Below are 57,671 nucleotides of genomic sequence, written 5' to 3'. Positions count from 1 at the left end.
GAGTTTTTAATCAATTACTAGCACTATTTAGCTGTTAACATTGGTGTGTTTGTTAATGTGCTTAATATCAATGTGTTAGTAATGGCTGTCTATGTTTTGTTAACGTTTTTTGTCCTCAATTTATCACACAATTAATAGTCTCTTCATCACCTGTTCTAAGGCCATTTTCATTTTTGCTCCAGTAAAAATTCAACAAACAACTATGAAAAAACTCTTACTCACATTAACAATGATCTTCTCGGTTTCGGCCTTGGCTTATGCACAAGGAGGAGCTTTAACCGGGCGTGTGATCGATGAGCTTGGCCTACCAATGCCAGGGGCTAGCGTGGTACTAACCAATGCGCAAAAAGGTATTCCTACAGATGCCAATGGATACTATACTATTATAGATATACCGGCAGGCGAGTATACGCTTACAGTTACGTTTATAGGTTATAAAAAGATTGAGCAAACAGTTACAATTAATGCAGGTGCTACTACCGAACTTAATTTTAAGATGGAGGCAGGTTATGCCGAAGGCGGAGAAGTAATTGTGATGGGAGATCGTCTGAAAGGGCAGGCTAAAGCTTTGAACCAGCAGAAAACCAATGCAAACATTACCAACGTTGTTGCTGCTGACCAGATAGGCCGTTTCCCTGATGCAAATATTGGAGATGCTTTGAAACGTATTCCTGGTATCACCATCCAGAATGACCAAGGGGAGGCTAGAAATATCATTGTAAGAGGTCTTGCGCCTCAGTTGAACTCGGTAACTCTGAATGGCGAGCGTATTCCTTCAGCAGAGGGAGACAATAGAAACATTCAATTGGACCTTATTCCTTCCGATCTGATTCAAACTATTCAGGTAAATAAAGCAGTATTGCCAGATATGGATGCTGATGCAATTGGTGGTTCGGTAAACCTTGTTACTCGTTCTGCTCCTTCTGGCAAGAGGGTTTCAGGTACTCTAGCTTCAGGCTTTAACTTTCTTTCAGAAAAGCCAATTTGGACGGGTTCAGTTATTGCTTCCAACCGTTTTGCTAATGATAAGTTAGGCGCAGTTTTCTCTGCTAGCTATAACAATCACGATTTCGGTTCAGACAATGTTGAGGCTGTTTGGTACAAAGATGATTTTGATAGAGTTGTTATCGAAGAGTTCGATATTAGAGAGTATCAGGTTCAAAGGGTAAGAAGAAGCTTCAACCTAGCTTTAGACTATGAAATTAACCCGAATCATAAGCTATATCTTTCTGGTGTTTACAATTGGAGAGACGATTGGGAAAACAGATTCAGAATGAGAGTTTCTCAGTTAGATGATGCTTTTGATGACGGCATAGCCGTTGAAACATCTCCAGGAGTATATAACATTCCACAAGGAGCGAGGGTAGAATTTCAGACTAAAGGAGGTTTGGATAGCGACAGGGTAAAAAAGAGAAGACTGGAGGATCAAAGAAATAGAAATATTTCCCTTAAAGGTGAACACCTCTTCAATACATTAAAATTGACTTGGTCTGCTACCTATGCTAAAGCTTCAGAAGATAGACCAAATGAGAGATACCTTTCTTACAGAGAGTCAGACCAGTCGGTAAATGTGAATCTATCAGATCCAGAATTTCCATTGGCTATTTTGAGTAATTCAGCTGATAATTTAGGCATTGGCTTAAACGAGATTAGCGAAAATCATGATTATACTGAAGATGAAGATTTCAACGCTAGAATAGATTTCCAAAAGCCCGTTTCGAACAGCACTTTGATCAAATTTGGTGCAAGACTTAGAAACAAGAACAAGCTTAGAGACAATGTTTTCTATTCTTATGAGCCTTTAGATGAAGATGCCTTTGGTGCAACTTTAGGAGATATTCCTACCAACGATTACAGTAACCCAGACTATTTAGCAGGAAGTCAGTACAGAGTGGGGCGTTTTGGTTCTCCAGCTTTCTTGGGTAATCTAGATTTAAAGAATGGTGCTTTGTTCGATGAGTCTGATGAGCTAGGAGAGTATGTGCCTGGTAACTATACAGCTACAGAAAACATCTATGCCGCTTATGCTATGGCAGATGTTCAGTTGAATGAGAACCTTTCTGGTATAATAGGTTTGAGATACGAGGGCACAAGCATTGATTATTCAGGCTTTATTTTAGATGTAGATAATGACGATATTTCTGAAGCTTCAGATAGTCAAAACTATGGCAACTTTATGCCTGGTGTTCACTTAAATTACAATTTCAGTGATAACTCCATTTTAAGATTTGCTTGGACCAACACTATCGCACGTCCTAACTATTTCGACTTGGTGCCTTATGCTGAATTTAGCCCAGACGATGAAGAGTTGGTAAGAGGTAACCCAGATTTGGAGCCAACCACTTCAATGAACTTCGATTTGATGTATGAAAACTACTTCGAGAACATCGGTATCGTTTCTGGTGGAGTATTCTATAAAGACATAGATAAATTCATCTATGAAAGAGTGATTGAAGGATACGTTGATCCTTCTTTCGGAAACGACCTTGAGTTTACCACTTTCGAGAATGGTGGAACAGCCGAGATTTACGGTTTAGAAGTATCGTTCCAAAGACAAATTTGGAAAGGCCTAGGGCTTTATTTGAACTATACATTGACTCAGTCTAGCACTACGGGTATTCAGGGTAGAGAAAACGAAGACCTAGAGCTACCAGGAACAGCGAATAACATGTTCAATGCTTCACTTTCTTATGAGACTGATAAGCTTGTACTGAGAGCTTCTTTGAACTATGCTAGCGATTACATTGATGAACTAGGTGGAGAGGCTTTTGAAGATAGATTCTACGACAAGCAGACTTTTCTAGATGTGAATGGTTCTTATGCTTTCACTCCGCAGTGGAGATTCTTCTTTGAGGTGAACAATCTTACAAATCAGCCATTGAGATACTATCAGGGCGAGAGTAGCAGAACCATGCAAATGGAATACTACAATGTAAGGTTCAACGCAGGTCTTAAGTTCGACTTGTTTAATAATCAGTAAAAAGTAGGGTTGCCTTAAAAGCAAAATAGAACCGTCATCCCCAACTTGATTGGGGATCTCCTAGGGACTATTGAACCTTTTGAGGAGATTCCCGATCAGGGTCGGGAATGACGAAAAGCTTTTAAGGCTTCCTTATCAATATTCAATATGAAGAAGTTCAATTTAATAATAGGTGTGCTAGCCATTGCTGTTGCCAGCTGTGGCAATAATGTACCCGCAATTGCACCAGTATTGACAACCGAGCCTGTTAAGCACGATTCTGACGATCCTGCTATTTGGATTAACAAAGCCGATCCGTCCAAGAGCTTAGTTATAGGTACAGATAAAGATGCTGATGGTGCTTTGTATGTATACGACTTGGAAGGAAGGATTTTTCCTGAAAAAGTAGTGAGAGATCTTAAGCGCCCGAATAATGTAGACGTAGGGTATAACCTTTCTGTTGGCAATGATACAGTAGATTTTGCCGTGACAGGAGAGAGGTTGAACTCTATGCTTAGGGTGTTTTCTGTTCCAAATATGAAGCCAATAGACAATGGCGGTTTCCCTATGTTTGAAGGTGAAACAGCACCTGAGCACAGAGACCTGATGGGTATCTCACTTTATCAGAGACCATCTGATAATAAGACTTTTGTGATTATGGGCAGAAAGAATGGCCCGACTGAAGGTTACTTGTGGCAGTATTTATTAGAAGCAGACTCTACAGGAGCCTTACAAGCCACATTGGTGCGAAAGTTCGGTAAGTTTAGTGGCACTAAGGAAATAGAGTCTATTGCCGTAGATCATGAGTTGGGATTTATCTATTACTCTGATGAAAATGTAGGGACTCGCAAGTACTATGCAGACCCAGAGAAGGGAAATGAGGAATTAGCCTTATTCGGAACCGAGGGTTTCAGAGACGATAATGAAGGCATCTCCATATATGACACAGGCAACGGAACTGGGTTCATCCTTATTTCCGATCAGCAAGCCAATATGTTCAGAATATTCCCTAGAGAAGGAACAAACGGTAACCCACATCAGCATGATGAGCTAGGCGCAGTAAAGGTATCTACCAACGAGAGCGATGGCTCAGAAATTACCAGTATTCCACTGAATGACACTTTTAGAAAAGGGTTGTTCGTGGCCATGTCTGATGATAAGACTTTTCAGTACTACAGGCCAGAAGACATTCTGGACTCATTACTCAAGAAATAGTTAATCGTTAATTAATAAAGGTGCAGCCTCTGGCTGCATTTTTTTTTGCGGTATTAGCAATTACTGAAAACCTGAAGTTGTAATTCAAATATTTCCGCTTTCTGCTGTTTGATAGCTTTTAAGAGTGCCAGTGCATAGAGCTTTCAAGAATAACTAGAGTTGCTTTATACAGACTAGTGGGGGCTATATAATTGATTAGGTTCTTTGATAAATGTGCTTTACCACTTGATCATGTTCATCATAAAAGACAAAGAGCCTACAATCATCATTAGCGATTGACAAAATATCTATTTGGCAGATGAATTTCATTTTATTTCCTAATGAGTTTACTGGAGTTTGATCTCCCTGCCACCAGCTTAGATATTTCATTATTCTTACTTTAGGTGAGGTCGAATCTTTAGATTTAGCTTCAGTGTAAGTCTCTTGCGCAATTTTCAAGTGTTCTTCAAAGTCTTTCCCAATTACTAATGCAGATTTTTCAAAAGTTGGTTTGTATAATCCATTATCGGTAATACTGAAGGTGAATTCATCTATATTATCGTTTGGAGAGAAGGGTTTGTAGTGATCAATACTTGGGTCGAAACTAACGTAAACTATATGGATTTTGTCTTTGATACCTTTGTTACTGAAATCCAATGTGGCAATTGGAAAAAAGTTATCATAGTTAGCATAATCTTCAATTAGAATTGTTTCCTTATCGGGAAACATTACATCACTTCTTCTATTTGATGAAAAACTCACAAGACTGATTAATAAGCTGAGAACAGCGAGTTTTAAGTTGTGTGTATTCATAAGATATTTTATTTAGACATTTGTTTAAACCCAGAAAACAAATTTGTCATCTTAACTGATAAATCAAAAATATGGACTTGATTTAATATGCTCATAAAGGTCGTTTGTACTTGGTTCGCACCCTGTTCTTTTGAATATAATTACTTCTAGTACACAGATGCCATTAATTAGTTGCAAAGAATAATCATATGGTCATCAGGGGGTAGATTAGACTTATACTTATAATTGTAAGTGTAGCTTGATGAGAGGCTTTGTTCAGTCAGTTTACATATTCAACCAATAAGTTATTTTAAATACCAATTGACGATTTTTTATGTTTAGTCCATTTATACCATAATTATCCGTGTAGACTATAAACAAGTCAGACATGGGCTTGTAACGCCATTGAAAACGAGAAAAGACATTGTAATTCTCTGCTTGAGAATTGTATTGAATAGCTGTGGTCCAGAACATTTTATTTGAGAAGCTGATTTCTGCATTCAGCCTGAATAAGTGAAGATCAGATTCGCCATATCCTTCTGCTAGCTTCACTTTATTGTAGTCATAGTTTACCCCAAAAGTACCCCACGGTTGAGTTCTAAAGTTTAGTGCTGTGGTAAAACCACTCTTGGTACCGTTGTAGAATGTGCCGTGTCTTAGAGATAATTCGGTGTTTATTACCTTTCTACGGTCGCTAATAAAGAATATGGAGTTATCTGTGTATTGGTAATTGCCTACAGGTAAGGCTGCATCTTTGCCAATTAAGTTGGTAGGAACGGGAAGGTTAGCTTCAAAAAACACACGGTTGAATCGGAGTTCCATTGTGTTTTTAAAGAAGAAGTCGTAACCAATGCCATGGCGCCTTTCATTGAGAGAACCATCGGTGTTTAACCAGCCAATATGCCAAGTTCTTGGGCCGTGTATATTCAAGGCTGCAGACTCCGATTTGGGTCTAAAGCGATACATAAACCACGGATTAAATTTAGTGTAACCTTGTTTAGTAGTTTCTTCAGTTTCGGCATTGTAATTATATAGCCTTGGGTTGAATCCCAGTTCGGTTTCATAGTTTTTTCCAACAACATCTATCGCCCAACCCAGAATAATGTTTCTATTTCTATAGCCTCCATCTATACCGTAATAGCGATTGTTGCTTAGGTTTTCTTCGTTAGTGGCCAAATGGTAGCGTATGGTATTGTTCCAAGAGCCGGAAGGATGTACATAATTGAATTCCAAACCACCATTTCTAGCATAGTCTCCATTCTGGCCTGCACGGTTAATGAAAATTGCCTTTACTACAGAACGACTAAAAACCCTCTGGTGCGCTGCTAAAACAGAATAATTGTTTGGCTCAACTTCATCGGTAGCGCCTGTCTGCACATTCATGACACCAATGCGCATATTAGGCGTTAGATTGCCGGTAAGTCGTGCTCCGTATTTAATAGGTACCTGTTGCCCTTTATTTAGGCCAATTGTTCTCGAAAAGAATGGCTGAATTTGTCGGCCTCCAAAATTGGAGAATATGTCTCCGTTTTCTAAAAAGAAGTTTCTTCGCTCTGGAAAGAATATGCTAAATCGGCTGAGGTTGGTTACTTGCTGGTCTACATCTGCATTAGAAAAGTCTGGGTTAACGGTAAGGTCTAAATTCAACGAGCTGGTTACGGCTACTTTGGCGTCTAAGCCAATATCTGCACTGTTTTCATAACCGTTCTCGCCAGTTTCTTCCTCATAGTTACGATGAGTGCTGCCAGCCAAGTAGGGGATGAGCACCACCTTGCCTTCAGCTTTCTTTGGTGGTGCATCCCATTGCAGCGTTCCCATGAAATTAATGTCTATACCTCCAAAGGCAACTGGAAACTGTGTCCATGTAGAGTAGTGATTCCGCTCCATGTCGCCCCGTATAAAGTTTACACCCCATTCGGTTTGGGTGCTGTTGTACCTAAGGGTTTTAAAAGGAATAGCCATTTCTACTATCCAATGGTCAGCGTAGCTTCTTACTTCCGAAAACCACTTGTTATCCCAGTTTTCATCAAAATTAGTATTTCCATTTTCAATGTTCAGAAGGGCTTCTACTTGAGCTCCACCAGCATTCACCCCAAAGAAAAAGCCACTTTGTTTGGTGTTAAAAGGATCTAAAACCACAGTGAAATTGTCGCTATTCCAATGTCCGTCTACATTATCTCTTCTTAATGTCTGAACTATTCTTTCTCCATTATCATAGAGCTTAGCCAATACGTAAATGTATTCCTCATCATAAAGCGTCCAAACTTCAGAGCGTGCTTCGGCTTCACCCTGATCGGCCGGCCAATGATTCATAAAATGGTCTATTTTAGGTGCATGTTGCCAAGCTATTTCATCAGCGATGCCATCTACATTAATGGGCTCATTTGTACGGCTAATTGAATAGTTGTAAGCTTTGCGCGTGTCTTGCTCCTGAGCAAAAAGTAGGGAGAAACCGAGCCAAAATAGGGCAATGGTAAAGTGAGTTTTCATAATTTGAGTTGTTGACCTTTTAGTGCCTTTACTAGCTTTTAAGCTTTGAGTTTCAGGCAGAAATGCCTTTTAGACCAACTCAATTGTTTTTAAGACCAATGGTGTATTTGCAGTGATTCTGCATTTGGTCGATGTTAAGTAGACGTTGATGGGAGCTATAATTGAATTTGTCTATTGCAATGATTATTAGAAACTTAAAGGCTAGTTTTGATGTCTTCTTTACCAACTGCTATGGCTAAGCCCAGATTAGAAAACATATTATTCAGAACTCCAAGAGTTATTTGGCACCTCATTTTTTGGGCTGTGTACATCCTGTTTTTCGGAATAGTGTATGGAAGTTTTGAAGAAGAGTATGCCAAGCAAATTGCGGTGCAGGCCAGTCATGCCTTAGTTCAGATTCCGGCAGTTTATATAACGCTCTACATCTTGATGCCTAAGCTGCTCTTTAAAGAAAAGTTTGCAGCTTTCTTTTTATCTTTTGTAGGGGTAGTAATAGTATTTTCCACCCTTTCTTGGTTTGAATATTTGTTCATCCAGCAACCTCTTTTCTGGCCGAGTGATACTTTCCAATCTCCTTTAATTAATGTTGGTAAAATTCTTAAGCACACCAATAATATATATCCGGTTATGACCGTAGCCGTGGTTTGCAAGTGGTTTAAGTACTGGTACCAAGAACAGAAAAAGAACCAGCAATTGATTGAAGATAAGCTAGAGGCAGAACTTAAATTCTTAAAGTCTCAAATTCATCCTCACTTTTTGTTCAACACCTTAAATAACTTATATGCGTTAACGCTTAAGCAAAGTAAAGAAGCGCCAGAAGTGGTTTTGAAGCTTTCAGAATTACTTGACTATATGCTATATGAGTGTAACGCGAATAGAGTCCCTCTTTCTAGAGAAATCAGTTTAGTAAAAGATTACATAGAGCTAGAGAAGATCAGGTATGGCGATCGGCTTAATGTTACGCTCAATGTAACCAATGAAAATGGAGATGAAAGTGTAGCACCATTGCTTATTTTGCCTTTTGTTGAAAATGCGTTTAAGCATGGAGCAAGTGATGAACTAGAGGGCTCATGGATATCTATAGATATTGCTTTAAAGCATAGGGGGCTGATTTTAAAAGTTGAAAACAGTAAGAGCAGTTATATAGAGGCTGAAGACAAGTTTGCATATAAAGAGGGAATTGGGTTGAAAAATGTTAAACGCAGACTAGAGATTCTTTATCCAGAAACCCATGAACTGAATATTCATGAATCTACCGATTCCTTTTTAGTGGTCTTAAAACTCAATTTTTAGCAATGAACTTGAAATGCTTAGTAGTAGATGATGAGCCTTTAGCAAGGGAGGTAATTCTTTCTCACATCAGTAAAATTGATGGCTTGGAGTTGGTGGCAGAGTGCGATAATGCCTTAAAAGCTTTTGAGCTGCTAAAAAAAGAAGCTGTAGACCTAATTTTTCTGGATATTCAAATGCCCAAACTCACTGGTATTGAGTTTTTGAAAGTGTTGAATCCCAGTGCCCGCATCATCTTTACCACTGCTTATAGAGAATATGCTTTAGAGAGTTATGAATTGAATGTAGCTGATTATTTACTCAAGCCTATTTCTTTTCAGAGATTCCTGAAGGCAGTAAATAAAGTCTTAAACAATCACGAAGTAGAGGTTGCAGAGTTAATTGAACAGCAGGATGCCTTGAGATCTGATGATCCGCATATTTTCCTAAAAGCAGATAGGAAAATGGTGAAGGTGTACTTGAAAGACATTCTGTATATAGAAAGTCTAAAAGACTATGTTCGAATTAAGTTGCCGGGTAAGGAGGTAATCTCTTTACAGAAAATAAGCTTTTTGGAAGAAAAGCTGCCAGAAGACTGCTTTGTAAGAATTCACAGGTCTTTTATAGTACCGCTAAAGAGAATAGAAGCATTTTCGAATAGTGCAGTAGAGGTAAATGGTGTAGAATTACCTATCGGAAGAAATTATAAAGATGCCGTTCTTGAGCTGCTCAACTCAAGTAAATCCATTTTAGGTTAGCGCTTATTGGCCAAAATGGTTTCAGTGCAACCATTTGCCTGTTGAATGTTTAGGTTGAGATAGTTGTCATCTAATTGCCATATAGCACCATTACAGTTTCCATTAAAGCAGATTCTAAGCTGGTCTCCATCAAAAGAGTAGTATCCAACCAGAGGTTGCCGTTCGTTTAACACGGTGCCAATTCTCTTGTCTATAGTGCGCGTATTTCTAGAAAGTATATAGGCTCGGTCATTGGTCAACTCCAAAGTGATTGAATTACAAGTTTGGTAGTGTCCTTCTATAGAACAGCCAAAATCTTTGGAAGAAGAGCTGAAGTTGTCATTTGGGTTGTCGCAACCTGAAATTTCAATAGATGTTACCTCATATTTTCCGACAAGGATATCGTCAGGGTTTGAGACATTATAGCCACAAGCTCCAATAATTAAAGCCAAAGAAGCAAGCCCAAATACTATAATAGTGCGCTTCATTAATCTATTAAACCCCCAGATATTCAGGGAGTTTAGAAACTGAAGACATTTCTATGTATGTAAGTTCGTTTACTTCAGATTTGTCAATCATTTCATGGGTCCAGGTATCATGAAAGGGAATATGAATGGCTTGTGATCCCATCTCAATTACGGGTAATACATCTGACTTGAGCGAGTTGCCTATCATTAAGAATTCCGCAGCATTTATGGAGTTTCTCTTTAATACCTCTCTATATGTAGCCGTGTTCTTTTCACTGACGATTTCCACGGTATTGAAGTAGCGCATCAACCCTGAGCGAGCAATTTTATTCTCTTGATCCCAAAGGTCGCCCTTGGTGATAATCATTAAATGATAATGGTTCTCCAGAATATCTAGAACTTCTTCTATGTCTGGCAAAACTTGAACAGGATGTTCTAACATTTCTTTGCCTAGGAGGATTATTCTTTCAATGTCTTTACCTTTTATGGCATAGTTGGTGAGTTCTAGAGCCGACTCAACCATAGATAGTGTAAAACCTTTTATACCGTAACCAAATAGCTTGAGGTTTCTAGATTCTACGCTGTAAAGCTCCTTTTCAAGGTTTTCGTTAATGGAAATATACTTACCTAGAATCTCTTCAAACTTCAGTCTGGTGTCCGTAAATATGGGTTCGTTCATCCATAAAGTATCATCAGCATCGAAGGCTATGGTTTTAATTTTATCCATAGCCTAAAATTATCATTTACAAATCAGTTATTATCAATCTGCTTGAATACATGTAGTAGCTCTGAGGCAATCTGTAGACTTCGCTTATCATACATTTCAGACTCTTTGTCTGTGTTATCGAAAGCTTTAGGGTCTTCATAAGTAAGAGGAATTCGCTTTTCCGTCCCTGGTATGAATGGACAGTTCTCATCAGCATCGGAGCAGGTCATTACTGCGGCAAATGCGGTTTTCGGGTTGTCAGCATGGTCATACACTTTAGAAAAACACTTGGTATTGATGTCTTGGTCAATGTGTACGATATACTCGGGGTTTTCCGAGTTATTTAGCTTTTCAATATCAAAACCCAAGCGTTCACATGAGGCTACCGCTCTTTCATTAAATGCAGTTACTTCAACACCTCCAGAAAAAACGTTGACATCAATACCGTTAATATGTGCTGCTGTTTTAGCCCAAATTTGAGAAAGCTGGCTTCTTCGAGAATTATGAGTGCAAATAAAGTTGAGGTTGATTGACTCCTTAGCATCTCGTTTTGCTTGTATGTAGTCGATCAGCGTTTGTAGGACGCTTAACCTCTGATCTCCGATAGGAAGGGCAGAGGCTTTTTCTATAGTGCTTTTAAGTTCTTGTTTCATGTTAACAACATCCGCTATTTGGTGAACAAGCTCCATTTTGACCAATAGCGCTTAGTCTCACTTTTGGTTTTTTTTGTGGTACGCCACACTTGTCTTCTGCCAAGCAAGCTGTGAATTTAGATGTAAGCTGAAATTCGCCATCAATCAATTCTAGCCCGTATTTTTGAATAGAGGTTTCACCTTGATACTCTACTTCAATTTCTCCATCTGATAAGTCAAGGTGCTTTTCAGAAAGCTCAATAATTGACTTTAGTTTTTGCGGAGCCAGTCGGTGATCATAGTCTACTGATGTCCATAACTGAAAGTTGATTACGTCTTCATTACGAATTGTTCCTCCACAATCAATGAAGTGTTTTTTAATGGAACCCACTTCCGAAACGTGAAAATGTGAAGGCACAACCTCTCCATTTGGCAACTTAAAAACCACATCTGTTAGACTTTCAAGATGATTCTTTATTTCCGATAATTTCATAATGGTATATTTTGTGACTGATCTTATTCTTGATTTTGATATCTTCAATTGAAGACTCTGTCGTTTTATAATTACATTGCAATATTACGATTAATGTGTTTTATAAAAAAGGTCTGAGGCAATTATTAGTCCTAGACCTTTTAATGTTTCTAGTCTTCTAGCTGAGCAGCGGCTGCCTCATCAATAAACCAGATCAACTCTCCATGAGTAGGGTTTATGTGATAAGCAGGATAAGACTTGGCTACTTCATGATCTTCGAAAATCTGCTTGATCTTCTCTTTTTTATTGTCGCCAGTAACTAAAAAGCAGGCATTTTTAGCAGCATTAATTACAGGGCCGGTTAAGCTTACTCTTTTCTGGCCAGACTCCGGGTGGTTAGCTACTTCACAGGTTTTGGGGCTGTCTAGTAACTCAATTTCATGAGGGAAGATAGAAGCCGTATGTCCATCTGTGCCCATGCCTAGAATAATGATATCGAAAACTGGGTTGCCTTCTTGTTTGGGTAGGTTTGATTCAATGAGTTGACTATACCTTTCAGCTTCTTCTATCGGATCGTTTTCGCCAAGCACTCTATGTATGTTTGCCTCAGGCATTCTTATGAGGTTCAACAAGTGCTCTTTAGTCATTTTAAAATTACTGTCGTCATCGGTAGGAGGCACGCAACGCTCATCGCCCCAATAGAAATGAATCTCTGACCAGTTAAACTTATCTTTGTAGTCCGTGGCTAATAGATCGAACAATATTTTTGGAGTTGAGCCACCAGAAAGGGCTACGGTAAGCATTCCATTTTCTCTATGTTGTTCTAACATAAAGTCCGCGAAGGCTTTGGCAGTATCTAAAGGTGTTTGAAGTATTTTAGCTTCCATGTTTAGGCTTTAAAGTTCACAGTAATTTCCATCGTCAGTAAGGTTGCTACAAGGGTAGCGCCAAGTCATTTGCTCACCCTCAATTAAAGTATCTGCATTTTCTGGCCCCCAAGTTCCTGCAGGATATCCATAAACTGGAATCTCTTCATTTTCCCAAGCTCTGAGAATTGGATCAATGAACTCCCAGGCTGCTTCGGTACTGTCTCCACGAGCATAAAGCGTAGCATCTCCCTGCATACAATCAAGAATCAACCTCTCGTAAGCATCAGGTACATATACGTTGCTCAAGTCATCGTAATGGAAGTCCATATTAACCTGCTCGGTATTGTAACCAGCACCAGGTATTTTCATGGCAAACTTCAGTAAGATTCCTTCGTTTGGCTGAATTCTCAGAACAAGCGTGTTTTGGGGGTTGGCCAAGTTAGAGTTAGAAGAGAATAAATGATGGTGATTTGGCTTAAAGTGAATCACTACTTCAGTTACTCTAGTTGGCATTCTTTTTCCTGTTCTGATGTAGAAAGGAACACCAGCCCAACGCCAGTTATCTATGTAGAATTTAAGAGCTGCGTAAGTTTCGGTTTTAGACTCTTCACCCACGCCTTCTTCTTCGCGATAGCCGGGTACTTTTTCGCCTTTTATGGTAGAAGACATATACTGACCGCGAATTACATGATTAGCGATATCTTCTTTTGTATATGGTCGGAGGCTTTGAAAAACTTTGAGCTTTTCATTTCTAATGCTTTCAGCGTCTGCTTTTACAGGAGGTTCCATGGCAACTAATGCAACTAGCTGAAAAAGATGGTTTTGAACCATGTCTCTTAAAGCACCAGATGAATCGTAATAACCGCCTCGCTTTTCTACTCCAACACTTTCTGCCGCAGTAATTTCTACTCTGTGAATATAATTACGGTTCCAAAGAGGCTCAAAAATGCTGTTCGCAAACCTAGTCACAAACATGTTCTGAACAGTCTCTTTGCCTAGGTAATGGTCTATTCTATAAAGCTGGTCTTCAGCAAAGAACTTGAGCAGGTGCTCATTTAAATGCTTGGCCGATTCAAGGTCATATCCGAATGGTTTTTCCACTATCAACCTAGTCCAGCCATCTTCTTGGTTATTCAAGTTGTTAGCTGCTAAGCCTTCAGCAATTACTTCATAAAGGCTAGGAGGGGTTGAAAGGTAAAATATGTAATTGTGGCAAGTAGCTTTAGACTGATCTAGTTGATTAAGCTTTTCTTTTAGGTTAGCATAAGAATCAACGTCTTTAGTGTCAAGTGATTGATAATAAATTAGATCTGAAAAACGCTTCAAGTCGCTTTCAGAAACTTTATCCTTTTCATTCAAGTGCTCATTCTCAAATACCACACTTTTACGGTATTCTTCATCAGAATATTCAGTTCTGCCTACACCAACAACGGCATAACATTTAGGCAGAAAGCCGCCTTTAAACAGGTTAAATACAGCAGGAATGAGTTTTCTTTTGGTTAAGTCGCCTGAGCCGCCAAATATTACGAGGACTTGATCGTCAGTTTTTTTCATTAAGCTTTTTTGCCTTGAATTGCCTTTGTTTCTTTGTAAGAACTAAATCAGTTTGACCGCAGAAAGTTCCGAGCTCAAAGATAATGGGTTAGTGGCAGACTTGAGGAACTAAAACGTATTCATTTAGCCTACTTATAGAAACGCAAAAATATGTCTGAAGCAAAGTTTGATTTTGGCCTCATTGGCCTTGGAGTAATGGGAAAGAACTTTATCCTGAATGTAGCTGATAATGGTTTTTCTGCCATTGGTTACGATTTAGATCAGGAGAAAGTAGATGCTCTTAAGCGGGAAAGCCAGAATGGAATGGCAAGTGCTACTACGGATAAATTGCAATTTATTCGTTCATTAAAAACTCCAAGAAAAGTAATGTTCTTAGTGCCGAGTGGGGCTCCAGTTGATAGTGTAATAGATGACTTAATGCCCTTTTTGGATAAAGGGGATTTACTTATTGATGGTGGGAATTCTTACTTTTTGGATACTGAGAGACGGGTTACAAAACTTAAGAATTCAGAGATTAATTTTCTAGGCCTAGGAATTTCTGGTGGTGCAAAAGGAGCAAGAAAGGGCCCGAGTATGATGGCGGGAGGAGACAATGATGTTTATGAGTTAATTTCTCCTATCCTAGAATCAGTATCAGCCAAAGTAAATGATGAACCATGTGTCGCTAGAGTTGGAGATAACTCGGCCGGACATTACGTTAAAATGGTTCACAATGGTATTGAGTATGGTTTGATGCAACTTATTGCAGAGACTTACGATCTCGCAAAGTTTGGTTTGGGCTTAAGTAATAAAGAACAAGCAGAGTTATTTTCTGGGTTCAATGAAGGCAAGCTAAAGTCTTATCTAATTGAAATAACTGCAGACATATTTACCAAGAAAGATGATTTATCACCGAAAGACCTGATTGACGTTATCAGTGATAGGGCAAAACAAAAAGGTACTGGAAAATGGATTTCACAGAACGCAATGGACATTGGAATTCCTATTCCTGCAATTGATTCATCTGTAAGTATGAGAGTACTTTCATCATTTAAAGAAGAAAGGCAAAAAGCAGCTTTGGTATACCCCAAGTCACAAAGTGACCCGAGTAGGTTTACCAAGACTGACCTTGAAAAGGCATTATATTTTAGTTTCATAGTGACTTTTGCCCAAGGTATGAGACAGTTGCTTGAGGCCTCGTCTAAATATCAGTATGGTTTAGATTTAGCGGAAATTGCTAAAATTTGGAGAGGAGGTTGTATAATCAGAGCTGAATTGTTAGAGCACATTCGCGAAGCGTTTAGTGATTCTTCGAATAAAGAACACTTATTGTTTGATGCTTATATCATTTCAGAAATCAAGGAACTTCTTCCTTCTGTTAATAGGGTGATTTCTGTTGCGCATAATGCAGGAATTGCTGTTTCAGGAATGAGCGCAAGTTTAAACTACTTCAATGCCTTCAGGTCAGAGAAGCTACCATTGAACCTGATTCAAGCTCAGCGTGACTATTTCGGTGGTCATACTTACGAGAGGTTAGACAAGCCAGGAATCTTCCACACTGAGTGGGAAGATTAAACCAGCTGATAGGCTATAAAAATTAAAGCAAAGCTTGTAACAGAAATTACCGTAGAGAGTATTGTCCAAGATTTGAGAGTTTGCTGAACCGATTGGTTCAGCATTCTATTTACTAGCCAGAAACCGCTGTCATTCACATGAGAAAGTACAATGCTACCAGCGGCAATGGCCATCATAATAAAGGTCTTTTCTAGCATACTTAAGTCCATACCTGGGAGAACCGCGGCTACAATGCCTGCCCCAGTAAGCATGGCTACAGTGGCACTTCCTTGCATAATTCTCACTAGCACTGTAACCAAATAGGCAAGGAGCAAAACTGAGAAGCTAGTGTTCATCATGCCTTGAGCAATAATATCACCGATTCCAGTATTAATCATCACCGTTTTTAATACACCACCTGCACCGGTTATCAGTATGATTGACCCTGCTGGTGCTAGTGAGTTATTGGTTACTTTAAAAAGCTCCTCCTTACCAATTCCTTTTTTGACCCCTAGAAAATATAGGGCTAATAGAGTACCTATTAGCAAGGAAACAAATGGGTGGCCTACAAAACCAAGAGCATCAATAAATTGATTGGGTTCAATTACTCCTTCTTTGGCTAGAGTATCGAAAAGCGAGCCCACTAGAATTAAGACTATTGGTAGTCCTAGAATCCACATAATGGTGTGAACTAACTTTGTATCAATCTGGGACGACATAACCTCAGATGTACCATCTACTTCAATAGGTTCGTCTTTGGGAACCAGGCACTTACTGACAATAAGCCCACAGATTAGAGCGATGGGAATACCTACCAAAGCCCCAACTATAATGGCATAACCAAGGTCAACATTGAGAATATCTGCTACGGCAACTGGACCAGGAGTGGGAGGGATAAAACTATGAGTTATACCTAAGCCAACGAGTAAAGGCAAGCCATAATAAAGCACATGACGGTTACTTTTCTTGGCTAGAGCCTTCACCATAGGCATAAGAATAATGATACCTACATCGAAAAAGACAGGTATTGAGACTATAAAACCAGTAGTTAATAGAGCTAGTCTAGATCTTGATTCTCCGCCCTTCTTCAAGAGGTATTTGGCTAAGGCTTGAGCGCCACCTGAATGTTCTAGAAGTGAGCCGAAAATGGCGCCTAGCCCTACAATAGTAGCCACAAAAGCCAGTGTGCTTCCCATTCCATTTGAAATGGAATCAATAATTTCTTCACCCGATAGACCTCCGACTAGGCCAACCCAAATACTAGCAAAAAGTAAACTTAGGAAGGCATTTAGCTTCCATTTCATAATCAAAAATAGGAGGATAGCCACTCCAGAAAGGATGGCTAAGTAGAGTTGAAGATTTTCCATAGCGCGTTAAAAGCCCAGAAATTAGGTATTTACAGCAACTTGCGGAAGTTTTGATCGAGTTTATCTACCAATTCGTTCAAAGGAGTGGTAGCCGAAAGCTTCAATCCATCTTTAGGAATTTCAAGTGTATCGAGTTGAGATTGGATTAATGAGCTAGGCATAAAATGGTCTTTACGCTGATCCATTCTGGCTTTTGCCTCTTCGAATGATAGCTCTAGTAGGACAGGATGCACTTGAAGTCTTTGCCCTAAATATGCCCGATAAGACTCTTTAAGCGCACTGCAGCCCAAGACAAAACTGTTTCTATGATTATGCTGAATATGCTCAACAATTGCAGCGAGCCATGGCCAACGATCTTCATCTGTTAATGCCTGGCCTCGGCTCATCTTCATTACATTTTCTCTAGGATGAAAGTCATCTGCATCTAGGAATGGTATTCCCAAAGACTTAGAAAGTTCTTTGCCGACAGTGGTTTTTCCACAACCACATATACCCATGATGAGGATTATCTGCTTCAATTCTTGCGTTTGCTAAGTCTGCAAGGTAAGGCAAGGCATTAAATTCAGAAACAGAATTAGGCATAAATCGTTTCTTACTGTAAATTATTCACGTGAAATCCCTTCTGCTATCCATTGCTATTCTGTTAAGCATCAACTCGTTGGGTTTTGCCCAACGCTTTGGTGAGCCTTCGGCTATTAAGAGTGTGTATTTTGGAGGTGGAAGCTTCTACGTAGACCGAGAACAGAACAAAGAGCTACAGCATTTTTTAGACTCAATTCCTCATCTTCATAATTTCTTGATCACTGTGCATAGCCATACCGATAATGTGGGAGGAAAGGAGTACAATGAGTGGCTGAGTAAAATGCGTGGTCAATCTGTGGTAGACAAACTTATTTCAAATGAGAAAGTGAAGCCAGAGTCTATTGAAATACGAGATTTCGGGCTATTCAATCCTATTTATGACAATTCAACCCGAGAAGGAAGAAGGAAAAATAGGCGAGTAGATATAATTCTCTGGCTCGCCATTTAGCTATTTCTTATTGCTGTTCTTCAATTTTGTTCGAACCACTTTTAGTAATCAACTTTTTGCCAATTACCATTTCTCTTGAAGCAACTCTTTTGTCTGGCGTATAATGCCAAATCGCTTCAGCTTGATCATTAGAAAGTATAAGCTCTAAATATCCATGGTCTCTCAGGTTGGCATATTTGAGTTGCGGATTCAAAGGGCTACCTGTAATGTTTTGTTCGTGCTCCATCACGGTCTCGTCTGTGGTGCCAGCCCTATCGTTGGTGTTTCCAGAGTTAATACTCGTTGTGCCGAATTCTACCGCTACAGCTCCATTGGTTTTGTAGTCGCTAAAAGCATCTTCGGTAACTTCTAATGCCCAAGATGAGTGTGTGTCTCCAGTTACGAAAACCACATTTTCTACTTGTTCATTTCTAATATGGTCAATGATCTCTGTTCTTTCATAAGGGTATCCATCCCAAGAATCTAGGTTCAGTTGGAAAGTAGGGAAACCCCAGTTTAGGTAGCTGAATATTACTTGATTGCCAATTATTTTCCATTGAGCATCAGATTCAGATAATTCGTTTTTGAACCATGAAAGCTGTTCAGTTCCTAGCATCAGTCTTTCTTCACTTGCAATGTTTGGGTCATCAGCACTTTTTACGGGAGCTACTCTGCCAGCCAATCGTTCGTCTAGCATAATTAAATCGGCCATGTCGCCATAAGAAAAGCTTCTGTATAGCTCTTTCGACTCTCTTATCGGTAGCCACTCATAATAAGCCTTTCTAGCTGCTGCTTTGCGGTCATTGTAGTCGCCTTCATTCTCTTGATGATTCTGAGCGCCATCCACATAAGAGTCATTCGCTATTTCGTGATCGTCCCAAATGGTGATGAAAGGAATGCGTTGATGGACTTCTCTTAAGTCTTTATCTAATCTATACTGAGCATACCTTGTGCGATAATCTTCTAGTGTGATGATCTCATGTGGAGGCATATGGAACCTGCCCGTTGTAGTATCTCCGTAGCCCTTTTCGCCATATTCGTAAATGTAATCTCCAAGGTGTAAAACAACATCTATGTCATTTCTTTCAGCCAAAGCACCATAACCATTGAAGGGGCCAAACTCATAATTACTACAACTTACAATGGCCAATCTCAAGGCTTCATTACTTTCGGAAGGTGCTGTTTGCGTTTCGCCAATCAATGAATTTGCACCTTCATAATTGAATCTGTAGAAATACTTAGTGTTTGGTTCTAAACCGTTTACATCAACCTTTACGGTATATCCTTTATCAGGATTAGTGATTACTTCTCCAGTTTGGGTTGGCTCATTGAAGTTTTCATTTTCTGAAATTTCCCATTGAACAGTTAGTTCTGGTAAGCTATCTTCTGGAGTTACTTTAGTCCATATAATTACTGCATTTTGAAGCGGGTCGCCAGACGCAACGCCATGGTAAAATGGTTTTAGAGAAGCTTCATAGTAATTGCTTAACGGATCGGCTACTGGTGAGTGGCTTTCTTGTTTTTGGCATGCAAAGAAAACAAATACAAGTAACAGAAGTAGGTTGATCTTTTTCATAAGTCTAATTGTTGACGAAGTTAAGGGCAGTAGGTCAAAGGTTCTTTAATTAAATATTATGTTTGAAAAAAGTAGAGCTAACATTGAATACAACTAAGAAGGTAGCTGTTATTGGAGGCGGAGCTGCAGGGTTCTTTGCCGCCATTTCCTGTAAAACACATCATCCAGAAGCCCAAGTGTTTATCATTGAGAAAACCAGTAAGCTGCTGGCCAAAGTAATGATTTCTGGAGGCGGTAGATGCAATGTTACCAATGGTTTTGAAGGCATATCTGGCTTCGCTAAACATTACCCACGGGGTGAGAAGCAGTTAAAAAAAGCTTTCGGACAATTCAACTCTAAAGATACCATTGAATGGTTTGAGAATAGGGGCGTGGCTTTAAAAACAGAACCTGATGGACGAATGTTTCCTACAACGGATCAGTCGCAAACCATCATCAACTGTCTCATGCAAGAATGCAAAAGGCTTGGTGTTCAAATTCGAACTTCAAGTCAAGTACAAGAGATTGTTAGCCATGAAGATTCTATTGAGTTGGTGATTAATGGTACCAAAGAAATATTTCAATCAGTAATTATAGCAACTGGAGGACAACCAAAAAAGGAAGGCTTTCAGTGGTTGAAAGACTTAGGACATCAGATTATAGAGCCTGTTCCATCACTTTTTACATTCAATATGCCAAAGAACCCTATTACCAAGTTAATGGGGCTCTCGGTACCGAATGCCACTGTCCGAATTCAGGGTACTAAACTAGAGCAATCAGGCCCTTTACTAATTACACACTGGGGAATGAGTGGGCCAGCAGTGCTTAAAACTTCAGCTTGGGGTGCCAGAACTTTAAATGAGCTCAACTATCAATTCGTAGCGCATGTAAACTGGCTTGGTAGCTCGAAAGATTTTGAGGTTAAAGAGCAGATTGATTTGGTTAGACAAAATTCGCCAAAGAAACTACTGAAGAACTTATGTCCTTTTGAATTGCCTCAGCGCTTTTGGGAGTTTCAACTCAATAAATGTGAGGTTGACTTAGAAAAGCCATGGGCAGAAGTATCAAAAAAACATATCAATAAATTGATAGAAGTGTTGGTGAATGACCAATACCCCGTTTCAGGCAAAACCACTTTTAAAGAAGAATTTGTGACTGCCGGAGGAATAGACCTTGCAGAAGTAGACTTCAGTAGCATGCAAAGCAGAGTAGTAAATAACCTCTATTTTGCAGGAGAGGTGCTTAATATAGATGGAGTTACCGGAGGTTTCAACTTTCAGGCTGCATGGACTACCGGCTATATTGCTGGCAAGCATTGTCTTGCCTAGTTCCACTCGTCAAATACCTATCTCCGTTTTTAAGGGTTTTGTATTATTTTCCCAGTTCTAAACCTTTAAAATTCTATGAGAACAAAATCGCTTTTATTTAGCGCTTTCCTGATGTTGCTCGGTGTCGGTCTTTCCGCCCAAGACCTTCAGGAAATACTAAAGAATTACGAATATCGAAACGTTGGCCCTTTAAGAGGCGGTAGAGTTACTGCCGTTGCCGGAGTAGCCAGTCAACCGTCCGTTTTCTACATGGGAGCCACTGGTGGTGGTGTCTGGAAAACCGACAACTACGGAATGTCGTGGAAGAACGTATCCGATGGTTACTTTCCAACGCCTTCTATTGGTGCCATTAGCGTTTACCAAAAAGATCCGAAAATAGTTTATGTTGGAACAGGTTCTGATGGACTTCGTTCTAATGTAATTGCAGGAAAAGGGGTATACAAAAGTACAGACGCTGGTAAAACTTGGAACTTCATTGGTTTGAAGGAGTCAGGGCAAATTGGTGCAGTAGAAATTCACCCAGACAATCCTAACATTGTTTATGTAGCAGCAATTGGTCAAGCCTTCGGCCGAAATGAGGAAAGAGGTGTTTTTAAGACTACCGATGGTGGTAAAACTTGGGATAAAGTGCTTTACCATTCTGATAGCATAGGTTTCTCTGATCTAGAGCTAGCCCCAGACGATCCGAATACTATTTATGCAGGTGCATGGAGAGGTGAGAGAAAGCCTTGGACAATTATCAGTGGTTCTACTGAAGGTGGCGTTTATAAGTCTACCGATGCTGGTAAAACTTGGACGAAATTGGCCAACGGCCTACCGAACAAACTCATTGGAAAAGTAGATTTAGCAGTTTCGGCTGCCGATCCGAATAGAATATATGCGAATATTGAAGCATCTGACGATATGGGAGGGCTTTATCGCTCTAACGATAGAGGTGCTACTTGGGAATTTGTTTCGGACAATAGCAACCTAACAAACAGACCGTTTTACTATACCAACATTGAATCTAACCCTAAGAATGCCGATGTGGTATATAACAACTCTTTGAGATTTATTAAGTCTGAAGATGGTGGTAAAACATGGAAAAGCATTTCTACTCCTCATGGAGATAATCATGACATCTGGATTAACCCTAACGATACTTCTATTTGGATTCAAGCCAACGATGGCGGTGCTAATGTAACCTTAGACAATGGCAGAACTTGGTCTACTCAGTTCAACCAACCAACTGCCGAGCTTTACCAAGTTGAAGTAGATGACCAATATCCTTACTGGCTATACGCTGGTCAGCAAGATAACTCAAGCACCATTGCAGTGCCAAGTGAGCCAGTTCAGAGTGTTCAGGCGGGAAGCAATGCTTTCATTATCAATACTGGCGGTTGCGAAACTGGGCCAGCAGTGCCAAAGCCGGGTAATCCAAATATTGTGTACTCTAACTGTAAAGGACGTTTCGGGGTATATGATAAGACTACAGGTCAAGAGCTTCAGTACTATGTTGGGGCAACCAACATTTACGGACACAACCCTAAAGACTTGAAGTTCAGATTCCAGAGAGTGGCTCCAATTCATGTGTCTCCTCATAATCCTGATGTGGTATACCACACGTCTCAGTACGTGCACAAAACAACCGATGATGGTAAAACTTGGGAGATCATTTCTCCAGACTTAACAGCTTTCGACCCTGAGTTCCAAGTTGTTCCTGGCTCTCCAATTACTAGAGACGTTACGGGAGAAGAGTATTACAGTACTATTTACGCTATCAGAGAGTCTACTCTGAAGGAAGGTCTAATTTGGGTAGGAGCTAATGACGGACCTGTTCACGTAACTAAGGACGGTGGTAAAAACTGGGAAAATGTAACACCAAATATGCCAACTGGTGGTAGAGTAGATGCCGTAGAGCCTTCTCCGCACAACCCAGCTAAAGCGTATGTGTCTGTGTTGAGATATCAATTAGATAATGATTTCAAGCCTTACATCTATAAAACTACAGACTACGGTAAAACTTGGGAGTTATTAACTCCTGGAACTAACGGTTTACCTGATGGCTTCCCTACCAGAGTAATTAGAGAAGACCCTAAAAAAGAGGGAGTTCTTTATGCTGGAACAGAATTCGGAATGTTCATCTCTTTCGATGATGGTAAGAACTGGCAGGCATTCAACAACAACTTACCAGTTACACCAATTACCGACATTAAGATTAAGGACAATGATTTAGTGCTTTCTACCATGGGTAGAGGCTTCTGGATTATGGATAACATTGTAAGTCTGAGAGAAATTGGAAGCGTTAAAAATCAGCAGGCGCACCTATTCGATATTCAAGATGGTGTTCGTAATAGAATGTACGCAAGAAGTGATTACAATGGCCCAGAATACAACAGAATGGGAGTTACTATCGACTATTACATTAAAGATCAGGATCAGAAGGTTCAGTTAGATATTCTAGACGATGAAGGTAATGTGGTAAGAACTTTTGTGAATGGCAGACCTAGTCCTCCAGTGAATACTGAAAGAGACATGTCTACTGAGTTCTCTAATCCTCCTGCAGCTGGTGGTTTACCTAATAATCAGGGATTGAACCGTTATAGCTGGAACATGCGCCATGCAGGTGGTTGGAGCAATAACCCAAGAAGAGCGTACATGGGTAACGGACCAATGGTTGCTACGGGCAAATTTAGGGCTAAACTTACTGTGGGCGATAAAGTGATGGAAGAAGACTTCAATGTGAAGTTAGACCCACGCGTTACTTTAGTAAGCGATGCAGACGTAGCCGAGCAAGAGAGACTAGCGCTTGAAATTCAGAACTTCAGTGACAAAGTTTCAAAGCTAATAGCTACGATGGATGAGGAGAGAGAGGCATTGAAAAATAGCCTAGACACTGAAAAAGCAAGCAGAAGAGATCAGCGCAAGAAAGAAGCACTAGATGCTATTTATTACAAGTTGGTAACTCCTCCAGGTACTTATATGCAGCCAATGCTTGCGTCTCAAACTGGTTACCTATCTAGCATGATTGGTAGAGCAGACCAAAGACCAGGTCAAGATGCTTACGAACGTTTTGAAGAGCTGAAAGCACAGTTCGAAGAAATAAAGAAAGAGTTCGAATCTTTGAAATAGAGTTTGAACAAGCTGAATAAGAAATGGTATTGGCAAATTCCGCATCCAATAGTGATGCTGTTTGCCATTATCATTCTTACGGCCATACTTAGCCATATCATTCCGGCAGGTATGTTTGAAAGGGAAGTGGTAGATGGTCGGAGCAGAGTAATTCCTGATTCTTATCATCAAGTAGAACCATCACCACTTTCTTTTTTAGATACTTTTCTTTCCATTCCCGGAGGTTTTGCCTCAGCTATTTCCATCATTTTTGTGGTGCTTTCTTCTGGCATTATGTTCGGCATTCTAGAGAAATCTGGAATGATAGAAAATGCGGTGGGCACGTTCGTAAAAAAACTAGGTGTTGAAAGAAGGTTTCTAGTAGTCATTTTAATGACTTACCTTTTTGGTTGTTTGGGTGTGTTTATTGGTTACGAAAACAACATTGCACTCATTCCAATAGCAGCCATAACTTCTCTTGCTCTTGGCGGTGATCTTATGCTAGCTGCTGGTATTTCTGTTGGAGCTGTAACAGTAGGCTTCGGACTTTCTCCAGTTAATCCATATACAGTAGGAACAGGACATACCTTGGCAGAAATACCTATGTTTTCAGGTTGGCTGGTACGTTCCATTCTATGCTTTACAGCATTAAGCTTTCTCGCATATTTCAATGTGCGATACTTCAAAAGAATTATTAAAAACCCAGAAAAGTCTCTTTCCTTAGGAATAGATACTGACGGTTTCAAGCTTTCAAAGCCTTTAGCTGAATATCGACTGACTATCAACAACTGGCTGGTGATGCTAGTATTTGTCGGTGGCATGGTGACTATGTTATATGGAGTGTTCACTTGGGGTTGGTACATCAATGAGATCTCTGCCATATTCTTAATGATTTCAATTGCAGCAGGAATAGTCTCAGGGCAAAGTGGTAGAACTATAAGTGAAACGGCATTGAAATCTGTCTCTGTGGTGGCTCCCGGGGCTTTTATGGTTGGTTTTGCCACCAGCATAAAAGTGGCTATGGAAATGGGGAACATAAGTGACACTATAGCATTTAATTTGGCCGAAGGCTTAAAGACTTTACCGCTTTATGGTTCCGCTATTGCTATGTCAGGCTCTCAATGCTTAATCAATTTCTTTATCCCATCGGGAAGTGGTCAGGCTTTAGCTACTTTACCCATTATGATTCCATTAGGCGATGTACTCGGACTGACACGCCAGACAACGATTCTGGCTTTTCAGATTGGCGATGGAGTAACTAACCTTTTCAATCCAACTTTGGGCGGACTAATTGCTATGCTAGCTATGTGCCGAATTCCGTTCGATAAATGGTTGAAATTTATTTTACCAATTGTAGGTATAGTTCTGGCTATATCATGGATTACACTTATGATTGTAGTAGCTATCAATTGGCAGTAGTTCTGTTTAAAGGTTTAATGTTTGATGTTCAATGTTTAATCACTTCCGTCTTCTGACTTCCGACTAATTCACTAATTTCTCAATTACCTATGCATGTAGAAAGTATTTTATCCAAGCTCGTTTCATTCCCTGTTCTGGGAGGAGAAAGTAATTTATCTATCATTCACTGGATTCAAGAATATATCGAAGGTTTTGGTGTGAAAACGGTTTTGGTGCCGAATGAAGAAGGAACAAAGGCCTCATTGCACTGCCGAATAGGTCCTGCTGTAGATGGTGGTGTAATCCTCTCAGGCCATACGGATGTTGTGCCAGTAGAAGGTCAAGACTGGACTAGTAATCCTTTTGTGTTGACAGACAAAGGAGACGGCAAACTATACGGACGTGGTTCATGCGATATGAAAGGCTTTGTGGCCTGCTGCCTGGCTGCTCTGCCAGAGATGGTAAAAGCTGAACTCAAAGCACCGATCTACTTTGCCTTTTCATACGATGAAGAAATCGGTTGTTTAGCTGCTCCTGAGTTAGCACAGGCTATTAACGACTACTATGATGAGAAACCTCAGTTTGCCATTATAGGTGAACCAACCATGATGGTGCCAACTGTCTGGCAGAAGGGGATTTGTATTTATCACACCAAGGTGACTGGTTCAGAAGGGCACAGTAGCAGAATCAAGCAGGAAGTAAGCGCCATACATGAATCAATGCGGTTGATTCTTTGGCTGGAAAATAAAATGAATAGCTTGATTGAAGCGGGCTCAACTGATGATAGGTTTACTCCGAACCACACTTCTATTCATATTGGCAACATCAAAGGTGGACTGGCACCAAATATCATTGCACAAGAATGTGTATTTAATTGGGACGTAAGAACTATTCCGTCTGAAACTCCAGAGCAAATTTTAGCTGAGTTTGAGGCTTATTGCCGCGAAAGAGAGGAGGAGCTAAGAAAAGTATTCTCAGGCTTCAAGATTACCAACTCCTACAAGCATCCGGCTGTTCCGGGACTTGATACAAAGGAAAACCAGTCTATAGTGGCACTGGTTAAAGAATTGGCCAATAATGATACTACCAATGCTGTGTCTTATGCTGCGGAAGCAGGTCAATTTCAAGAAGCGGGGTTTGAAGCGATGATTTGTGGCCCTGGAGATATTGCTCAAGCCCACCGAGCTGATGAATTCATTCATAAGGAACAGCTGGAAATGGGAGTGGAGTTTATGCAACGACTAATCCAAAAACTCTCCTAAGTACTTCTTTAAGAGTAAGTTGTCATATTCGTTTGTGTTTGGGAATCTATATCCCTATTATCTATTCCAAGATAAGGCTAGAACGATTGACGTCATTCAACGCCTATTGTTTATTCATCAGATTAATACAGACCGAAGACTCAAGGCGTTATAGTACTTTCATATACCCGTTCATTGAAAAAATTAAAGGATTTGAAATCATAAATGGAATTAATGGCAAAATTTTAATAAATAGAACTTAGAAGAGATTCTTTAAACTTTAAAACACACACACTTATGAAAATTGAGTTATCTGCTCATGATTCTCATCATGAGCTCCTCTCCAAGTATTTAGGTCAATTAAACGAGGAAGTTACAGCTGAAACCGAGATTATGGTTATAGCAGGTGATTGGGCTCACCAAATTGCTTACAACAAACATTGTCAAATATTTAATAAGCGCTTCCAGAAAAAACCATGGGCCATAATCTATTGCAAACACAAGGTCGATGTTGTAATTGCTTATCGGCTTGCTGTAGCACTTAAGCTACCTGTGAGGATACGTGCAGGAGGGCACGATCATGAGGGGGAATGCATAGACACAAATGCCATACTCATAGATGTTTCAAGAATGGACGTTGTTGATGTTGATGAAAATGGGTTAGCTACTATAGGTCCTGGAAATATCTTCAAAAACTTAACCACAAAGCTTGCCGATGAAGACGTAATGATTCCTCATGGCACTTGTGCTACCGTAGGTATTTCTGGTTTTATTATGGGAGGGGGCTGGGGCCCCTGGACTAGAAAGTACGGTATGTGTTGCGAAAGACTAATGGGTGTCGACATAGTGTTAGGCAATGGTCATTCAGCTATAATAAATGCTGATGGAGACAATGTGCCAGATCTCCTCTGGGCCTTACGAGGTGGCGGCCCAATGAGCTACGGATTGGTAACTGAGTTTAGAGTTCAAACTTTCCCGTTGCCAAAAGTACTTATTCGCTTCAATTTAGATTGGAATCTTTATCCAGATGAATTTTGTGATGAACCAACGTGTAGTTATCCTACAATAAAGGTGCTCAAAGCATGGGAAAATGTAATTGAATCTGACCAGACCAGCAGGTTGATAGGTACAAACCTACAGGTAAATGGAAAGCCAGCATCTGGTGACTCCTTCGACTATGAGACAGTTTGCCATAATTGCCGAATGTATGGCTATTGGGAAGGCGATGAAGATAGCCTTAATGCGTTTATAGAGGAATGGTTTAAGGGTGTAGAGCCTAATCATATTGACATTAACCCGAATCATGGTGGTACAGAGTCCAACAGCGCTTATGGTGACCAACTGATGAGTGATTGGGCACGTGTATCTTATCATAAGGTTTTAGAAGCCCGTTATCGCAATGGTGAAAATGTAACGGTTGAAAGTGAAGAGCATCGCCAGTTATTATTAGAAGGCAAACCACTGCCGCCAGACTATGACGATCCTGCTCCACATAAAATTACCTCTCGTTTGGTAGATTCACAAGGGCTTGGAAATGAAGGGTATAAAGCATTTTTGCAGAGTTTAACTTCCGAGCTTATTTTGGAAGGTAACCGGAAATTAGGCCTATTTACCTACGTAACCCTAGGTGCTATTGTGGGAGACTACTATCGTGAAAACCCTGAAGGTGGTAATAGCGCATTTCCATTTAAAGACAAGCTCTATACCATTCAATATCAGACATGGTGGAATACACACGAATCTGAAGCCAAAGAAAAACAGAATAATTATGTGTATAACCGCACTAACCGAGCGCTCGATTGGATGGAGGTAGCTCGAGATTATAATATTCCAAATACTTCTGGCGCCTTTATCAGTTTTAAGGACAGCTCAATTCCTACTAAAACCTATTTTGCTCAGAATTATGACGAATTAGTTCGAATAAAAGAAGATTGTGTAGAAGATCCGTATAACCATTTACGAATCCGAAAGAGCATTATCTAACTTTTTAAGGTTATTGAGGTCTGAAACCCCGGCAGTGCTTGGGGTTTCTTTGTTTTACATGTGCAAGTGTTAAAAGCTTCAATCATTTGAAGCCTTATCATAAGTACTTTTTGTTGATGTCCTCCTCATCAATGAATATTGCCTATTGATGATTTTGTAGCTGGGTCTAGCACCAAGTTCTTCAGTCTTGAATATATTCGCACATGCTACAAGAACTGCTATCCAAAAACCATATTGAACCAGCACGAGTCATCAAATTCGATCAAGAAAAACTACATCACTTCGATTTAAGTAAGAATAATCAGGAGCTCGATAGAATAGATCTAAACGATGAGCAGCAGTTCACAGAATATATTCAAGCGGTGTTGGATAAGAATGACTGCACTACTGGAATTGGTGGTTATGGAGAGGAGAGAAGTCTATACTCTAGAAGTGACTTGTTTTCTGATGAAGAACCAAGAACCATCCATTTGGGCATTGATATTTGGACCAAAGCAGGGACTCCGATTTACTCACCTTTAGAGGCAACTGTGCATTCTTATGCCAATCATAGAGTGCATGGAGATTATGGGCCAGTGATTATCCTTGAGCATGAAATTGATGATGAGATCTTCTATACACTTTACGGCCATTTAAGCACTATGTCTCTGCATGGTCTATACGAAGGAAAGCTGATTAAGAAAGGAGAGCAGTTTGCCAGTTTGGGTGCTTACCATGAGAATTTTCATTGGCCACCACACCTTCATTTTCAAGTTATGCTCGATATGGAAGGCCTTAAAGGAGATTACCCTGGAGTCTGCAAAGCCAGCGAGAAGAAGAGGTTTTTGGAGAATTGCCCAGACCCAGCTTTGCTTCTTGGAAAGTGAAGCTAGTTTTGGCAAGCACATTTCTGTACTTGCCATTTCTAATCAGTACAAGTAAGGTGATTTAATTTCCTCCTCCTTTGCCTGATTTTGTTTTTGGAGCCACATACTTAGACCAGTAAGTGTCAGTGCTCGGATCGTCCTGTGAAAGTACAAAACAGTCTATGGTACCATTTACTGGCGGATGAAACTGCACTTTGGCATGTGTTCCGTCAGAGTAGGCCATTCCGTAAGAGTCAGAATTTTCTGTGATGTATTTATTCCATTCGTTGATGTATTTCTTCTGTGTTTCTGCACTGGCGTAAGTAGATGTATCTTGATACACGAAGTCATTATGCTTTTGAGTCACCCCAATGTAGCCGAGGTTCATAGCGGTGACTAAGTCACGGCCAACACTAGATATCATAGCTTGAAAACAAGTAGTGTCTTTTACGGCATTGGCTCCTGTAGCCGTCCAGTTAAGTGACACATCATTGGCCCAACCACCTTTTTCAATTTTACTTGGTGTAGTTGGGTTGGCGTATTCAAAAGCAGGATAAACATACATTCCACCAGAGCTACTACCACTCATAATAGTTCCTCCATTAAGTGCTTCTTTGGTCAAGTAGATGTAAGTGATGTCTCCCTTTTTCGGACAATCTATGGCTTCGAAGGAGGCTACAATGTCATTCATGTCAGTAATGGAACTTCCTGCAGGCATCATTTTCGGTGCTCCAAAGTAGCCGGTGAATTTGAATGAGCCCAACTGTGTTCCGCAGTGAGGAGAGCCAATAGTGCTATCCGCATTGAAGGTAAGTTTAGTTATATTGTCTTTAATGGCCTTAATGTAGGCATCATAAGCACCACTATATTGCGAGCTTACCTGAGCAACTGTAGGTCCCCAGAGTTTCTTGTAAGTAGTACCATCGGTTCCTTTAATTGAGACTTCAGCAGATGTGTCGGCACTAAGTCCGCAGCCATTGATGAGTCCTGAAATTAATTCATTAGCTGTTTCGCCATAGCCGCAATGGGTGCCATCGCTAAACTTAGCACCACAAACCAAGCCTACCTGGTCAACATTGGTTACATCAAAATAGGCCATATTATCTGACTCCAGTGAGGTGAGCTCAAAGAAGCCACCAACCCAGTTCGGATCGGCAGTGCCCATAGCGGTATTCGGATGGTTAGTAATGGTATTAGCGCCAGTTTCATTGGTCATTAAAAACCAAAAAGTACCTGAGTTGATCCAGTCGAAACTACAAGTGAATGGCTTATCTAATGCTAATTTGCCGTCTTTCCATGGCTGTTTGTAGCTCATGTTTGAAAAGCCGGTAACGCCAGAAGTTAGTGCATCGGCATAATCGAAAAACAAATACAGGTCTTTGCTACCTGTTTTGTTATGAAAGTTGATAGTCATCATTGTGATTGAGTTTATTTAATTGAGGTTTTAAAGTCGAAAGCTGCCGAATATCAATTCTTGTGGCAACCGTATAATTACGGGGTTTTAAAAATGCGCGTATTCGCCATGTGGAGATAGAGAGTGGGTATTAAAGAAAATGGTTGAATGAGAGGAAGATGGGAAGGTGATTATGAGCAGTGCGTGATTCAAAAGCGCTAGTTTTGAATCGAGCACATTCGGTAGCCAAAGCTGTGGTTTAAATTTTATTCATTTTACAAACCGCAAAAGTTTCAGTACCACCATCAGCCGCATTGCGTATAACTTATGTTAGCTGCTCCTTATTCTACCCTCGGTTCTTACTTTTCCTAAAAATCTATTACCTTCTTTATCAAAGTAGTAAGTTTCGCCCAATTTTGATTCTTATTTTCCATATAGAGACTTATCAAAGGTTCATTTTCATCCATCGTTGAAATCATTTGTTTCAATTCTTCCCAACCAATTACATGTATGTATTTTCTCTGTTCATCATCAGTTAGTACTTCATAAATACTGCGAGTAAGTCCAACGTTATTCGAGCCAATTGATTTTTTACATAAGTTTTCTGGATCAATTTCGAGGATTGTATTTTTTATGAGCGGGAGATTGAGCTTGGGGTCTATGTATATGTCTTCTCTGTTGAGATACAATTGAAGTAGTTTCTTTAACAGTATGGTATCTTGTTTCAAGTCGTGACTTTTGTGCTTATTTTGATTACGATTGACTCGAAACTTGGTCAATTGAACGGAATCTTCGTTCTTAGAAAACTGTAATTGAAAAATACATACGTCAGTCCAGCTGTGGGCGAAGTGGATTTTGTCCTTTAATACGAATATGTTCCATTTTTCATCCATAGTCGATGAAAAAATGCCACTGTCAAATACTTCAAACTCTTTAAATGAAATATTCACATTAAGATCTCCAGTTTCGTATCTTATAGGAAATGATGAAGCTATTTCTTGTTTTTTCGCGTGGTTCATCCAATTTGCTGATAACGTTGAATAATGACACAGTTTTCTATCACTACATTCTATATAGATAGTGAAAATGTATCATTATACCGCCAATAGGGTTGGCTAATACTACCTATTTACTTTTCTCGCTTATCTCTATCTTTAGCCATGCGAATTTCCGCCATACTTCTTACTGCCGGACTTTCCTCTAGAATGGGAGAGAATAAGATGCTGCTACCGCTGCCAGATTCTACGGTTGTTCAGAAGACTTTAGAGCAGCTATTGGCTGCTGGGGTAGATGAGATTGTGGTAGTTACTGGAAGAGATGGAGATTTAGTCGAATCAGAAATCAATCCTGATGCCTTGGGACAAAAATTAAAAATCATTCATAATCCAGATTACCATAAGGGCCAAACCACTTCTATTCAGGTAGGATTAAGGGCGATTGACGATGCCGATGCAGTGATGATTTGTTTGGGTGATATGCCATTGCTCAAGGCTGAAGATTATTGCTTTTTGATGCATTCATTTGCCAATCAAAATGAATACAGTATTCAGGTACCTTTTTTCAAAGGTCAGAAGGGGAATCCTGTGATTTTTGCTCAGAAGCATTTTCAGGAAATATTGAACCATACCGAGATGAATGGCTGTTCTGCTGTCGTTCAGAGGAATTCGGAAAGTGTTTGTCGAATTGAGGTTTCTTCTGATCATTTTATTCAGGATATTGATACGCCTGAAGACTATCAACAAATTCTAAAAGCTTTTGAATAAAGACGATTTACTTCGCTACAACCGCCAAATCATTATTCCTGAATTCGGAGAATCAGGTCAGCAAAAACTGATCGATTCATCGGTTTTGGTGATTGGAGCCGGAGGTTTAGGTGCACCCATTTTGCAGTATTTGTCTGCTGCTGGGGTCGGCCGAATCGGTATAGTAGATTTCGATGAGGTCAGTCTGTCTAACCTTCAGCGTCAGGTACTTTTCAATACCAAAGAGATCGGTCAATCAAAAGCCAAAACAGCAAGTGAGAAACTGAGTCTGCTCAATCCGTCAATTCAGTTCGATGTGTATGAAAGTCCGATCAACTCGCTCAATGCAATGAAGTTGATTGAGCCATATGATTTAGTAGTTGATGGTTCAGACAATTTACCAACTCGCTACTTAGTGAATGATGCTTGTTTTCTGCTTCAAAAGCCTTTGGTATATGGAGCCATATTTAGGTTTGAAGGCCAGGTTTCGGTTTTTAATGCCTTGAAAACTGATGGAAGTAGAGGCCCTAATTATCGCGACTTATTTCCCACACCACCACCGCCAGAAATGGTGCCTAGCTGTAGTGAAGGTGGAGTTTTAGGTGTTCTACCAGGAATTATCGGTTCTATGATGGCCAATGAGGCAATAAAGCTTTTGGTGGGAATGGGTGAGTTACTTAGCGGGAAACTCTTCGTTTTTGATGCGCTCGATTTCTCTACGTTCAAGCTGAATATTGAGGCTAACCCAGACAACCCGATTAGTGGGCAGCATCCAACGATTAAGGAATTGATAGACTATGAGGCCTTCTGTATGGGAGCAGTGAAGCAGGAGTCGATTAAAGAGATTTCCGTTCAGGAGTTGAAGGAAAGATTGGATAAAGGAGCTGTGGAATTGATTGACGTTCGGGAAGATTACGAATACGAAATCGCTAATTTGGGAGGCAAGTTGATCCCTCTGAATAAAGTATTGAGCAGATCGAATGAGATTCCAAAAGACAAAGAAGTTGTGATGATGTGTAAGATGGGAGGCAGAAGTAAAAAGGCCATTGAATTACTTCAGAAAGAAGGTTTTGAAAACCTGATCAACTTAAAAGGTGGCATTACAGCATGGCAACAAGAGATTGACTCGAGTATGAAGGCTTACTAGCCCGTCAGTACCGAAGGTCAGACGGGACAGGACGACTGAAGAATCTCATGTTTGAATTCGGGAGATTCTTCGCTTTGCTCTGAATGACGTTTTAAATTAGAGTTTGATAAAGTTTGAGCCGTCATTCCAGAATTTTTCTTCCTAATTTTTCAAGGATGAAAAATATCAGGAATCTCTTTATCGCCTCATTGTAGAAATAAAAATGAAAGTAAAAATAACGGCATTCGGTATAGCCAAAGACATTGTGGGAGGAAAGCACCTTGAGCTAGAGGTGAATGGACAGGAACTGTCATTGGTGAGGAAAGATCTGATTAGTCAGTTTCCAGACTTTGAGAAACTGGCTTCACTAAAATTTGCAGTAAACACCAATTATGTAGACGATTCTTATCAACTGAATGAAAACGATGAGGTGGTTTTAATTCCGCCAGTAAGTGGAGGCTAATGGAGAAAATATACATCACATCAGATAGGCTTAGCAGTCAGGCTTGCATCGATTTAGTATCAGACAATGGCAGCGGTGGACTGGTAGTATTCATTGGCAATGTGCGTAACAAAACCAAAGATAAAGCTGTTCAGTACCTCGACTTTGAGTCATACGAGCCAATGGCCTTGAAGGAAATGCAGAAGATTGCAGATGAAGCTGTTAGTCGATGGAATTTGCACGACATGGTCATTCACCATAGAGTTGGGAAAGTACCAATAGGGGAAGAAGCAGTGATTATCGCTTGTTCTTCGCCACACAGAAAGGAATCTTTTGCCGCTTGTGAGTTTGCTATAGATACGCTAAAAGAAACAGTACCTATCTGGAAAAAAGAGGTTTTTGAAGATGGTGAGGTATGGGTGTCAGCACATCCGTAATAATGTTTAATGATGAATGATGAATGTTTAAGGTTTAATGTATTGATAAGAAGCAGAGAGCAGGAAAACCCGTCATTGCTTTCGAACCGATGAACCAAAAGTCCCCTTCAGGGGATTTAGGGGTTGTGCACGGGAGAGACTCCAAAGTTAGCGTCACTCAGAGGGAGTGAGCGACCGAAGAGTCTCCTAAATGGATAACATGATTCTGCGCTTCATTGCGTTCCCCTCTGAAAGACGAATAAAAACATGGACATAGATCAAGTCAAATCACAGTTTCCAATTTTTCGGCAGAAAACCCCTACCGGCAAAGATTTGATTTATCTAGACAATGCTGCCACCAGCCAGAAACCACAGTCAGTCATAGATGCCATCACTAATTACTATTCTAAAGAGTATAGCACCGTAGGTAGAGGAGCATACTGGCCTGCCAATGTGAATACGGTTAAAATCAATCAAGTTAGGTCAAAGGTTAAGAACTTCCTCAATGCACAATCAGAGAAGGAAATTGTATTCACTGCTGGCGCAACGGATGGCATCAATAAGATTGCTCGTAGTTTTCTGGCTCCCAAATTAAAGTCAGGTGATGTGATAATGATCTCACAAGTCGAGCACCATGCCAATCTTATTCCGTGGCAAGAGCTTTGCAAAGCCTATGGAACTGAGCTTTTGGTTATTCCTGTGTTAGAGTCTGGTCATCTGGATTATGAGTGGATTAAACAGAACCTGTCAGAGCGAGTCAAGCTGTTAGCGTTATCTGCTTGTTCCAATGTGCTGGGTATTAAAAACGATATCAAGCGAATTACTACAATGGCTGAAGTCACTCAAACTCCGGTTTTAGTAGATGCAGCCCAAGTTTTAAGTCACAATCGGGTAGACGTTCAGGAATGGAACTGTGACTTTTTGGTATTTTCAGCTCATAAGATGTTTGGCCCAACAGGTGTGGGAGTGGTTTATGGTAAGCAAAGCTTATTCAATGAAATGAAGCCTTTTAATTATGGGGGAGGTATTGTCAAGGAAGTAACTTTTGAAGCTTCTAACTATCAGGATATTCCACATAAGCATGAAGCAGGTACGCCTAATATTGCAGGTGTTTTGGGTTTGGGGGCGGCAATAGAGTTTATCAAGCAATTGAGCCAAAATGAGACAGATACCCACTTAGAGGAGTTGACCAACTACGCATTAAGCTCTCTTAAGGCCATTAATGGCTTAAAAATCATGGGTGGAGAACAGGATAAAGCTCCGGTTATTTCATTTACAATTGATGGAATTCATCCCCATGATATCAGTACATTTTTAAACGAAGAAGGCATATGTGTTAGAGCGGGTCATCATTGCGCTCAGCCCTTGCTTCAGCGGTTCGAGGTTCCTGCAAGCGTTCGGGTTTCCTTTGCTATATATAACACCAAGTCAGATATCGATAAACTGGTTATGGCTCTCTTAAAAACTCAGGCATTTTTCTCATGAACGAAAGACTGAAATCTCTGTATCAAACGGTTATTCTCCAGAAGTCCAGAGAAGATAAATATGTAGGGAAATTGAATGATTTCAGTTTAGAATTTAGGGCATACAACCCAATGTGTGGCGATCAATTCGATTTGCAAATATTGATTGAGGACAACAGTTTTAAATGCTTGAAATACAGTGGTTCTGGTTGTTCTATTTCAAGGGCTTCAGCAGCTGTGTTGTGCGAACATTTACAGGGTGTAGAGCTAGATACAGTAAGGCAAAAAGTAGAGTTGTTCTTAGAATTAGTAGATGCCGATTCTGACAAACAACCGGAAGAACTGACTGATGATGAGAACCTCTTGGCGTTTGCGGCAGCGAGAGAATTTCCAGAGCGCAAAACTTGCGCTGACTTGAGTTGGAAAGAGTTACTTAACCAATTAGATACCCTCAATCAAAGCTGAAAATGCTTCCTTGACAAGTAAGAAATCCGCTCAACTCTTTACATGAAATCGAACGGGTGAATGATGGCATATACTGAAACGCCTACGAAACGTAGCGGATACTGATTTTAGACTAACAATCAATCGTTCAGCCGAATTACACTTTGCCTCACGTGTTTCTCAAAAAGCATGTGCATAATCCCATCTTTCAAACCCACATCTGGTACCAATATTCGTTGAATATTGGCCGACTTCATCGCGTGCAAATAAATGTCTGAGGCGGGTAAGATCACATCAGCCCTGTCAGGATTCAGGTGTAACTTGAAGATCCGTTCGTCTAAAGTATGGCTTGCCAAATGCTCTTGCACTTCCAATATCGACTCAATTCTCATGAGCCTTGTCTTTGTTTTAGCACCAGAAAGCTCATAGATTTTATTGATGTTCCCACCAGTCCCGATGGCGGTAATGGCTGTTTTAGCACCCTTAACCTGTGCTTCAATCCATTGACTCATTCGTTTTAATACTCCTTTAGGAGAATCATTTTCAATGGTTCTAACCGAGCCAATTTTAAAAGATTCAGACTCTATTTTTATACCATCTTTAATTAGGTTGAGTTCTGTACTTCCACCACCAACATCTACATGTAGAAAGGTGCCTTTGCCTAGTTTTTCCATTACCACTCGGTTAATCAGCTCAGCCTCTCTTTCACCACTAATAATGTTGATTTTTAAGCCTAAAAGCTCTTTCACCTTTTTAGTAATCTCTCTTCCATTGGCCGCTTCGCGCATGGCAGATGTGGCACACGCATAGTACTGATCTACCTCATACAAGTCTATTAATAGCTTAAAGGCATTCATAAGCCTGATAAACTTATCTTCAGACTTTTCACCAATCTTCTTGAGCTTGAATACGTCTTGACCGAGGCGCAGTGGAAAACGGACATATTCTAACCGTTTAAAATAGTGCTGGCCTTCATAAGTCATCACATGTGTGACCTGAAAGCGAATGGCATTGGATCCTATGTCGATAGCGGCAAGCTTCATTATTCGAATTTAATAGCAAATATCTGCATTCCGATACTCCCTAGATCTTTTTATAGAGTGACAGAAATACATGTAATAAATACTTAACAACACGCTGTTGTTTTTGCACTACTGTTTCATTTTATTTGATAATGCGCACCAAGTGTTTTCTATTCCTTCTTACTGTCTTTGCCTTGTTGGGCTGCTTTGAACCGCCTCCAGAATTTCCCGATTCGGATATCGAAGGGTACAAACCAATATATGCATCAGACTCCAATAATACGGTTGAGCTTCAAGGTGCTAGAAGCATAGACAACCCTGGTCAAATTTATGTGAAGGGTGAGCTTTTATTGATTAACGAAATAGGTGAGGGGTTGCACATAATTGATAATTCTGATATCAGCTCTCCGCAAAACCTAGGTTTTTTAAAAGTGCGTGGTTCTGAAAATATGGCACTCAAAGATGGGGTGCTCTATATAAATCAGTTTAATTCTTTACTGGTGATTGATGTGAATGATATTCAAAATTTCAACATCATAGCCAAACATGAAGACGTGCTCAATGGTAACTCATATGAGGTGCCTGTACCTCCAGTAAGCGGTTATTATTTTGAGTGTGTAGATCCTAGTAGGGGCCAGGTAATAGGCTGGCAGCTCACCACTATAAACAGTCCGAAATGCTACAGATAAAAAGGATCTTGTTCCTGGTTTGGGTTGTTTTGGTATTCGCTTGCGAATCTGACAGCAACGATTTTAATCCGAGTTTAGGTGGAACGGGCACTGGTGGTTCTTTGGCAAAATTTACTATTGTTGGAGATAATCTTTTGGTACTTCAATCGGGGAGTGTAATTCAATATTTTATTGGCGCTGACGGTGATTTAGTACTTGTGAGGGAGTTGCCTTTTTTTGCTTCCAACTTAGAGACAATTTTTCCTTATGGAGATAAGGTATTTATAGGTAGTAATGATCAGGTTTACTTTCTTGGCTTTGATGGCGATAACAAGCTAGACCTACTTTCCTCGTACAGGCATATTACGGCATGTGATCCAGTTGTGGCTGCTAACGGAATCGCATTTTCTACCCTCAGAAATACTGGCTGTCGGTTTAATTCAGATGAGGTGTTAGATGTAATAGATATATCGAATATCGAGAACCCTCAACTGATAAAAAGCTATCAGACTGAAGCACCTTACGGACTGACAGTAAATGAGCAAAATCTTTTTGTTTGCGAAAGGGGTGGGGTGGCTATGCATGACATCAGCGATCCTCAAAACATATTGACTAAAGGTTTTTTAGAGTTTACAGGAGAAACGCCTTTAGATCTTATCCATACGCAAGGTTATCTGATTGTGAGAACCGATAAGAATATTTACAATATGAGCTACACTGCCTCTGGAGTACTTACTGTTTTGGCCAAAGTGGAATGATGAAATATTTATTCTCCCTGTATTTCTCCCTGCTTTTTAGTTTGAACCTAAGAGCACAGTACGTACAAGAACAGCCAGATTCAACTTCCTCTAACTTCCCCAGTTTTTCTATAAAGTACTTTCCATCTCACTTAGTTGGCCATTTTCCATCACATCTTTTTGGTGCCGAACTGATGCTGAATGAATCATTAAGTCTGGAAGGCCGATATGGGAGACTCATAGATAGAGATGTCTATGATTATGACCAAACCTATTACTTCAATAAATCGGGTTTTAAGTCGTCATTGATGCTTAAATTATATATGAATAAAGCTGACTTAAAGAAGGGAGCCGTAGCTTCGATCTTTGATTCTGATGGCCGTGATGAGACTTTTCAGCCTTACCTCGGGGTTGAATTTTTCTACAATCAGATAAATCATGATAGAGAAAGAACCTACAAATTATCTTGTGGGGCTGCTTGTTCATATTACAGCGAAACCGTTTATGGATTAACGCAAAATCGTTGGGGAGGTAGGCTTCATTTAGGATTTATAACTCCCGTGGCTGGCCCTGTATTTTTAGATTGTTCGGTAGGTCTAGGACTTATGAAATGGCGGGTTATTGCCGATGACCGTAAGCCTGAAGACTATGAGCATCAGTATGGTTACAATCTGGAAGAAGATGGTGGCCAGTCAGTAATTCCCGCAGCCGACTTAAATATTAAAGTGCTATTCAGAATATTTCGATAAGCGAATTATTAATTATTCGACTGTTTATTATTTAAAGAATCGCTTACTTTGCAGAACTTATCAAGAAAGACGGAGGGACTAGGCCCGAAGATGTCTTAGCAACCTGGGTAATACCTGGTGCTAATTCCTAGCTCCGAGCTTTCGGAGAAAAGATGAGAATAACCCCTCCAGCATTTCTAGGTAAGTCAAAACGCAGAAGCATGGCTTACAACATAGAAGAAATACTTAAGCAAAGAATCTTGGTTTTAGATGGTGCTATGGGCACTATGATTCAGCGGCATCCGCTTACTGAAGAAGATTTTAGAGGAGAAAGGTTCAAGGATCATCAGCATCCGTTGAAGGGAAATAACGATCTACTTTCCATCACTAGACCAGATATTATCAAAGATATTCACAGGCTTTATTTTGAGTCTGGGGCAGATATTGTTGAAACCAATACATTTAGCGGTACTACAATTGCTCAAGCAGATTATAGCTTAGAAGATGCTGTCTATGATATCAACTTTCAATCGGCTAAGATTGCCAGGGAAGTAGCAGACCAAATAACCGCTAGTGAACCTGAGAAACCACGATTTGTTGCTGGTTCAATTGGCCCAACCAATCGCACAGCGTCTATTTCTCCAGATGTAAACGACCCTGGTTTTCGAGCCATAACCTTTGACGAATTAGTTGAGGCTTATGAGCAACAGGTTATAGCCTTAATTGAAGGTGGTGTAGATATGCTTTTGGTAGAAACCGTTTTCGATACTCTAAATGCTAAGGCTGCTCTCTTTGCCATAGAGAATGTATTTGAAGTAAAAGGCTTTAAGCTTCCTATTATGGTTTCTGGAACCATTACCGATGCCAGCGGAAGAACGCTTTCTGGTCAAACCACCGAGGCTTTCCTAATTTCTGTTTCTCATATACCAATTCTTTCTATTGGGCTGAATTGTGCCTTAGGTGCTGCCCAGCTGAGACCTTATTTGGAAACGCTTTCAGACAAAGCTCCATTTCATACCAGTGCGCACCCGAATGCAGGCTTACCTAATGAGTTCGGCCAGTATGATGAGACACCAGAAGAAATGGCGGCTCAAATCAGCGATTTTCTCAAGTCTGGTTTCTTAAATATAGTTGGAGGCTGTTGCGGAACCACACCAGATCACATTCGCCTCATTGCGCAAGAAGCTGCGAAGCATTCACCAAGATCAATTAAAAATTTAGCTACAATTTAATGAGCCAAGTAACCCTAAAATTATCCGGCCTAGAGCCACTGATTGTTACTCCTGAAAGCAACTTTGTTAATGTTGGGGAACGAACCAATGTAACGGGTTCTAAGCGTTTCGCAAGGCTCATTAAGGAAGAGAAGTATGATGAAGCGTTAGAAATTGCACGTGATCAGGTTGAAGGTGGAGCACAAATTCTAGATGTCAACATGGATGAAGGTATGCTCGATGGAAAGGCCGCCATGGTGAAGTTCCTCAACCTCATTGCTGCTGAGCCAGACATTGCCAGAATTCCAATCATGATAGATTCTTCCAAATGGGAAATCATTGAAGCTGGTCTAAAATGCATTCAAGGCAAAGGGGTGGTAAACTCCATTTCTTTGAAAGAGGGTGAAGAAGCTTTTATTGAACATGCGAAAAAAATTAAGCGATATGGTGCTGCTACTGTGGTTATGGCCTTCGATGAAAAAGGACAGGCAGACACTTATGAGCGAAGAATAGAGATTTGTAAAAGGTCTTATGATGTACTAGTTGATAAGGTTGGCTTCCCGAAGGAAGACATCATTTTCGACCCGAATATATTCCCAGTAGCTACTGGAATAGAAGAGCATAATAACAACGCGGTAGACTTCTTTAGGGCAACCAAATGGATCAGGGAGAACCTTCCAGGTGCTCATGTGAGCGGAGGAGTAAGTAATGTATCTTTCTCATTCAGAGGGAATAACCCCGTTCGTGAAGCCATGCATTCGGCTTTTTTATATCATGCCATTAAAGAAGGAATGGATGTTGGCATTGTAAATCCAACTATGTTGGAAGTTTACGATGATATTCCGAAGGAATTATTGGAAAGGGTGGAAGATGTACTCTTGAATAGAAGAGATGATGCCACAGAAAGATTATTAGAGTTTGCTGAAACCGTTAAAGGGGTAGGGAAAACTCTGGTAAAAGATGATGCTTGGAGAAAAGAATCAGTTGAAAAACGGCTTGAGCATGCCCTAGTAAAGGGAATAGTAGAGTTTATTGATGATGATACGGAAGAGGCCAGAAAGAAATACCCAAAGCCACTGCATGTAATTGAAGGGCCATTGATGGACGGAATGAATGTGGTTGGCGACTTATTCGGTTCAGGGAAAATGTTCCTGCCTCAGGTAGTTAAAAGCGCCCGAGTAATGAAAAAAGCGGTGGCCTATCTGTTACCATATTTGGAGGCTGAAAAGAGAGCTGCAAGGAGTGAAAGCCCCATCCCGACCTTCCCCACTGGGGAAGGAGATTCGCCTTCTTTCCAAACCGCTGACCCTAATACTTATACCAAGTTGAAGGAATTTGCAAGCGAGTTACGAAAGAATGAAACTGAAGCGGAAAGGATACTTTGGGCAAACCTAAGAGATAGTCAAATTGATGGTTTTGAATTCAGAAGACAACATATAATCGGTCACTATATCGCTGATTTCGTATGCCTTAAGTTGAAATTGGTGATTGAGATCGATGGTTCTATTCATCAATTGCCTGAAGTAAAAGACAATGATCAGTTCAGAACAGAATGGTTGGAATCTCAAGGGTTTAAGGTAATCCGTTTCACAAACCGCGAAGTAGTTTCTCAATTAGAACGAACCAAGTTAGTCATTGCCAATACACTTTGGGAGATTGTTGAAGAAGCATCTCCCACCTTGGGGGAGAACGAGAGGGGGCAAGAAGGTTCTGCGAAGATTCTCCTTGCCACAGTAAAAGGTGATGTCCATGATATCGGTAAGAACATTGTAGGAGTGGTGTTGGCTTGCAACAACTTCGATATTGTCGATCTGGGTGTAATGGTCCCGGCAGATAAGATTCTCGATGCGGCCATAGAGCATAAGGTAGACTGTATTGGTCTAAGTGGCCTGATTACCCCTTCACTTGATGAGATGGTTCACGTTGCCAAGGAAATGGAACGTAGAAGCATGAAAGTTCCACTTCTAATTGGTGGTGCTACTACTAGCCGAATTCACACCGCTGTAAAAATTGACCCGGTTTATTCTGGTTCTGTGGTTCATGTTCTAGATGCTTCAAAGTCGGTGCCCGTAGCTGGTGAGTTGATTAGTAAAGAAACTTATAACAACATCTACACGAGAGTGAAAGATGAATACGCCCAGCTTCGAGAAGATCACGCAAACCGCAAGGTAATCAAGAACTATATCTCTCTGAAGGAAGCTCAAGAGAACAGAGTTAAGATCGATTGGTCAACTAAAGAGTTTGTGAAGCCACAAGTCTTAGGCAATCAGGTATTTAATGACTACTCAATTGAAGAAATAAGTCAATACATTGACTGGACTCCATTCTTCAGTACATGGATGCTTAAGGGCAAGTTCCCAAGAATCCTTGAAGATGAAGTGATAGGTGAAGAAGCGAAGAAGCTATATGCTGATGCACAAAAAATGATTCAGTTAGTTATTGAGAAGAACTTACTGTTTGCGAATGCAGTCGTTGGGCTTTACCCAGCAAACGCCATCGGAGACGACATTGAAGTTTATACCAATGAATCACGAACTGAGGTGCTCAAAACTTTCCATATGCTTCGCCAGCAAGGCAAGAAGGGCAATGGTATCCCAAATTTATCTCTAGCAGATTTTGTGGCTCCAAAGGGCCAAGGCCAAGACTACATTGGAGGTTTTGCCGTAACCGCAGGAATAGGAATTGAGCCATTGCTAGAGGCTTACGAGAAGGACCATGATGATTATAACTCCATCATGATTAAGGCTGTTGCCGATCGTTTGGCAGAGGCATTCGCTGAATTGATGCATGAAAAGGTGAGGAAGGAGCTTTGGGCCTATGCCGTGAGTGAATCTTTCGATAATGAGTCTCTGATTAAGGAGAACTATCAAGGGATTCGTCCTGCTCCAGGATACCCAGCCTGTCCTGAGCATACAGAGAAAGGAATTCTTTTCGATTTACTTGAAGTAGAAAAGAACACTGGAATTAGCCTAACGGAGTCATACGCAATGTATCCTGCCGCCTCGGTTTCTGGCTTCTATTTTATGCATGAAGAAGCCAAATACTTCGGTTTAGGTAAAATAGAAAAAGACCAAGTTGAAAGCTATGCCACACGCAAGGGCTGGACTATTGAAGAAGCCGAAAAATGGCTAGCTCCGAACTTGTCTTACGATGTTTAATCTAGGCACTGAGTACTAAGCACTAATTAACCAAGAAATGAAAGTCACTGAACATATTAAAAACGCAGAAGGAAAAACGCTCTTTAGCTTTGAGATTCTACCTCCAGTAAAAGGGGAGAGTGTACAGAGCATATTTGATGCAATAGACCCTCTAATGGAGTTCAAACCTCCTTTTATAGATGTTACCTATCATCGGGAGGAATACATGTATAAGAAGCGTGAAAATGGTCTTCTGGAGAAAGTGACAACCAGAAAGAGACCTGGAACAGTCGGTATTTGTGCCGCTATTCTCAATAAGTATGGGATAGATCCTGTACCTCATATCATTTGTGGTGGTTTCAATAAAGAGGAAACTGAAAACGCATTGATTGACCTGGACTTCTTGGGGGTAGAGAATATCTTAGTGCTGAGAGGAGATGCCATTAAGTCAGAAGGTCGGTTTGAGCCAGATCCAGATGGGCACTCTTATGCGACAGAATTGATGGATCAGGTGAATGAACTGAATCAGGGGATTTACCTGCATGAAGAAGTCACGCGTAACCCGACTAACTTTTCAATTGGAGTGGCAGGGTACCCGGAAAAGCATTTTGAGGCTCCTAGCCTGAAGTCTGATATGAAATACCTGAAACAGAAAGTAGAGAAAGGGGCAGACTATATTGTTACTCAAATGTTCTTCGACAATAAAAAGTACTTCGATTTTGTCGACAAGTGTAGGTCGAATGGAATCGATGTGCCTATCATTCCAGGTTTAAAGCCTATTACTACACTCAAGCACATGAATATTTTGCCAAGTATATTCCATGTAGACTTGCCCGATGATTTGGTTGATGCTTTAGACAAGTGTAAAGACAATGCTGGTGCTAGAGAAGTAGGAATTGAGTGGGCTATTCAACAATCAAAAGAATTGATGGAAGCTGGAGTTCCTGTCCTTCATTACTACACCATGAGTAAGAGCCAAGTAGTAAGAAGAATTGCTGAGGCATTGTTTTAACTGAGACGAGTTAGAATGTCATTCACGCTTAAGCTAAAATAATAGATAGCTAGGGTAGCTCCCTGTAAAAAGGTAATGGGGTGAGCACTTCAGATATGGATGGTTAACAAATTGTGCTACAGGTGGTTTTGTATAAGATTGTTCTTTATGCTCAATTTTGCGTTAATTAAATAACTCTTTTGCTACCCAAAGCCACCATATTGTGTCTGTTCATTTTTATCTTGATGAATCAATCATCAAAAGGGCAGTCATTAAATTGGTATAATGTAGCACCAACTGATAACCTTGGTACGGTATCTAATTTTATCGATGGGGAATCTGATATTAATGGAGATTTCTATTTAATAGTAGATTATAAAGACGGATCCTATTTCGACTCTAAGGGGACAGTTTCATTAGGTGAAGGGTTGAATTTGCTTAAAATAAACTCTAAGGGGGAAGTAGTTTTTTCAAAGCTTATCTCCACTAGAATGACTTACAGAACCATGAGGTTTAATTCTGAAGGTTCTGGTTACTTGGTCTTTACCGGGGAGGGAAATCCATTTTTAAGCATTGATGGGCAAGTTTTTAGTGGAACAACAGAAAGTGCTGGTGCCATTCTTATATTAAAAATCAATTCACAAGGCAATTTTTTAGAACCTACTGTGCTTTCAACAGAAGGTAAAGTATACGAGGGGTTCTTCCAGTTTCACTTAACCAACGATAACGGTTTTGCCTTTCTGTATGGGGTGGAGGGTAATGTTGTGGACGATCTGGAAGATGAACTTTACTTACGAGAAAATTTAGCCTTTTTTGATTCAAACTGGCAGAAAGTAAAGGAAAAGTCATTTTCTGCTCATACACAGAATAGAGCTAATTTCGGTGTGCGATCCTTCTTATTGCATGGCTTGGCTCAGGCTCCCTCTGGCGACATTTATTTAACAGGTTACGCTAACTTAAATGAAACCACAAGCCTAGGCACCAACTTGAACTTTAAGAATAACAGATCCAATGGAATTTTAGTAAAGTTAGATTCCAATTTGGATTTAGTTTGGTCTAGATCTTTGGCTTATTATCAAGCCGATACATCCAACCCTGTGGTCCTTCCAGATGGGAAAGTAGCTTTCCAGACTAGCTTTCATGAGTATGTTGAAGGAGAAAGTCCTGAAATTATAGGAGCAGAAGATGTATTCTCTAGAGGTGCAGACTTAGAGGGTTATTTAACCCATCTCATAATTTTCAATGAAGATGGTGATGTTGAAAGAGCTTCATCTATGGACAGGGTATTGGTAGAAAGACAGATGGATTTCGACAAATATTTAGACCTAAATGGCATGGGCAATTTAACAATGCCTGTTCTCATTTTTAGCTCCGATGGACCAATTAATGTGGCCTATAGCGATAGTGGTAGTGATCAAATATATGAGGAGGAAACGTTCAACAGAAATCAACAATACTTTGGGTTTCTAGAATTCCTTGTTACCGGAGATTACAGTCAAAGAAGAATTGTAAAGAGAAGAGGAAATACCAGGGTTGAAATGAATATGGGAGTGGTTAATTCTCCCATTTGTGGTTCTTACTTTATTTATGGACAGTTCTTCAATACATTAGATCTAGGAAATAGTGAAGATGGTAGCGATGAACTCGTGCTTACAAATACAGATGGAACAGGAGATTATTTTGTAGCTAATTATCAGAATGAAATACCTAGAATATTCGATTATGAAGAAGAACATATTTCCTGTGATCAGGAGCGAATTGAAATACCTTTTAGGGTTTCTGATGAAGATGTTAACTCCCTTGAATATAATATTGATATCAGTGATAACACATTTCTGAAAAGCAGTAATGTACGGTTAAGTATACATGAGGATATAGGTAAAGTCATAATAGAATATGTAGGTTCACAAGACTGGCAAACCGATATTACGCTCAGAGTTACTGATTTATGTGGTTTTTTTAGTGAAGCAAAGATTTTCGTAAGCCGAGGAAGCACACCAGAAACACCTAAACTAAATGTAAGTGATGAGGTAGTTGAGATTTGTGAAGGGGATTCTGTAGAGCTTATTTCAAGTATAGATTCTAATAATATTTGGTCTAACGGTGAAAACTCTAAAAGCATTATTGTCACAGAACCAGGTGAATATTGGGTAAAACAAGTTTCTCCATCTGGCTGTGAAAGTGAAAATTCTGATACCGTCAGGGTTATTGTTTTTCAGCCAACCGTTCAACCAATCATTACTAGTTCAGCATCTACCACGCTATGTTTTGGTGAATCTGTAACTCTCTATTCTTCTTTAAAGGGAGGCATGTTATGGTCTAACGGAGAGCAAGGAGATAGCTTGGTAGTAGAGGAGGCAGGTGTTTACAATGTAGTTCAGGTTTCTGAATGTGGTGAAGGTATTGTGTCTGAAGATGTTGAGGTAGTGATTAAACCTGTTCCCGATAAGCCGGTTGTTTCGGTTATCGGGTCTACTGTAATATGCGAAGGTGAACAGATAGTCTTGCGCTCCTCTCAGGCAACAGGTAATCTTTGGTCTAATGGAATGACAGATAGGGAAATCACTGTTAGTAAAACTGGAAAGTACTGGCTCAACGTTGTGTCAGATGGTTGTATAAGTCAAACTTCCGATACCGTAAACTTGCAGGTAGACCCACAGTTCGAGCTATCACTCGTAGATACACGAACCCTTTGCGATGGATTCGATACTATAGTACTCATTCCTGAGTCAACCGCTCAGAGTCCTAGTTTTACATGGTCTACTGGAGAAACTAGTAAAGAAATATATGTCAATCAAGTTGGGGAATATTGGGTTGAAGTGTCAAAAGGCGAATGCACTAATAGAGCATTTGTTCAGGTATTAAACGAGTGTAAACCTGTAGTAAGTGTTCCTAATGCTTTTTCTCCCAATGGTGACGGTATAAACGATACTTTCGAAATAATGGCAAGAGGCCTTTATTCTTATGAGTTATACATCTTCGATAAATGGGGCGGTCAAATCTTTTATACTAAGGATTTTAACGAGGTGTGGGATGGAAGTAATAGTAGCGGAGAATGGCCTTCTGGGCAATATCCTTATAAGATTGTTTATTCAGGTTTAATAGACAATAAGCAGGTTTTCTACTCTAAGAAAGGTACTATTAAGTTGGTTCGTTAAGACCTAAACCATCTCTTTAATGGTTTCTACAAATCTGTCTAGTTCCTCTGTAGTTGTATATAAGTTCGGGGTTATTCTGCAGCCATGAACACCCACACCATCGATAGCTACTGTCCATATATTGTGATCATTCATTAGCGATCGAGCCATTTCAGAAGGCTTCATCCCTTTGATTCCTACATTAGCAATAGCGCACGATCGACTTTTATCAGTAGGAGTATTGAGCACAACGTTTTCTATGCCTCTTACTTTATCAACCCAATAGTTTTGAAGATACCTCAACCGGGCTTCTTTCCGTTCGATGCCTATCATATTATGGTATTCAATGGCGTCCATAATAGTTAGGTCGGTGGCTACTGGGTGAGTACCAGTATGGTTAAGTTTTCTGATTTCACCAGGCTGGGTTTTGCCTTCAGCAATCAGTGGCCAAGTTTTATCAATATGTTCTTTCTTGATATATAGAAAACCAGCACCAAGAGGAACACTCAGCCATTTGTGCAAACTCGTACCATAGTAATCGCAGTTTAGCTCCTTGATATTAAAGTCTAGATGTGCAAAGGCATGGGCTCCATCAACCATTACTTCAACTCCCATGCTGTGCGCCATCTCACAAATTTTTCTGATAGGAAGAATATGACCAGTAATATTCACCATATGGCAAACCATTAATAGTCTGGTTTTTGGTGTAATGGCTTTTCTGTATGCGTCAACAATCACCTCATCTCTAGATGGGTTCATCGGAATGTCTATTGCCTTTAATACAATGCCTTGTCTAGATTGTACCTGCTTAAACATGTTCAGCATGGCACCATAGTCTTGATTGGCCATAACTGCTTCATCACCACGCTTCCAAGGAAAGCCCTGGATGATTGTGTCTAAAGACTCCGTAGTATTTCTGGTAATGATCAGTTCATCGCTCTTACAATGCGCCAGCTTAGCCAATGCCTCAGCAGATTTGGCTTTGTTTTCCCATTGCACGGTACGCATATAATAGGAGGCATGGTAGTTTACTTCTCGAATTCTTTCTAAATACCGCTCCAAAGTTGGCTGTGGCAGCATGCAGTAATAGCCGTTTTCCAGATTAATATATTCGGGTTTAAGCAGATAATCTTGTCTAATCTTGGCCCAGAAATCTTCGTTCTGTGCAAATTCTGCCTCACTTTGACAAGCATAGTGATCTGAGAGCTTCCGTATTTCTCGAAAGAATGGAGTAGTTGCCAAAGAGGCACCCATCAGGTTTTTCAGAAAAGTACGCTTGTCCATGAGCTCTGTTTTTAGAGCAAGAAGATAGTCTTAATTGAAAATTTGGACAAATATTTTTTGGTTAGCCAGGTGTTACAGTTCACTAATAACACCTGATTATCAAGGTTTAGTGCATAAAAAAGACTGTTAGATCTGAATATCTAACAGCCTTATATCGAATCAATTATTTGTTACTGAAACTTCTTGTTGTAGTCTGCGATACTCTTTCTAATAATGTCTTTAGCCGTTTGAGCATCTTGGAATTCTTCTACAGCTACTGTTTTGTTCTCTAACTTCTTATAGTCTTCAAAGAAGTTTCTCATCTCTTTAATATAGTGTGCAGGAAGTTCCGAAATATCATTGAAGTGTTTAACAGACATGTCATTGTTAGCTACAGCTATAATTTTATCGTCCATTTCACCACCATCTAACATGCGCATTACACCAATAACTTTTGCTTCAACCAAACACATTGGAACAATAGAGATCTGCGATAAAACCAAAATATCTAAGGGATCATTGTCGTCACAGTATGTTTGAGGAATGAAACCATAGTTATGTGGATAATACATGCTAGAGTAAATTACTCTATCCATTTTGAGCAAGCCAGTTTCCTTATCTAGCTCATACTTTGCTCGTGTATTTTGAGGAATTTCTATAATGCCATTTACAATATCTGGGGCATCTTCACCAACCGGAACCTTGTGCCAAGGATTATTCTTATCAATCATTTTTATGCCTTTTCGCAAAGGTAAGGATTGAGTTAAAAAAGTGAGTACTATTCTTTACAGTTTAGGTTAAGACTGTATTACGAAAAAGGTAAATAATGATGATGCACGAAGCGATTCCAGCCTTTTTTAGTCTTCGACTCGACTACCCAATGAAAACCTTCATGTTCATCTGGCCAATAGACTTGTCGTGCATATCCGCCTGGCATTTGTGCTTCAAAACATAAAGCTTCTGGGTGAATGTCTTCTGCAGTGGCCAAATGCCCAAGGGCTTGCTTACCATCCGATTGAAAAGACCAGAAGTTGACCTCTTTATCTCTGTTTACTCCAAATAGGGTAAGGTCTTCATAATCAAGGTTATCAGACTTCCAATGAGCACGTAATTCTACATACTTACCTTGAAGCGTTTTGGTAAATTTTCTTTTACAGCTAAGCTTCGGTCTGTCGTCACTATTTTCCTCAGCAATCCATTCACCCATAAGTGGTTCGAAAATTCCGAGTTTGCCACGTCCTTTTTTCCAGTTCATTGTCTCAATTTTTTAAGCTTGTGAAGAAGGAGAAATTGCGAATAATCGAACTCATACTTTTGGGTGAATTGCTATTGTGGCCTACAAGGTAGCCTTCATTTTACCGTTAAAAGCAGACTACTTCTTCGTTAAACTAAATATATCGGTTCTTCTGTCTTTTAGATTTTTAACACTGCCAACATTGTGCAGTTCGGTCAATAAATCAACATCAACATCGGCAATTACAATCATTTCGGTGTTTGGTGTTGCTTCTGCTTTAATTCCATTTGTAGGGAACTGGAAGTCGCAAGGAGTAAACACCATAGATTGTGCATACTGAATATCCATATTATGAACATTTGGTAGGTTGCCCACACTACCAGCAATGGCAACATAACACTCATTTTCTATGGCCCTAGCTTGAGCACAATGTCTCACTCTAGAATATCCATTCTGTGTATCAGTTAGGAAAGGAACGAATAGTATATCCATGCCATCATCAGCAAGCAAACGAGAAAGTTCAGGGAACTCAACATCGTAGCAGATTAGAATCCCAATCTTTCCGCAGTCAGTATCAAATGTCTGTATTTTTGAACCTCCGCTCATTGCCCAAACCTTTTTCTCATCAGGTGTAGCATGCAGCTTTTCGTAACGATCAATTTTTCCGTCACGTTTACAGAGATAGCCAACATTATAGAGTTTGTCATCTACCACTTCAGGCATACTGCCAGCAATAATATTGATGTTATATGAAACTGCTAAATGAGAAAATTGCTCGACAATATCAGGCGTAAATTCTGCTAGCTTTCTGATGGCATCGGCTTCGCCCAAGTGGTTGAACTCTGCCATTAACGGAGCGTTGAAAAACTCAGGAAACAGGGCAAAATCACTTTTATAACCGCTCAATGCATCTATAAAGTACTCCGCACTCTGAAGTAACTCTTGAAGCCCTGAGTAAGAACGCATTTGCCATTGCACTATACCCAAACGAACAACCGTTTTAGTGATCTTGGCACTTTTTGATGGTGGCTCATAGTAGATATTGTCCCATCTGAGCAATACAGCAAATTCTCCACTTGCTTCATCACCTTCCAAATAACCTTTCAAGATAGAAACAGGGTGGAAGTCGTTAGAAAGTTGAAAATTCAATACCGGATCGTGAATCTCCTTCAACCTAACCCTTTCAATGTATTCTTTAGGGCTTAATTCGTCTACATGCTTATGGTAGTTAGGAATTCTGCCACCAAACACTATTCCTTTAAGGTTCAACCGCTCGCAAAGGTCTTTACGGTAGTCATACATTCTACGGCCAATGCGCATGCCTCTAAACTTAGGTAGAATGAATACTTCAATACCATATAGAAGGTCTCCATTGGAGCTATGGGTGCTGAAAGTATAATTTCCTGTAACCTGCTTGAAAGTGTGTTGTTCTTTGAAGCTCTTAGACTTTACCATAATGGATAGCGCGCACCCGGCAATCTCTCCATTTACTTTCACCACAATTTGCCCTTCCGGAAATTTATTGAGTAGAGACTGAATATGATGTTCTTTCCAATATGCATCTGGCATACTAGAATAAGCACTGATCATGGCAGCCTTCAATTCCTGATAGTCTTCTATCTTAAGGAATGATAGCTCAATGTTTTGAAATGTCTTATCCATATTAAATAAATCCTTTACAATGTTCGACCTATAATAGGCCAAGGTCGGCTGGCAGAATCAATAAATTAACAAACAATGGTGTACAAAAAAACCCGTCAAAAAAAGACGGGTTTAAAAATATCATGTTTCAGTAGAGCTTATCTCTCACTTAAAGAAACGTAAGGTCTCAAATTAGCACCAGTGTAAACCTGTCTTGGTCTTCCGATAGGCTCTTTGTTCTCTCTCATTTCTTTCCACTGAGCAATCCAGCCAGGTAGACGACCCATAGCGAACATTACGGTGAACATGTCGGTAGGAATACCTAATGCTCTGTAAATAATGCCTGAGTAGAAGTCTACGTTAGGGTAGAGCTTTCTATCTACAAAGTACTGATCGTTCAATGCCTCTTCTTCCAAGCCTTTAGCAATATCCAATACGGGATCTTGAACACCAAGCTTCTCTAACACATCGTCAGCTGCCTTTTTGATGATTTTAGCTCTTGGGTCGAAGTTTTTGTAAACTCTATGTCCGAAGCCCATTAGACGGAACGGATCGTTCTTGTCTTTCGCTTTAGCCATCCACTTCTTAGTATCTCCACCATCTTTTCTGATGTTCTCCAACATCTCAATAACCGCTTGGTTAGCACCACCATGCAATGGTCCCCATAGGGCATTAATACCACCTGAGATAGAAGCGTATAAGCTAGCGTGAGATGAACCCACAATTCTTACAGTAGAAGTAGAGCAGTTTTGCTCGTGATCTGCGTGAAGAATCAATAATTTATCTAGTGCATTTGCAACCACAGGGTCTACTTCGTAAGCCTCTGCTGGGTTAGCAAACATCATTTTCAAGAAGTTGCCACAGTAATCTAATTTGTTATCCGGGTAGTTTACTGGGTGTCCGATTTGATTTTTATAAGACCAAGCTGCGAAAGTTGGCATTTTAGCAATCAAACGGATAATGCTCATGTCTACCTCAGTAGCCGCTCTATTTGGATCTAGAGAAGCAGGGTAGAAGGCCGTTTGTGCACAAACCAATGAAGAAAGAACTCCCATAGGGTGAGCTGTAGAAGGGAAACCTTCTAAGATCTTCTTTACATCTTCATGTACCAACGTGTGGTTGGTAATATCCGATACAAACTTGTTGTAAGTTTCAGTGTCAGGTAATTCGCCATAAATGAGTAAGTAGGCTACTTCAAGGAAAGTAGACTTCTCTGCAAGATCTTCAATTGAATAACCTCTGTATCTTAAGATTCCTTTTTCTCCATCAAGGAAAGTAATGGCACTAGTGGTTGAACCGGTATTTTTGAAACCTGGGTCAATGGTAATTACTCCGCTAGAACCTCTTAAAGAAGAGATATCAATCGCTTTTTCATTTTCTGTTCCTTCTACTACTGGAAGTTCGAAAGACTTCCCGTCAACTTTAATTTCTGCTGTATTAGACATTTCTAGGTTTGAGTTAACTTATTTTTTCTGCGGCTCGAATGAGTGAGCGAATTTACTCTAATTAACAATGAAAAAAAATTCTTGTTCTACAGACTGAAGATATTTTAATTATTGCCCAATATTAATGGTAAACCGCCTTCGCCTTGTCCAATAACCACCACTTTTGAATTCTGAGATTCAGCTAATTTTAGAGTCGCTTCAATACCTCTCATTTTCAATAAGTTCGGTGTTAAACTGCTATTGACAATTCTGTTGGCCTGTGCTTCACCCTCGGCTGCAATCTTCTTTCTCTCGGCTTCAGATTTTTCTTTATCTAATCTGTATTGATAAGCCAAAGCCTCTTGTTCTTGCTGTAATTTGTTCTCAATAGCCTGCTTAATTTTCTCTGGAAGAATGATGGAACGAATAAGCAGGGCAGTCATTTCAACATTATTGGTTTCATTACCCAACACATTGGCAGTTTCAGTTCTTATTGCAGTTTCAACTTCAGCTCTTTTGGTAGAGAAGATTTCTTCAGCAGTAAACCTACCCATTACCTGACGCACAGTAGATCTTACTTCTGGTACTACAAGCGTATTGATGTAGCCAAGTCTGAACCTTTCATAGATGTGACCAATTCTATCGAATTTTGGGTAGAACCTTACTGATACATCAACCTGAATACTCAATCCGTTTTTGTCTAGCACGTCCATGGTTTCTTCGGCCTTGCTTTCTGCTACATCAAAAGTGATGAGGTCGTTCCATGGTGCCTTCATGTGGAAACCTGGTTGTATGACATTTTCTTTATCTAGGCCGCCAGAGAACTTCTTAAAGAGTACGGCTCTTTCATTGGCCTGAATGGTATAGAAAATACTAGACGAAAGTCCAATAACCACTATTAGAGCAATTACTGATATGATGATAATGGGTAATAATCTTCTGTTATCCATATTGATGAGTTTTAGTTCGATTAATTAAGAGATGGCTGTTTTAATAACTAACCTATCTTTTCAAGGTTTTTCTGAATCTCTTCCAGAATTTGATGAGCCACTTTTAAGGCTTCATAGCCATCTTCTATAGTTACAATAGGTTGTTGATCGTTAATGATTGCTTCGTGGAAAGTAAAAAGCTCTTCTCTTATGGCATTGGTTGGATTAACCTTTGGATTTTCGAAGATGATTTCCTTTTTGCCTTTGTCCTCACCAAGGTCTAACACCATAGAAAATGGGCCTTCTTCGCCTGTAGCATCTTTCATTCTTACTATTTCAGATTTCTTCTCTAAAAAGTCTACGGCTATGTAAGCATCTCTTTGAAAGAAACGTGATTTACGCATGTTTTTCACTGCTATTCGGCTGGTGGTCAGGTTGGCTACACAGCCATTGGCAAACTCCAAACGTGCATTGGCAATATCTGGAGTATCTGCCACCACATTTACTCCACTAGCTGAAACCTTTTCGACCTTTGAGCCAACTGCTTTTAGAATAACGTCTATATCATGAATCATTAAATCCAAAACCACAGGCACGTCTAAACCTCTGGGGTTGAACTGCGCGAGTCTGTGCGTCTCAATAAACATAGGTTGCTTTAGATGGCTTTGAGCAGCCACAAAAGCTGGGTTAAATCTTTCTACATGACCCACTTGAATTTTCAGGCCATGTTCTTTCGATAGCCTGATCAGTTCTTCAGCTTCTTCCAGCGTGTTGGTAACGGGTTTCTCAATGAAAACGTGCTTGCCTGCTTTGAGTGCCTTTTCGGCACAATGGAAGTGCGAAAGGGTAGGTGTTACAATATCTACAACATCTACTGCCTCAATTAAGGATTCGATGGTTTCAAAAGATTGAATGCCAAACTCTTCGGCTACTGCATGGGCATTTTCAGGCAGGGCATCGTAGAAACCTACAAGCTCATATTCTGAAATATCTTTGATGCATTTGATGTGAATTTTGCCGAGATGACCGGCCCCTAGAACCCCAATTTTGAGCATATTAGCTGATTTTTTTAACTAAACGCCAAAGGTACACCCATAAGTTTCAGGTTCAAAGTTTGAAGTTTAAAGTTCAACTTTCATAATTCATGGTGTGTTTATGCTATGCTGAATCACTCCCTAAAGAAGTTCTGTCGTGCTCTGACCATCTTTTGAAATACGTATCTAGCCTTGTCAGGCTATTATGCCATCTGTACGGAAGACAATATCCCTCAAAATGGCTGTGTCAACTCCAGTGGCTATTTTATAGTGCCATATGAATTTGACTTAGTTCATTAACGAATTATAAAAACTTCAGAACCAAGCTCTGATTTGAAAGGCTCAAAGTTTAAAGATGGTAGAAGCTTTAAACTTTGAACCTTCAACCTAGAACTATTTCTCCGGTCCCGTCATATCGTTGATGAGTGTAGGCTCACCAAAGCCAAGTTGTTTCATGCGATTTAGTTGGGTTTTTGCATCGCCCACAACTAACCAAATCATCTTGTTTTTATCGAGGTATTTTTCAGATAATTGTCTGATTTTTTCAACCGTCATGCCTCTCACTATGGCTTCTCTGTCTTTCACATAGTCATGTGGTAATTCAAATTGGCTAATGTTTTCGAGCATATTGAGTTTAGCACCCGCTGTTTCAAAAGCACGTGCATTACTCTTAATTAAAAAGCCTTTAGTGGTTTCTAAATCTTTCTCTGTAAATCCAGGGCCATGGTTATCTAATATCTCTTTTACCAACTGAGTAGACTCTAAAGTAACGTTGGTTCTAACTCCACTGCTAATGGTAAAAGTACCGTCATATTCATTACCAGAGAAACCTGATCTAACTCCATAAGTATACCCTTTTCCTTCTCGCAATTCTTGGGTGAGTTGAGAGGCAAAACCTCCACCGCCTAGTATGTAATTCATTACCGTAGCAGGGTAGTAGTCTTCATCTGTGGCAGGCATAGCTGGGTAACCTATATTCAATACAGACTGCTTTGCACCTGGCACATCATAGAAATATACTTGCGATTCGGTAGGCGCTTTCGGTTGGCTTAACTCTGGTAGCTTAACTTCCTTAGCTTCCCATTTACTGTCTAGTGAACTTAAAGATTTAACTAATTCATTTTCAGATATATCGCCTACAACATGTAAACGTGTTACTGAAGGAGAGATGTTGGCATTGTAATAAGCTTTTAGATCATCTATAGTTAGGTTGGAAACAGTCTCAATAGTGCCTAAAGTGTTTTGCGCTCTAATGTCATCTTTGCCATAAATTAGAATATCGTAAGCGTTGCTAGCAATGGCATTAGGGTTAGCTTCTTGCTGTCTAATCTGGCTGATAGTGCTTTGCTTTGCAAGCTCAAATTCATTCTCATCCCAACGCGGTTGTAGAAGAATTTCCTCCATAAGGGCAAGTGTTTCGTCATAGTTTCTGGCTAAGGTATTGGCAGAAATTCTAACGCTTTGCTTGCCGGCAAAAACACTAATTCTCGCACCTAGCTGATCTATTGCTTCTTCTAATTCTTCTGGTGTTTTGTTGGCCGTTCCTTTAGTCATGATAGAAGCCATAAGGTTAGCTGCGCCAAGCTTATCCATATCTTCCATCAGTTGTCCGCCATCGATTACCATATTGATTTGAACCAACGGTACTTCGTCATTTTCAATACCATAAATTTCAATGCCATTGTTTAGTGTAGCCTCATATACCTCAGGAATCTGAATTTCAGGTGCACTGCCATAAGCTGGCTCTACAGTCCTATCGAAAGAAGATGGCGTTCTTTCATATTCTGCCTGAATTGAAGCATCGAATGTTTCTTCTGCTCCTTGAACAATAGCTTCTTCCACCACCTCAGCTTTCTCTGAGTTAGCTAAAGCTAGGTCTTTCTGGCCCCTAGGCACAAAACTGGTAGCAATGAAGTTTTTGTCTTTGATGTACTTTTCATACACTCTTTTAACATCGGCAGTACTTACAGCTAAAATGCGCTCAATGTCTTTCTTGATA

48 protein-coding genes and 1 riboswitch (2 of these 49 only partly in view) are annotated in these 57,671 nt (G+C 40.1%); of the genes, 26 read left to right on the top strand and 22 right to left on the bottom strand.

What is annotated here, in order from left to right:
- The 3 genes from AWW68_RS14855 to AWW68_RS14845 form a co-directional block, all read left to right on the top strand.
- Positions 1 to 21, top strand: partial view of a tetratricopeptide repeat protein gene (locus tag AWW68_RS14855; protein ID WP_068222587.1) — the 3' portion only. It extends 1,680 nt beyond the left edge of the window; 21 of the gene's 1,701 nt are visible here — the last part of the coding sequence; the start codon falls outside the window, past its left edge; it ends in the stop codon at positions 19 to 21.
- A gap of 181 nt (positions 22 to 202) precedes the next feature.
- Positions 203 to 2,980 (top strand): TonB-dependent receptor, encoded by a 2,778-nt coding sequence (locus tag AWW68_RS14850; protein ID WP_068222584.1) that lies wholly within the window; start codon positions 203 to 205, stop codon positions 2,978 to 2,980.
- A gap of 147 nt (positions 2,981 to 3,127) precedes the next feature.
- On the top strand, positions 3,128 to 4,174 hold the full coding sequence (locus AWW68_RS14845) for a phytase (RefSeq protein WP_068222580.1): 1,047 nt from the start codon (positions 3,128 to 3,130) through the stop codon (positions 4,172 to 4,174).
- Positions 4,175 to 4,369: 195 nt separating this feature from the next.
- Here the strand turns inward: AWW68_RS14845 and AWW68_RS14840 are convergent, their stop codons facing one another.
- Both AWW68_RS14840 and AWW68_RS14835 read right to left on the bottom strand, forming a co-directional pair.
- Positions 4,370 to 4,966 carry a hypothetical protein gene (locus AWW68_RS14840; protein ID WP_157717670.1) on the bottom strand — a complete coding sequence of 199 codons (597 nt, stop codon included), beginning with the start codon at positions 4,964 to 4,966 and terminating at the stop codon, positions 4,370 to 4,372.
- A 264-nt stretch (positions 4,967 to 5,230) separates the two neighbouring features.
- Positions 5,231 to 7,435, bottom strand: coding sequence for a carbohydrate binding family 9 domain-containing protein (locus AWW68_RS14835; RefSeq protein ID WP_068222574.1), 2,205 nt, complete (start codon positions 7,433 to 7,435; stop codon positions 5,231 to 5,233).
- Between the two features lie 231 nt (positions 7,436 to 7,666).
- On the opposite strand from AWW68_RS14835, the gene AWW68_RS14830 reads away from it, so the two are divergent.
- Both AWW68_RS14830 and AWW68_RS14825 read left to right on the top strand, forming a co-directional pair.
- Positions 7,667 to 8,728, top strand: coding sequence for a sensor histidine kinase (locus AWW68_RS14830; protein ID WP_068224183.1), 1,062 nt, complete (start codon positions 7,667 to 7,669; stop codon positions 8,726 to 8,728).
- Positions 8,729 to 8,730: 2 nt separating this feature from the next.
- Positions 8,731 to 9,462 carry a LytR/AlgR family response regulator transcription factor gene (locus AWW68_RS14825; RefSeq protein WP_068222571.1) on the top strand — a complete coding sequence of 244 codons (732 nt, stop codon included), beginning with the start codon at positions 8,731 to 8,733 and terminating at the stop codon, positions 9,460 to 9,462.
- On the opposite strand, the gene AWW68_RS14820 is transcribed toward AWW68_RS14825, so the two are convergent.
- The 6 genes from AWW68_RS14820 to zwf all read right to left on the bottom strand — a co-directional run bounded on the left by AWW68_RS14820 (position 9,459) and on the right by zwf (position 14,141).
- Positions 9,459 to 9,929 carry a hypothetical protein gene (locus AWW68_RS14820; RefSeq protein ID WP_068222568.1) on the bottom strand — a complete coding sequence of 157 codons (471 nt, stop codon included), beginning with the start codon at positions 9,927 to 9,929 and terminating at the stop codon, positions 9,459 to 9,461. The genes AWW68_RS14825 and AWW68_RS14820 overlap by 4 nt on opposite strands.
- A 7-nt stretch (positions 9,930 to 9,936) precedes the next feature.
- Positions 9,937 to 10,635, bottom strand: coding sequence for an HAD family hydrolase (locus AWW68_RS14815; RefSeq protein WP_068222565.1), 699 nt, complete (start codon positions 10,633 to 10,635; stop codon positions 9,937 to 9,939).
- Positions 10,636 to 10,658: 23 nt separating this feature from the next.
- Complete coding sequence (locus tag AWW68_RS14810; protein WP_068222561.1) at positions 10,659 to 11,267, bottom strand: low molecular weight phosphatase family protein; 609 nt, start codon at positions 11,265 to 11,267, stop codon at positions 10,659 to 10,661.
- Position 11,268: 1 nt separating this feature from the next.
- Entirely contained in the window at positions 11,269 to 11,739 is a 471-nt protein-coding gene (locus tag AWW68_RS14805) for a DUF6428 family protein (protein ID WP_068222557.1), read from the bottom strand.
- Positions 11,740 to 11,888: 149 nt separating this feature from the next.
- Positions 11,889 to 12,605, bottom strand: coding sequence for a 6-phosphogluconolactonase (gene pgl / locus AWW68_RS14800; protein ID WP_068222554.1), 717 nt, complete (start codon positions 12,603 to 12,605; stop codon positions 11,889 to 11,891).
- Positions 12,606 to 12,614: 9 nt separating this feature from the next.
- Complete coding sequence (zwf, locus tag AWW68_RS14795) at positions 12,615 to 14,141, bottom strand: glucose-6-phosphate dehydrogenase (protein ID WP_068222551.1); 1,527 nt, start codon at positions 14,139 to 14,141, stop codon at positions 12,615 to 12,617.
- Between the two features lie 150 nt (positions 14,142 to 14,291).
- Between zwf and gndA the strand changes: the two genes are divergently transcribed.
- On the top strand, positions 14,292 to 15,695 hold the full coding sequence (gene gndA, locus AWW68_RS14790) for an NADP-dependent phosphogluconate dehydrogenase (RefSeq protein ID WP_068222548.1): 1,404 nt from the start codon (positions 14,292 to 14,294) through the stop codon (positions 15,693 to 15,695).
- Here the strand turns inward: gndA and AWW68_RS14785 are convergent.
- Positions 15,692 to 17,041, bottom strand: coding sequence for a GntP family permease (locus AWW68_RS14785; RefSeq protein WP_068222545.1), 1,350 nt, complete (start codon positions 17,039 to 17,041; stop codon positions 15,692 to 15,694). The two genes, gndA and AWW68_RS14785, sit on opposite strands and share 4 nt — an antisense overlap.
- Before the next feature lie 29 nt (positions 17,042 to 17,070).
- The gene (locus AWW68_RS14780; protein WP_221406004.1) at positions 17,071 to 17,559 is read right to left on the bottom strand and encodes a gluconokinase; all 489 of its coding nucleotides are present in this window, start codon (positions 17,557 to 17,559) and stop codon (positions 17,071 to 17,073) included.
- Positions 17,560 to 17,651: 92 nt separating this feature from the next.
- Between AWW68_RS14780 and AWW68_RS14775 the strand changes: the two genes are divergently transcribed.
- Entirely contained in the window at positions 17,652 to 18,071 is a 420-nt protein-coding gene (locus tag AWW68_RS14775; protein WP_157717669.1) for an OmpA family protein, read from the top strand.
- A gap of 7 nt (positions 18,072 to 18,078) precedes the next feature.
- Here the strand turns inward: AWW68_RS14775 and AWW68_RS14770 are convergent, their stop codons facing one another.
- Positions 18,079 to 19,626, bottom strand: a complete 1,548-nt coding sequence (locus AWW68_RS14770) for an alkaline phosphatase D family protein (RefSeq protein WP_068222536.1) — start codon at positions 19,624 to 19,626, stop codon at positions 18,079 to 18,081.
- Positions 19,627 to 19,688: 62 nt separating this feature from the next.
- Here AWW68_RS14770 and AWW68_RS14765 point away from each other — a divergent pair, with 62 nt between their 5' ends.
- From AWW68_RS14765 to AWW68_RS14740, 6 genes are all read left to right on the top strand, one after another.
- Complete coding sequence (locus AWW68_RS14765) at positions 19,689 to 20,933, top strand: BaiN/RdsA family NAD(P)/FAD-dependent oxidoreductase (protein WP_245660249.1); 1,245 nt, start codon at positions 19,689 to 19,691, stop codon at positions 20,931 to 20,933.
- A gap of 75 nt (positions 20,934 to 21,008) precedes the next feature.
- Positions 21,009 to 24,044 (top strand): WD40/YVTN/BNR-like repeat-containing protein, encoded by a 3,036-nt coding sequence (locus tag AWW68_RS14760; RefSeq protein WP_068222533.1) that lies wholly within the window; start codon positions 21,009 to 21,011, stop codon positions 24,042 to 24,044.
- A 3-nt stretch (positions 24,045 to 24,047) separates the two neighbouring features.
- Positions 24,048 to 25,442 carry a YfcC family protein gene (locus AWW68_RS14755; RefSeq protein WP_221406003.1) on the top strand — a complete coding sequence of 465 codons (1,395 nt, stop codon included), beginning with the start codon at positions 24,048 to 24,050 and terminating at the stop codon, positions 25,440 to 25,442.
- 89 nt (positions 25,443 to 25,531) lie between these two features.
- Positions 25,532 to 26,683, top strand: coding sequence for an acetylornithine deacetylase (argE, locus tag AWW68_RS14750; protein WP_068222530.1), 1,152 nt, complete (start codon positions 25,532 to 25,534; stop codon positions 26,681 to 26,683).
- A 276-nt stretch (positions 26,684 to 26,959) separates the two neighbouring features.
- Positions 26,960 to 28,645 (top strand): FAD-binding oxidoreductase, encoded by a 1,686-nt coding sequence (locus AWW68_RS14745; RefSeq protein WP_068222527.1) that lies wholly within the window; start codon positions 26,960 to 26,962, stop codon positions 28,643 to 28,645.
- A 203-nt stretch (positions 28,646 to 28,848) separates the two neighbouring features.
- On the top strand, positions 28,849 to 29,511 hold the full coding sequence (locus AWW68_RS14740; protein ID WP_068222525.1) for a peptidoglycan DD-metalloendopeptidase family protein: 663 nt from the start codon (positions 28,849 to 28,851) through the stop codon (positions 29,509 to 29,511).
- Positions 29,512 to 29,572: 61 nt separating this feature from the next.
- On the opposite strand, the gene AWW68_RS14735 is transcribed toward AWW68_RS14740, so the two are convergent.
- Both AWW68_RS14735 and AWW68_RS14730 read right to left on the bottom strand, forming a co-directional pair.
- Positions 29,573 to 30,907: a hypothetical protein gene (locus AWW68_RS14735; RefSeq protein ID WP_157717668.1), complete on the bottom strand. Its 1,335-nt coding sequence runs from the start codon at positions 30,905 to 30,907 to the stop codon at positions 29,573 to 29,575.
- Positions 30,908 to 31,251: 344 nt separating this feature from the next.
- Positions 31,252 to 31,902, bottom strand: coding sequence for a hypothetical protein (locus tag AWW68_RS14730; protein WP_068222519.1), 651 nt, complete (start codon positions 31,900 to 31,902; stop codon positions 31,252 to 31,254).
- Positions 31,903 to 32,043: 141 nt separating this feature from the next.
- On the opposite strand from AWW68_RS14730, the gene AWW68_RS14725 reads away from it, so the two are divergent.
- From AWW68_RS14725 to sufU, 6 genes are all read left to right on the top strand, one after another.
- Complete coding sequence (locus tag AWW68_RS14725) at positions 32,044 to 32,646, top strand: nucleotidyltransferase family protein (protein ID WP_068222516.1); 603 nt, start codon at positions 32,044 to 32,046, stop codon at positions 32,644 to 32,646.
- The gene (moeB, locus tag AWW68_RS14720) at positions 32,639 to 33,772 is read left to right on the top strand and encodes a molybdopterin-synthase adenylyltransferase MoeB (protein WP_068222513.1); all 1,134 of its coding nucleotides are present in this window, start codon (positions 32,639 to 32,641) and stop codon (positions 33,770 to 33,772) included. Before AWW68_RS14725 ends, moeB begins: the two co-directional genes overlap by 8 nt.
- Positions 33,773 to 33,974: 202 nt before the next feature.
- The gene (locus tag AWW68_RS14715) at positions 33,975 to 34,214 is read left to right on the top strand and encodes a MoaD/ThiS family protein (protein ID WP_068222510.1); all 240 of its coding nucleotides are present in this window, start codon (positions 33,975 to 33,977) and stop codon (positions 34,212 to 34,214) included.
- A complete protein-coding gene (locus AWW68_RS14710; protein WP_068222508.1) occupies positions 34,214 to 34,630 on the top strand; it encodes a molybdenum cofactor biosynthesis protein MoaE in 417 nt (138 codons plus the stop codon). The genes AWW68_RS14715 and AWW68_RS14710 overlap by 1 nt, the downstream gene beginning before the upstream one ends.
- Positions 34,631 to 34,876: 246 nt before the next feature.
- Positions 34,877 to 36,094, top strand: a complete 1,218-nt coding sequence (locus AWW68_RS14705) for an aminotransferase class V-fold PLP-dependent enzyme (RefSeq protein WP_068222505.1) — start codon at positions 34,877 to 34,879, stop codon at positions 36,092 to 36,094.
- Complete coding sequence (gene sufU, locus AWW68_RS14700; protein ID WP_068222501.1) at positions 36,091 to 36,537, top strand: Fe-S cluster assembly sulfur transfer protein SufU; 447 nt, start codon at positions 36,091 to 36,093, stop codon at positions 36,535 to 36,537. Before AWW68_RS14705 ends, sufU begins: the two co-directional genes overlap by 4 nt.
- Before the next feature lie 119 nt (positions 36,538 to 36,656).
- Here the strand turns inward: sufU and AWW68_RS14695 are convergent, their stop codons facing one another.
- On the bottom strand, positions 36,657 to 37,559 hold the full coding sequence (locus AWW68_RS14695; RefSeq protein WP_068222498.1) for a Ppx/GppA phosphatase family protein: 903 nt from the start codon (positions 37,557 to 37,559) through the stop codon (positions 36,657 to 36,659).
- A gap of 131 nt (positions 37,560 to 37,690) precedes the next feature.
- On the opposite strand from AWW68_RS14695, the gene AWW68_RS14690 reads away from it, so the two are divergent.
- From AWW68_RS14690 to AWW68_RS14660, 7 genes are all read left to right on the top strand, one after another.
- A complete protein-coding gene (locus tag AWW68_RS14690; protein WP_068222495.1) occupies positions 37,691 to 38,227 on the top strand; it encodes an LVIVD repeat-containing protein in 537 nt (178 codons plus the stop codon).
- A complete protein-coding gene (locus tag AWW68_RS14685; RefSeq protein ID WP_068222491.1) occupies positions 38,215 to 38,964 on the top strand; it encodes an LVIVD repeat-containing protein in 750 nt (249 codons plus the stop codon). Before AWW68_RS14690 ends, AWW68_RS14685 begins: the two co-directional genes overlap by 13 nt.
- Positions 38,961 to 39,692: a hypothetical protein gene (locus tag AWW68_RS14680; protein WP_068222486.1), complete on the top strand. Its 732-nt coding sequence runs from the start codon at positions 38,961 to 38,963 to the stop codon at positions 39,690 to 39,692. The genes AWW68_RS14685 and AWW68_RS14680 overlap by 4 nt, the downstream gene beginning before the upstream one ends.
- A 54-nt stretch (positions 39,693 to 39,746) precedes the next feature.
- A riboswitch (SAM riboswitch) is annotated at positions 39,747 to 39,851 on the top strand.
- 41 nt (positions 39,852 to 39,892) lie between these two features.
- Positions 39,893 to 40,903 carry a homocysteine S-methyltransferase family protein gene (locus AWW68_RS14675; protein ID WP_068224177.1) on the top strand — a complete coding sequence of 337 codons (1,011 nt, stop codon included), beginning with the start codon at positions 39,893 to 39,895 and terminating at the stop codon, positions 40,901 to 40,903.
- A complete protein-coding gene (locus AWW68_RS14670) occupies positions 40,903 to 44,040 on the top strand; it encodes a vitamin B12 dependent-methionine synthase activation domain-containing protein (protein ID WP_068222484.1) in 3,138 nt (1,045 codons plus the stop codon). The genes AWW68_RS14675 and AWW68_RS14670 overlap by 1 nt, the downstream gene beginning before the upstream one ends.
- Before the next feature lie 37 nt (positions 44,041 to 44,077).
- Positions 44,078 to 45,031, top strand: coding sequence for a methylenetetrahydrofolate reductase [NAD(P)H] (gene metF / locus AWW68_RS14665; RefSeq protein ID WP_068222481.1), 954 nt, complete (start codon positions 44,078 to 44,080; stop codon positions 45,029 to 45,031).
- A gap of 224 nt (positions 45,032 to 45,255) precedes the next feature.
- Entirely contained in the window at positions 45,256 to 48,168 is a 2,913-nt protein-coding gene (locus AWW68_RS14660) for a T9SS type B sorting domain-containing protein (protein WP_068222478.1), read from the top strand.
- Positions 48,169 to 48,171: 3 nt separating this feature from the next.
- Here the strand turns inward: AWW68_RS14660 and AWW68_RS14655 are convergent, their stop codons facing one another.
- From AWW68_RS14655 to AWW68_RS14620, 8 genes are all read right to left on the bottom strand, one after another.
- Positions 48,172 to 49,431, bottom strand: a complete 1,260-nt coding sequence (locus AWW68_RS14655; RefSeq protein WP_068222476.1) for an aminotransferase class V-fold PLP-dependent enzyme — start codon at positions 49,429 to 49,431, stop codon at positions 48,172 to 48,174.
- A gap of 170 nt (positions 49,432 to 49,601) precedes the next feature.
- Positions 49,602 to 50,141, bottom strand: coding sequence for an inorganic diphosphatase (locus tag AWW68_RS14650; protein WP_068222472.1), 540 nt, complete (start codon positions 50,139 to 50,141; stop codon positions 49,602 to 49,604).
- A 77-nt stretch (positions 50,142 to 50,218) separates the two neighbouring features.
- On the bottom strand, positions 50,219 to 50,665 hold the full coding sequence (locus AWW68_RS14645; protein WP_068222468.1) for a hypothetical protein: 447 nt from the start codon (positions 50,663 to 50,665) through the stop codon (positions 50,219 to 50,221).
- A 117-nt stretch (positions 50,666 to 50,782) separates the two neighbouring features.
- Complete coding sequence (locus AWW68_RS14640) at positions 50,783 to 52,306, bottom strand: carbon-nitrogen hydrolase family protein (RefSeq protein WP_068222463.1); 1,524 nt, start codon at positions 52,304 to 52,306, stop codon at positions 50,783 to 50,785.
- Between the two features lie 137 nt (positions 52,307 to 52,443).
- Positions 52,444 to 53,730: a citrate synthase gene (locus AWW68_RS14635; RefSeq protein ID WP_068222461.1), complete on the bottom strand. Its 1,287-nt coding sequence runs from the start codon at positions 53,728 to 53,730 to the stop codon at positions 52,444 to 52,446.
- Between the two features lie 104 nt (positions 53,731 to 53,834).
- Positions 53,835 to 54,659: a prohibitin family protein gene (locus AWW68_RS14630; RefSeq protein WP_068222458.1), complete on the bottom strand. Its 825-nt coding sequence runs from the start codon at positions 54,657 to 54,659 to the stop codon at positions 53,835 to 53,837.
- Between the two features lie 47 nt (positions 54,660 to 54,706).
- Complete coding sequence (locus tag AWW68_RS14625; RefSeq protein WP_068222453.1) at positions 54,707 to 55,693, bottom strand: Gfo/Idh/MocA family protein; 987 nt, start codon at positions 55,691 to 55,693, stop codon at positions 54,707 to 54,709.
- 372 nt (positions 55,694 to 56,065) lie between these two features.
- Positions 56,066 to 57,671: the 3' portion of a M16 family metallopeptidase gene (locus tag AWW68_RS14620; protein ID WP_068222450.1), read on the bottom strand. Its footprint extends 1,229 nt past the window's final position; the window shows 1,606 of its 2,835 coding nt (coding positions 1,230-2,835); the start codon falls outside the window, past its right edge; the stop codon is at positions 56,066 to 56,068.

Source organism: Roseivirga spongicola, assembly GCF_001592965.1.
In the GTDB taxonomy this organism is placed as follows: domain Bacteria; phylum Bacteroidota; class Bacteroidia; order Cytophagales; family Cyclobacteriaceae; genus Roseivirga; species Roseivirga spongicola.
This window is presented reverse-complemented; position numbering and strand designations above follow the sequence as displayed.

Excerpts from the sequence above, each read along its gene's own strand:
- AWW68_RS14785 (WP_068222545.1), bottom strand. The coding sequence starts at position 17,041 with ATGGAAAATCTTCAACTCTACTTAGCCATCCTTTCTGGAGTGGCTATC.
- AWW68_RS14850 (WP_068222584.1), top strand. The coding sequence starts at position 203 with ATGAAAAAACTCTTACTCACATTAACAATGATCTTCTCGGTTTCGGCC.
- AWW68_RS14675 (WP_068224177.1), top strand. The coding sequence starts at position 39,893 with ATGGCTTACAACATAGAAGAAATACTTAAGCAAAGAATCTTGGTTTTA.
- AWW68_RS14815 (WP_068222565.1), bottom strand. The coding sequence starts at position 10,635 with ATGGATAAAATTAAAACCATAGCCTTCGATGCTGATGATACTTTATGG.
- AWW68_RS14670 (WP_068222484.1), top strand. The coding sequence starts at position 40,903 with ATGAGCCAAGTAACCCTAAAATTATCCGGCCTAGAGCCACTGATTGTT.
- AWW68_RS14730 (WP_068222519.1), bottom strand. The coding sequence starts at position 31,902 with ATGAACCACGCGAAAAAACAAGAAATAGCTTCATCATTTCCTATAAGA.
- AWW68_RS14725 (WP_068222516.1), top strand. The coding sequence starts at position 32,044 with ATGCGAATTTCCGCCATACTTCTTACTGCCGGACTTTCCTCTAGAATG.
- zwf (WP_068222551.1), bottom strand. The coding sequence starts at position 14,141 with ATGAAAAAAACTGACGATCAAGTCCTCGTAATATTTGGCGGCTCAGGC.
- AWW68_RS14840 (WP_157717670.1), bottom strand. The coding sequence starts at position 4,966 with ATGAATACACACAACTTAAAACTCGCTGTTCTCAGCTTATTAATCAGT.
- AWW68_RS14690 (WP_068222495.1), top strand. The coding sequence starts at position 37,691 with ATGCGCACCAAGTGTTTTCTATTCCTTCTTACTGTCTTTGCCTTGTTG.
- AWW68_RS14680 (WP_068222486.1), top strand. The coding sequence starts at position 38,961 with ATGATGAAATATTTATTCTCCCTGTATTTCTCCCTGCTTTTTAGTTTG.
- sufU (WP_068222501.1), top strand. The coding sequence starts at position 36,091 with ATGAACGAAAGACTGAAATCTCTGTATCAAACGGTTATTCTCCAGAAG.
- AWW68_RS14715 (WP_068222510.1), top strand. The coding sequence starts at position 33,975 with ATGAAAGTAAAAATAACGGCATTCGGTATAGCCAAAGACATTGTGGGA.
- argE (WP_068222530.1), top strand. The coding sequence starts at position 25,532 with ATGCATGTAGAAAGTATTTTATCCAAGCTCGTTTCATTCCCTGTTCTG.
- AWW68_RS14650 (WP_068222472.1), bottom strand. The coding sequence starts at position 50,141 with ATGATTGATAAGAATAATCCTTGGCACAAGGTTCCGGTTGGTGAAGAT.
- gndA (WP_068222548.1), top strand. The coding sequence starts at position 14,292 with ATGTCTGAAGCAAAGTTTGATTTTGGCCTCATTGGCCTTGGAGTAATG.
- AWW68_RS14825 (WP_068222571.1), top strand. The coding sequence starts at position 8,731 with ATGAACTTGAAATGCTTAGTAGTAGATGATGAGCCTTTAGCAAGGGAG.
- AWW68_RS14625 (WP_068222453.1), bottom strand. The coding sequence starts at position 55,693 with ATGCTCAAAATTGGGGTTCTAGGGGCCGGTCATCTCGGCAAAATTCAC.
- AWW68_RS14805 (WP_068222557.1), bottom strand. The coding sequence starts at position 11,739 with ATGAAATTATCGGAAATAAAGAATCATCTTGAAAGTCTAACAGATGTG.
- AWW68_RS14740 (WP_068222525.1), top strand. The coding sequence starts at position 28,849 with ATGCTACAAGAACTGCTATCCAAAAACCATATTGAACCAGCACGAGTC.
- pgl (WP_068222554.1), bottom strand. The coding sequence starts at position 12,605 with ATGGAAGCTAAAATACTTCAAACACCTTTAGATACTGCCAAAGCCTTC.
- AWW68_RS14660 (WP_068222478.1), top strand. The coding sequence starts at position 45,256 with ATGAATCAATCATCAAAAGGGCAGTCATTAAATTGGTATAATGTAGCA.
- AWW68_RS14745 (WP_068222527.1), top strand. The coding sequence starts at position 26,960 with ATGAAAATTGAGTTATCTGCTCATGATTCTCATCATGAGCTCCTCTCC.
- AWW68_RS14735 (WP_157717668.1), bottom strand. The coding sequence starts at position 30,907 with ATGATGACTATCAACTTTCATAACAAAACAGGTAGCAAAGACCTGTAT.
- AWW68_RS14760 (WP_068222533.1), top strand. The coding sequence starts at position 21,009 with ATGAGAACAAAATCGCTTTTATTTAGCGCTTTCCTGATGTTGCTCGGT.
- AWW68_RS14845 (WP_068222580.1), top strand. The coding sequence starts at position 3,128 with ATGAAGAAGTTCAATTTAATAATAGGTGTGCTAGCCATTGCTGTTGCC.
- AWW68_RS14710 (WP_068222508.1), top strand. The coding sequence starts at position 34,214 with ATGGAGAAAATATACATCACATCAGATAGGCTTAGCAGTCAGGCTTGC.
- AWW68_RS14640 (WP_068222463.1), bottom strand. The coding sequence starts at position 52,306 with ATGGATAAGACATTTCAAAACATTGAGCTATCATTCCTTAAGATAGAA.
- AWW68_RS14645 (WP_068222468.1), bottom strand. The coding sequence starts at position 50,665 with ATGAACTGGAAAAAAGGACGTGGCAAACTCGGAATTTTCGAACCACTT.
- AWW68_RS14820 (WP_068222568.1), bottom strand. The coding sequence starts at position 9,929 with ATGAAGCGCACTATTATAGTATTTGGGCTTGCTTCTTTGGCTTTAATT.
- AWW68_RS14835 (WP_068222574.1), bottom strand. The coding sequence starts at position 7,435 with ATGAAAACTCACTTTACCATTGCCCTATTTTGGCTCGGTTTCTCCCTA.
- AWW68_RS14630 (WP_068222458.1), bottom strand. The coding sequence starts at position 54,659 with ATGGATAACAGAAGATTATTACCCATTATCATCATATCAGTAATTGCT.
- AWW68_RS14635 (WP_068222461.1), bottom strand. The coding sequence starts at position 53,730 with ATGTCTAATACAGCAGAAATTAAAGTTGACGGGAAGTCTTTCGAACTT.
- AWW68_RS14770 (WP_068222536.1), bottom strand. The coding sequence starts at position 19,626 with ATGAAAAAGATCAACCTACTTCTGTTACTTGTATTTGTTTTCTTTGCA.
- AWW68_RS14695 (WP_068222498.1), bottom strand. The coding sequence starts at position 37,559 with ATGAAGCTTGCCGCTATCGACATAGGATCCAATGCCATTCGCTTTCAG.
- AWW68_RS14830 (WP_068224183.1), top strand. The coding sequence starts at position 7,667 with ATGGCTAAGCCCAGATTAGAAAACATATTATTCAGAACTCCAAGAGTT.
- AWW68_RS14705 (WP_068222505.1), top strand. The coding sequence starts at position 34,877 with ATGGACATAGATCAAGTCAAATCACAGTTTCCAATTTTTCGGCAGAAA.
- AWW68_RS14655 (WP_068222476.1), bottom strand. The coding sequence starts at position 49,431 with ATGGACAAGCGTACTTTTCTGAAAAACCTGATGGGTGCCTCTTTGGCA.
- AWW68_RS14810 (WP_068222561.1), bottom strand. The coding sequence starts at position 11,267 with ATGAAACAAGAACTTAAAAGCACTATAGAAAAAGCCTCTGCCCTTCCT.
- AWW68_RS14685 (WP_068222491.1), top strand. The coding sequence starts at position 38,215 with ATGCTACAGATAAAAAGGATCTTGTTCCTGGTTTGGGTTGTTTTGGTA.
- metF (WP_068222481.1), top strand. The coding sequence starts at position 44,078 with ATGAAAGTCACTGAACATATTAAAAACGCAGAAGGAAAAACGCTCTTT.